Annotated in this window: 60 protein-coding genes (2 of these 60 cut by a window edge); 13 read left to right on the top strand and 47 right to left on the bottom strand. The window is 43.3% G+C overall.

All coding sequences use genetic code 11. The features are described from left to right. Both ACQKL6_RS00560 and ACQKL6_RS00555 read right to left on the bottom strand, forming a co-directional pair. A protein-coding gene (locus tag ACQKL6_RS00560; RefSeq protein WP_427650239.1) for a class II fructose-bisphosphate aldolase crosses the window boundary here: on the bottom strand, positions 1-176 show its beginning. 682 nt of this gene lie to the left of the window's left edge; the window shows 176 of its 858 coding nt (coding positions 1-176); its start codon is at positions 174-176; its stop codon lies beyond the left edge, outside the window. A gap of 238 nt (positions 177-414) precedes the next feature. Beyond that, positions 415-786 carry a response regulator gene (locus tag ACQKL6_RS00555; RefSeq protein WP_402870275.1) on the bottom strand — a complete coding sequence of 124 codons (372 nt, stop codon included), beginning with the start codon at positions 784-786 and terminating at the stop codon, positions 415-417. A gap of 278 nt (positions 787-1,064) precedes the next feature. On the opposite strand from ACQKL6_RS00555, the gene ACQKL6_RS00550 reads away from it, so the two are divergent. After that, positions 1,065-1,601, top strand: coding sequence for a DUF2529 domain-containing protein (locus ACQKL6_RS00550; protein WP_427591707.1), 537 nt, complete (start codon positions 1,065-1,067; stop codon positions 1,599-1,601). Positions 1,602-1,657: 56 nt separating this feature from the next. On the opposite strand, the gene ACQKL6_RS00545 is transcribed toward ACQKL6_RS00550, so the two are convergent. The 9 genes from ACQKL6_RS00545 to ACQKL6_RS00505 form a co-directional block, all read right to left on the bottom strand. After that, complete coding sequence (locus ACQKL6_RS00545; protein WP_402954908.1) at positions 1,658-3,262, bottom strand: CTP synthase; 1,605 nt, start codon at positions 3,260-3,262, stop codon at positions 1,658-1,660. A gap of 411 nt (positions 3,263-3,673) precedes the next feature. Next, positions 3,674-4,237 (bottom strand): DNA-directed RNA polymerase subunit delta, encoded by a 564-nt coding sequence (gene rpoE / locus ACQKL6_RS00540; RefSeq protein ID WP_427650237.1) that lies wholly within the window; start codon positions 4,235-4,237, stop codon positions 3,674-3,676. Positions 4,238-4,683: 446 nt separating this feature from the next. After that, positions 4,684-7,950, bottom strand: coding sequence for a fused isobutyryl-CoA mutase/GTPase IcmF (gene icmF / locus ACQKL6_RS00535; RefSeq protein ID WP_427650235.1), 3,267 nt, complete (start codon positions 7,948-7,950; stop codon positions 4,684-4,686). A gap of 11 nt (positions 7,951-7,961) precedes the next feature. Continuing rightward, positions 7,962-8,612, bottom strand: coding sequence for a TetR/AcrR family transcriptional regulator (locus tag ACQKL6_RS00530; RefSeq protein WP_402990503.1), 651 nt, complete (start codon positions 8,610-8,612; stop codon positions 7,962-7,964). 112 nt (positions 8,613-8,724) lie between these two features. Then, a complete protein-coding gene (locus ACQKL6_RS00525) occupies positions 8,725-9,864 on the bottom strand; it encodes an acyl-CoA dehydrogenase (RefSeq protein ID WP_402954918.1) in 1,140 nt (379 codons plus the stop codon). 25 nt (positions 9,865-9,889) lie between these two features. Then, on the bottom strand, positions 9,890-11,020 hold the full coding sequence (locus ACQKL6_RS00520; protein WP_427650492.1) for an acyl-CoA dehydrogenase: 1,131 nt from the start codon (positions 11,018-11,020) through the stop codon (positions 9,890-9,892). Between the two features lie 40 nt (positions 11,021-11,060). After that, positions 11,061-11,912: a 3-hydroxybutyryl-CoA dehydrogenase gene (locus ACQKL6_RS00515; RefSeq protein WP_402870256.1), complete on the bottom strand. Its 852-nt coding sequence runs from the start codon at positions 11,910-11,912 to the stop codon at positions 11,061-11,063. Between the two features lie 29 nt (positions 11,913-11,941). Continuing rightward, entirely contained in the window at positions 11,942-13,135 is a 1,194-nt protein-coding gene (locus tag ACQKL6_RS00510) for an acetyl-CoA C-acetyltransferase (RefSeq protein ID WP_402870253.1), read from the bottom strand. Positions 13,136-13,322: 187 nt separating this feature from the next. After that, positions 13,323-15,452: a heterodisulfide reductase-related iron-sulfur binding cluster gene (locus ACQKL6_RS00505; protein WP_427650490.1), complete on the bottom strand. Its 2,130-nt coding sequence runs from the start codon at positions 15,450-15,452 to the stop codon at positions 13,323-13,325. 316 nt (positions 15,453-15,768) lie between these two features. Here ACQKL6_RS00505 and cls point away from each other — a divergent pair, with 316 nt between their 5' ends. Both cls and uvsE read left to right on the top strand, forming a co-directional pair. Beyond that, positions 15,769-16,965 (top strand): cardiolipin synthase, encoded by a 1,197-nt coding sequence (gene cls / locus ACQKL6_RS00500; RefSeq protein ID WP_427650488.1) that lies wholly within the window; start codon positions 15,769-15,771, stop codon positions 16,963-16,965. Positions 16,966-16,990: 25 nt separating this feature from the next. Continuing rightward, the gene (gene uvsE / locus ACQKL6_RS00495) at positions 16,991-17,947 is read left to right on the top strand and encodes a UV DNA damage repair endonuclease UvsE (RefSeq protein ID WP_402870251.1); all 957 of its coding nucleotides are present in this window, start codon (positions 16,991-16,993) and stop codon (positions 17,945-17,947) included. Positions 17,948-17,986: 39 nt separating this feature from the next. Here the strand turns inward: uvsE and argS are convergent, their stop codons facing one another. From argS to speE, 4 genes are all read right to left on the bottom strand, one after another. Then, positions 17,987-19,657, bottom strand: a complete 1,671-nt coding sequence (gene argS / locus ACQKL6_RS00490; RefSeq protein WP_427650233.1) for an arginine--tRNA ligase — start codon at positions 19,655-19,657, stop codon at positions 17,987-17,989. A gap of 3 nt (positions 19,658-19,660) precedes the next feature. After that, entirely contained in the window at positions 19,661-20,101 is a 441-nt protein-coding gene (locus ACQKL6_RS00485; RefSeq protein ID WP_427650231.1) for a DUF1934 domain-containing protein, read from the bottom strand. Between the two features lie 231 nt (positions 20,102-20,332). Beyond that, positions 20,333-21,211, bottom strand: coding sequence for an agmatinase (gene speB / locus ACQKL6_RS00480; RefSeq protein ID WP_402870244.1), 879 nt, complete (start codon positions 21,209-21,211; stop codon positions 20,333-20,335). Between the two features lie 12 nt (positions 21,212-21,223). Beyond that, positions 21,224-22,051 carry a spermidine synthase gene (speE, locus tag ACQKL6_RS00475; protein WP_402870241.1) on the bottom strand — a complete coding sequence of 276 codons (828 nt, stop codon included), beginning with the start codon at positions 22,049-22,051 and terminating at the stop codon, positions 21,224-21,226. A gap of 202 nt (positions 22,052-22,253) precedes the next feature. On the opposite strand from speE, the gene ACQKL6_RS00470 reads away from it, so the two are divergent. Then, on the top strand, positions 22,254-24,320 hold the full coding sequence (locus ACQKL6_RS00470; RefSeq protein WP_402870238.1) for a transglycosylase domain-containing protein: 2,067 nt from the start codon (positions 22,254-22,256) through the stop codon (positions 24,318-24,320). Between the two features lie 148 nt (positions 24,321-24,468). Here the strand turns inward: ACQKL6_RS00470 and ACQKL6_RS00465 are convergent, their stop codons facing one another. Continuing rightward, positions 24,469-24,978: a YwhD family protein gene (locus ACQKL6_RS00465; protein WP_402870237.1), complete on the bottom strand. Its 510-nt coding sequence runs from the start codon at positions 24,976-24,978 to the stop codon at positions 24,469-24,471. 35 nt (positions 24,979-25,013) lie between these two features. Further along, positions 25,014-25,682, bottom strand: a complete 669-nt coding sequence (locus tag ACQKL6_RS00460) for a site-2 protease family protein (protein WP_402870235.1) — start codon at positions 25,680-25,682, stop codon at positions 25,014-25,016. Between the two features lie 138 nt (positions 25,683-25,820). Here ACQKL6_RS00460 and ACQKL6_RS00455 point away from each other — a divergent pair, with 138 nt between their 5' ends. Then, positions 25,821-26,006, top strand: a complete 186-nt coding sequence (locus ACQKL6_RS00455; RefSeq protein ID WP_402870233.1) for a 2-hydroxymuconate tautomerase — start codon at positions 25,821-25,823, stop codon at positions 26,004-26,006. Between the two features lie 29 nt (positions 26,007-26,035). On the opposite strand, the gene ACQKL6_RS00450 is transcribed toward ACQKL6_RS00455, so the two are convergent. From ACQKL6_RS00450 to ACQKL6_RS00440, 3 genes are all read right to left on the bottom strand, one after another. Beyond that, complete coding sequence (locus tag ACQKL6_RS00450; RefSeq protein WP_402870231.1) at positions 26,036-26,545, bottom strand: YwgA family protein; 510 nt, start codon at positions 26,543-26,545, stop codon at positions 26,036-26,038. Between the two features lie 32 nt (positions 26,546-26,577). After that, positions 26,578-27,885: an HD domain-containing protein gene (locus ACQKL6_RS00445; protein ID WP_403079728.1), complete on the bottom strand. Its 1,308-nt coding sequence runs from the start codon at positions 27,883-27,885 to the stop codon at positions 26,578-26,580. 228 nt (positions 27,886-28,113) lie between these two features. Continuing rightward, on the bottom strand, positions 28,114-28,335 hold the full coding sequence (locus ACQKL6_RS00440) for a DUF1450 domain-containing protein (protein ID WP_402870227.1): 222 nt from the start codon (positions 28,333-28,335) through the stop codon (positions 28,114-28,116). A gap of 328 nt (positions 28,336-28,663) precedes the next feature. On the opposite strand from ACQKL6_RS00440, the gene ACQKL6_RS00435 reads away from it, so the two are divergent. Beyond that, on the top strand, positions 28,664-29,422 hold the full coding sequence (locus tag ACQKL6_RS00435) for an RsfA family transcriptional regulator (protein WP_402990524.1): 759 nt from the start codon (positions 28,664-28,666) through the stop codon (positions 29,420-29,422). A 211-nt stretch (positions 29,423-29,633) separates the two neighbouring features. On the opposite strand, the gene ACQKL6_RS00430 is transcribed toward ACQKL6_RS00435, so the two are convergent. Beyond that, positions 29,634-30,485: a lipoate--protein ligase family protein gene (locus tag ACQKL6_RS00430; RefSeq protein ID WP_402990527.1), complete on the bottom strand. Its 852-nt coding sequence runs from the start codon at positions 30,483-30,485 to the stop codon at positions 29,634-29,636. A gap of 33 nt (positions 30,486-30,518) precedes the next feature. After that, positions 30,519-31,505, bottom strand: coding sequence for a phosphate acetyltransferase (gene pta / locus ACQKL6_RS00425; RefSeq protein ID WP_402870221.1), 987 nt, complete (start codon positions 31,503-31,505; stop codon positions 30,519-30,521). A gap of 255 nt (positions 31,506-31,760) precedes the next feature. Here pta and hemQ point away from each other — a divergent pair, with 255 nt between their 5' ends. Together hemQ and gerQ are read left to right on the top strand one after the other, a co-directional pair. Then, positions 31,761-32,510, top strand: a complete 750-nt coding sequence (hemQ, locus tag ACQKL6_RS00420) for a hydrogen peroxide-dependent heme synthase (protein ID WP_402990530.1) — start codon at positions 31,761-31,763, stop codon at positions 32,508-32,510. A gap of 337 nt (positions 32,511-32,847) precedes the next feature. Further along, positions 32,848-33,354 (top strand): spore coat protein GerQ, encoded by a 507-nt coding sequence (gene gerQ / locus ACQKL6_RS00415; RefSeq protein ID WP_402870216.1) that lies wholly within the window; start codon positions 32,848-32,850, stop codon positions 33,352-33,354. 104 nt (positions 33,355-33,458) lie between these two features. Here gerQ and ACQKL6_RS00410 read toward each other — a convergent pair whose 3' ends face one another. The 3 genes from ACQKL6_RS00410 to ACQKL6_RS00400 form a co-directional block, all read right to left on the bottom strand. After that, the gene (locus ACQKL6_RS00410) at positions 33,459-33,827 is read right to left on the bottom strand and encodes a DUF423 domain-containing protein (RefSeq protein WP_402870213.1); all 369 of its coding nucleotides are present in this window, start codon (positions 33,825-33,827) and stop codon (positions 33,459-33,461) included. Between the two features lie 27 nt (positions 33,828-33,854). Then, the gene (locus ACQKL6_RS00405; RefSeq protein ID WP_402870211.1) at positions 33,855-34,136 is read right to left on the bottom strand and encodes a YwdI family protein; all 282 of its coding nucleotides are present in this window, start codon (positions 34,134-34,136) and stop codon (positions 33,855-33,857) included. 219 nt (positions 34,137-34,355) lie between these two features. Continuing rightward, positions 34,356-35,054, bottom strand: coding sequence for a uracil-DNA glycosylase (locus ACQKL6_RS00400; RefSeq protein ID WP_402870208.1), 699 nt, complete (start codon positions 35,052-35,054; stop codon positions 34,356-34,358). Between the two features lie 129 nt (positions 35,055-35,183). Between ACQKL6_RS00400 and ACQKL6_RS00395 the strand changes: the two genes are divergently transcribed. Continuing rightward, the gene (locus ACQKL6_RS00395) at positions 35,184-36,617 is read left to right on the top strand and encodes a phospholipase D family protein (protein ID WP_427650228.1); all 1,434 of its coding nucleotides are present in this window, start codon (positions 35,184-35,186) and stop codon (positions 36,615-36,617) included. A 135-nt stretch (positions 36,618-36,752) separates the two neighbouring features. After that, positions 36,753-37,100 (top strand): general stress protein, encoded by a 348-nt coding sequence (locus ACQKL6_RS00390; RefSeq protein ID WP_402870203.1) that lies wholly within the window; start codon positions 36,753-36,755, stop codon positions 37,098-37,100. Between the two features lie 81 nt (positions 37,101-37,181). Here ACQKL6_RS00390 and ACQKL6_RS00385 read toward each other — a convergent pair whose 3' ends face one another. Genes ACQKL6_RS00385 through mobA form a run of 4 tightly spaced genes read right to left on the bottom strand, consistent with a single transcriptional unit; the run spans position 37,182 to position 39,538 of the window. Continuing rightward, positions 37,182-38,201 carry a MoeB/ThiF family adenylyltransferase gene (locus ACQKL6_RS00385; protein ID WP_402870201.1) on the bottom strand — a complete coding sequence of 340 codons (1,020 nt, stop codon included), beginning with the start codon at positions 38,199-38,201 and terminating at the stop codon, positions 37,182-37,184. A 20-nt stretch (positions 38,202-38,221) separates the two neighbouring features. Next, a complete protein-coding gene (gene moaD, locus ACQKL6_RS00380; RefSeq protein WP_402870199.1) occupies positions 38,222-38,455 on the bottom strand; it encodes a molybdopterin converting factor subunit 1 in 234 nt (77 codons plus the stop codon). Beyond that, positions 38,448-38,912 (bottom strand): molybdenum cofactor biosynthesis protein MoaE, encoded by a 465-nt coding sequence (locus ACQKL6_RS00375; RefSeq protein ID WP_402870194.1) that lies wholly within the window; start codon positions 38,910-38,912, stop codon positions 38,448-38,450. Before ACQKL6_RS00375 ends, moaD begins: the two co-directional genes overlap by 8 nt. Continuing rightward, positions 38,909-39,538, bottom strand: coding sequence for a molybdenum cofactor guanylyltransferase (gene mobA / locus ACQKL6_RS00370; RefSeq protein ID WP_427650225.1), 630 nt, complete (start codon positions 39,536-39,538; stop codon positions 38,909-38,911). The genes ACQKL6_RS00375 and mobA overlap by 4 nt, the downstream gene beginning before the upstream one ends. 436 nt (positions 39,539-39,974) lie before the next feature. On the opposite strand from mobA, the gene pdxK reads away from it, so the two are divergent. The 3 genes from pdxK to bshB2 all read left to right on the top strand — a co-directional run bounded on the left by pdxK (position 39,975) and on the right by bshB2 (position 42,035). Then, a complete protein-coding gene (gene pdxK / locus ACQKL6_RS00365; protein ID WP_402870188.1) occupies positions 39,975-40,793 on the top strand; it encodes a pyridoxine/pyridoxal/pyridoxamine kinase in 819 nt (272 codons plus the stop codon). A 126-nt stretch (positions 40,794-40,919) separates the two neighbouring features. Then, complete coding sequence (locus ACQKL6_RS00360; RefSeq protein WP_402870186.1) at positions 40,920-41,267, top strand: YojF family protein; 348 nt, start codon at positions 40,920-40,922, stop codon at positions 41,265-41,267. 102 nt (positions 41,268-41,369) lie between these two features. Further along, positions 41,370-42,035, top strand: a complete 666-nt coding sequence (bshB2, locus tag ACQKL6_RS00355) for a bacillithiol biosynthesis deacetylase BshB2 (RefSeq protein WP_427650224.1) — start codon at positions 41,370-41,372, stop codon at positions 42,033-42,035. Positions 42,036-42,179: 144 nt separating this feature from the next. On the opposite strand, the gene ACQKL6_RS00350 is transcribed toward bshB2, so the two are convergent. From ACQKL6_RS00350 to ACQKL6_RS00265, 18 genes are all read right to left on the bottom strand, one after another. Next, complete coding sequence (locus ACQKL6_RS00350) at positions 42,180-43,388, bottom strand: MFS transporter (RefSeq protein WP_402870180.1); 1,209 nt, start codon at positions 43,386-43,388, stop codon at positions 42,180-42,182. A gap of 15 nt (positions 43,389-43,403) precedes the next feature. Then, positions 43,404-43,829, bottom strand: a complete 426-nt coding sequence (locus ACQKL6_RS00345; RefSeq protein WP_402870177.1) for a MarR family winged helix-turn-helix transcriptional regulator — start codon at positions 43,827-43,829, stop codon at positions 43,404-43,406. A 160-nt stretch (positions 43,830-43,989) separates the two neighbouring features. Continuing rightward, positions 43,990-45,066, bottom strand: coding sequence for a PQQ-dependent sugar dehydrogenase (locus ACQKL6_RS00340; protein WP_427650222.1), 1,077 nt, complete (start codon positions 45,064-45,066; stop codon positions 43,990-43,992). A gap of 27 nt (positions 45,067-45,093) precedes the next feature. Then, a complete protein-coding gene (locus ACQKL6_RS00335) occupies positions 45,094-45,963 on the bottom strand; it encodes a Cof-type HAD-IIB family hydrolase (protein ID WP_427650220.1) in 870 nt (289 codons plus the stop codon). Positions 45,964-46,102: 139 nt separating this feature from the next. Next, on the bottom strand, positions 46,103-47,221 hold the full coding sequence (locus ACQKL6_RS00330) for a PRK06851 family protein (RefSeq protein WP_427650486.1): 1,119 nt from the start codon (positions 47,219-47,221) through the stop codon (positions 46,103-46,105). Between the two features lie 119 nt (positions 47,222-47,340). Continuing rightward, positions 47,341-47,817: a Cys-tRNA(Pro) deacylase gene (gene ybaK / locus ACQKL6_RS00325; RefSeq protein WP_427650218.1), complete on the bottom strand. Its 477-nt coding sequence runs from the start codon at positions 47,815-47,817 to the stop codon at positions 47,341-47,343. Between the two features lie 95 nt (positions 47,818-47,912). Then, on the bottom strand, positions 47,913-49,457 hold the full coding sequence (gntK, locus tag ACQKL6_RS00320) for a gluconokinase (RefSeq protein ID WP_427650217.1): 1,545 nt from the start codon (positions 49,455-49,457) through the stop codon (positions 47,913-47,915). Between the two features lie 480 nt (positions 49,458-49,937). Beyond that, on the bottom strand, positions 49,938-50,630 hold the full coding sequence (locus tag ACQKL6_RS00315) for an AIR synthase related protein (protein ID WP_402954962.1): 693 nt from the start codon (positions 50,628-50,630) through the stop codon (positions 49,938-49,940). Then, on the bottom strand, positions 50,627-51,121 hold the full coding sequence (locus ACQKL6_RS00310) for an ECF transporter S component (RefSeq protein ID WP_402954969.1): 495 nt from the start codon (positions 51,119-51,121) through the stop codon (positions 50,627-50,629). The genes ACQKL6_RS00315 and ACQKL6_RS00310 overlap by 4 nt, the downstream gene beginning before the upstream one ends. A 2-nt stretch (positions 51,122-51,123) precedes the next feature. Then, positions 51,124-51,708, bottom strand: coding sequence for a cob(I)yrinic acid a,c-diamide adenosyltransferase (locus tag ACQKL6_RS00305; RefSeq protein ID WP_402954972.1), 585 nt, complete (start codon positions 51,706-51,708; stop codon positions 51,124-51,126). Positions 51,709-51,721: 13 nt separating this feature from the next. Beyond that, a complete protein-coding gene (locus ACQKL6_RS00300; protein WP_402954975.1) occupies positions 51,722-52,150 on the bottom strand; it encodes a bifunctional adenosylcobinamide kinase/adenosylcobinamide-phosphate guanylyltransferase in 429 nt (142 codons plus the stop codon). Next, complete coding sequence (locus ACQKL6_RS00295; RefSeq protein WP_407407561.1) at positions 52,084-52,722, bottom strand: histidine phosphatase family protein; 639 nt, start codon at positions 52,720-52,722, stop codon at positions 52,084-52,086. The genes ACQKL6_RS00300 and ACQKL6_RS00295 overlap by 67 nt, the downstream gene beginning before the upstream one ends. Then, on the bottom strand, positions 52,680-53,471 hold the full coding sequence (cobS, locus tag ACQKL6_RS00290; protein WP_402870151.1) for an adenosylcobinamide-GDP ribazoletransferase: 792 nt from the start codon (positions 53,469-53,471) through the stop codon (positions 52,680-52,682). Before cobS ends, ACQKL6_RS00295 begins: the two co-directional genes overlap by 43 nt. Then, complete coding sequence (locus ACQKL6_RS00285; protein ID WP_402954981.1) at positions 53,468-54,043, bottom strand: bifunctional adenosylcobinamide kinase/adenosylcobinamide-phosphate guanylyltransferase; 576 nt, start codon at positions 54,041-54,043, stop codon at positions 53,468-53,470. Before ACQKL6_RS00285 ends, cobS begins: the two co-directional genes overlap by 4 nt. Beyond that, a complete protein-coding gene (gene cobD / locus ACQKL6_RS00280) occupies positions 54,016-55,089 on the bottom strand; it encodes a threonine-phosphate decarboxylase CobD (protein ID WP_427650213.1) in 1,074 nt (357 codons plus the stop codon). Before cobD ends, ACQKL6_RS00285 begins: the two co-directional genes overlap by 28 nt. Next, the gene (gene cbiB, locus ACQKL6_RS00275) at positions 55,064-56,029 is read right to left on the bottom strand and encodes an adenosylcobinamide-phosphate synthase CbiB (protein ID WP_402870140.1); all 966 of its coding nucleotides are present in this window, start codon (positions 56,027-56,029) and stop codon (positions 55,064-55,066) included. Before cbiB ends, cobD begins: the two co-directional genes overlap by 26 nt. Next, positions 56,026-57,498: a heme ABC transporter ATP-binding protein gene (locus ACQKL6_RS00270; protein ID WP_427650211.1), complete on the bottom strand. Its 1,473-nt coding sequence runs from the start codon at positions 57,496-57,498 to the stop codon at positions 56,026-56,028. Before ACQKL6_RS00270 ends, cbiB begins: the two co-directional genes overlap by 4 nt. Before the next feature lie 6 nt (positions 57,499-57,504). Further along, positions 57,505-57,671: the 3' portion of a FecCD family ABC transporter permease gene (locus ACQKL6_RS00265; RefSeq protein ID WP_427591684.1), read on the bottom strand. It continues 889 nt past the right edge of the window; 167 of the gene's 1,056 nt are visible here — the last part of the coding sequence; its start codon lies beyond the right edge, outside the window; the stop codon is at positions 57,505-57,507.

Below are 57,671 nucleotides of genomic sequence, written 5' to 3'. Positions count from 1 at the left end.
CCACCCATGTGACGGGCAGCCCCTTCAGAAACACCAAGAATGACCGGCGATTTTTCTTCTTCTGAAGCAGCCAGAATAGCTTGCGTCCACTCCAGGTTATTAATGTTAAATTGACCTACTGCATACTTTTCATCAAGAGCTTTATTCAGCATATCTTTCATGGAAACTAAAGGCATTTGATTTCCTCCTAATAATGAATGTATTGTTGAAAGTTGTTTCTATCTAGATATTCCCGAAAACTAAAGCATCATACACATAATAACCAGAATATCTCTACTCGTTTAGCATATCAATACATGAAAAAAACAGCAACAAATTGACCATATCACTTAAGCTTCACACTAAAAAAAACACGGCTATCTTAAAGAAGATGCCGTGACGCTTCTTTATTGAGATAAAGATCCATAAACCTAGTTAACTAGATTGGATGGGTAAATATTCACGGACAGCATTTCTAATATCATCGATGTCAAAAGGCTTTGCAAAATGAGTCATCGCCCCTAAGTCCTTTGCTTCTTGTATCATGTCAAGTTCTCCATACGCCGTCATGATGATGACCCGAATATCGGGATCGACCGCTTTCATCCGCTTCAAGATTTCTATTCCATCCATACCGGGTATCTTCATATCCAACAATACAAGATCAGGTGAATCATTGTTAAGAACTTCTAAAGCCTGAATGCCATTCGCAGCTTGAAACGTTTCATACCCTGCTTTATGTAAGACCTCGTTCAATAAAATTCGAATCCCAAACTGGTCATCGACAATTAATATTTTCCCTGACATTTAGCCACCTCTGTTCTCTATTTGTAATGTGAAAATGAATCAGATAATAGATCCCCCTTATGGGTAATTAATTTGGCTTGCTGCAAAACTTCTTTGGAGTTCTATGTCTCTATGTTCATATTCAATAATTGTAACAAAATTCCTGCTATAAGAGTAAATTGATTTTAATTTTTCGGATGACCTTTCTGACAGATAATGACTCGAATGACTGGAAATCTGTTAAAGGAACAAAAAGTCCTTTATAATAGGGGTACTATTTTTTAAAGGAGTTCCTAAATATGTTGAAGATATTTTCTACACAGTTAAGTGGTGTATTTAAGAAGATCATGGAAAAGGATTCTTTCGAAATGGAGGATGCCGGACGCCTATTAGCTCAGGCCGTGGTCGGAGATGGGTCCGTTTTCATTCATGGATTCGGGGAAATGCAAGGAGTTGTTGCGGAAAGTCTCGAGGGGGAGGAACCTTTTCCAAAAGCTAAAAGATACACAGATGATAGTAGGATTTCCCACGAGGATCGGCTTCTGTTATTCAGTCGTCACTCAGATGATCCAGAAGCCATCAAATTTGCTGAACGACTTCATCAGGAAGGCATACCTTTCGTTGCCGTTTCAACCGTGGTTCCATCCGAACGAACCACACTGGTGGAGCTAGCGGATGTCCACATTGATTTACGCATCCAACGTGGATTAATCCCGGATGAAACGGGAAATCGTTACGGTTACCCGACTCTCATCGCTGCCCTTTTTGCTTATCATGGGATTAAGTTCACGGTCGAGGAAATCATACAGGAATATGTTGATGAATCCGAAGGTTGACCCGACTTCTAGACCAAAACAAAAAAAACAGCCAAACGGCTGTTTTTTTGTTTTTATTATTTTTCGTTATGTTTCAAAGACATACCCACAAAGTCACGGAAAAGTGGTTGTGGACGGTTTGGACGTGATATGAATTCCGGATGGAATTGTGATGCCACGAACCAAGGGTGATCTTGCAATTCTACGATTTCCACTAAACGGCCATCTGGGCTTGTACCAGAGAAGATGAATCCTGCCTCTTCCATGGCTTGACGATAATGGTTGTTGAATTCATAGCGATGGCGGTGACGTTCATATACGACTTCATCGTTATATGCCTCATATGCTTTTGTACCTTCGATAAGCTTACATGGATATAGACCAAGACGTAAAGTACCACCCAAGTCTTCCACATCTTTCTGTTCTGGTAGAAGGTCAATGATTGGGTCTGGTGTATCTGCATTGATTTCTGCTGAATGCGCTTCAGACAAACCTAGAACATTGCGTGCAAATTCGATGGATGCCAATTGCATACCCAAGCAAATACCGAAGAACGGCGTTTTCGTTGTACGTGCATATTCGATTGCTGCGATTTTTCCTTCGATTCCACGATCTCCAAATCCACCAGGGACAAGGATTCCATCTGCATCTTTAAGCAATTCAGCAACATTTTCTTTCGATACATCTTCGGAATTGATCCAATCCACTTCAACGTCCGCATCAAATGCGTATCCTGCATGTTTAAGTGCTTCGACAACAGAAAGGTATGCATCTTGCAATTCAACATATTTACCAACAAGGGCAATTTTCGTTTTCTTCGTCAAAGAAGTAACTTTTTTAACAAGTTCTTTCCAATCTTCCATTTCTGCCACTCCACAATCTAGTTGTAGGTGGTCGCACACAATCTGATCCATATTTTGCGCTTGAAGGGCAAGCGGGATTGAATAAAGTGTATCCGCATCAAGACACTCGATTACTGAATCTTTATCGATATCGCAGAATAAAGCAATCTTATCCTTCATATCTTGTGATATCGGTCTTTCAGTACGTGCTACGATGATATTCGGTTGAATACCAAGACTGCGTAATTCCTTAACACTATGCTGTGTTGGTTTTGTTTTCATTTCACCGGCAGCTTTAATGTAAGGAACAAGAGTACAGTGAATATACATGACGTTATTGATTCCAATGTCACTTTTGATTTGACGAATGGCTTCAAGGAATGGAAGAGATTCGATATCACCGACTGTTCCACCGATTTCAGTGATTACGATATCCGCATTCGTTTCGTTTCCTGAACGGAAAACCCGTTCTTTGATTTCATTGGTAATATGAGGGATAACTTGAACAGTTCCGCCTAAGTAGTCTCCGCGACGTTCTTTTCGTAAAACGGTTGAATAAATTTTACCTGTTGTCACATTGCTGTGTTTACCAAGATTGATATCGATAAAACGCTCATAGTGACCTAAGTCCAAATCCGTTTCGGCGCCATCATCCGTTACGAACACTTCACCATGTTGGTATGGGCTCATTGTTCCTGGGTCCAAGTTGATATATGGGTCGAATTTTTGAATCGTTACATTTAACCCTCTATTTTTTAAAAGCCTTCCTAGAGAAGCTGCTGTTATCCCTTTTCCCAAAGAGGAAACTACTCCACCCGTTACAAAAATATATTTAGTCATCTCATATCCTCCTATGAATGTTTTCATCAACTGCCGTTCTCTTGATTCCATTGAACCTTCTGCCTTTGTTTATTCCGGCAGATATAGACGAACAAACCAGGTCTTACAATCTTATCTCTTAGAAGTAACCAAGAATTCGGACGGTAAGATGGGGTATGCCTGGCATGCCAATTAGATAAGTTCCCTGTGTTTAACATGAACTTTTTACTGATATCTATAGTTTTTACCACTTTACGCGTATTCATTGTAAAAATAAAAAAATGATGTCATTTTAACATTCCATCATCAAAAACAAAAACGCTCCTCTTACAAAAAAGTAAGGGAGCGATATAATTTTAAGATTGTGTCCTTTTTTAAGGAGCCCAAAAATGATTCTACAAATTTCGCCTTAAAAAGTCAAGGGGCGATTATTTATTTCTCTTTTTCGTCGTCTTCTTCATCTTCGTCTTCATCGATTTCGAAAACTTCATCTTCAATAATTTCCTCTTCTAAATCGTCGTCATCATCCACGTCGTCTTCTAAAAGTACTTCGTCGATAACTGCGCCGCCTAAGATTTCATCATCGTCATCGTCATCATCTTCATCCAAGTCATCAATATCTTCCTCGAAATCAAGATCTTCGTCTTCAATATCATCGAAGTCTTCAACGACCACTGCAGCTTTCTTCGCTTTCTTTTTCTTCTTCACTTTAACAACGTGCACGACTTCTTCTTCAATTTGGTCAACCGGGTACCAAGTTTTCAATCCCCAGCGGTTTTCCCCAAGTGAAGTAAATCGGCCATCTACATTCAAATCCGTATAGAACTGGGCAATTCTCTTTGCCACTTCCGCTTTTGATAAATGCTGAAGTGAAGCTATTTCACTCATTAAGTCTTTAAATAGAATGGGTTCGTTTTTTTCAACCAACACTTCATATGCGATTTCTATCAAGGACATTTCCATAATTTGCTCTTTCGAGTATTTTTTCAAACTCAAGTTCCGCACTTCCCTTCTCTATTCGAACACGACTAGTCATGTTTTTTCACATAAAAAAATAATCTAAAACAGTATTTCGGTAAAATAACGACAATTCCTGCTAGACATATTATCCATTATAAACAATCTAAATGGGTTTATGCTAGTTCTATCTGATACTTTCACAGATTTTCCCTACTGGCTTATAAAAACTAAATCTATTTCAAGGAAGGTATAAGGGAAAAAGCACCCACAAATAACGTTAAAAAAGATTTGAGATTGATGTGCGAAATAATCCTTATTTTTTAACATCAGTATCCTCGTTTTGATTCTACCAATCACAGATAGGGGTGAATCATCATCTTTGCCCCTTTTCAAGGAATTTATAAGGTAAATGTTTCATTTTCCGAAAAATGATGAAAATTGGTTCTGAAAAAGGAGCATCCCTTAAGGATACCCCTTCCCTTTTACATATTTCTTCTGTATTGTCCGCCAACCTCATATAATGCACTTGTTATCTGACCCAAGCTCGCGACTTGCACGCAAGTCATCAGTTCGGCAAAAATATTTCCTCCGTTCATTGCCGTGTCCTTTAATCGGTTCAAGGCTTCCTCAACACTTTCCTTGTTTTCTTCCTGGAATGCACGAAGATTCGCGATTTGCCCTTCTTTTTCCTCTTTTGTAGCTCGGGCAACCTCCATGCTGTTCACAGCTTCTTCTGTTGGGGGATTCGGATTCAAATACGTATTCACCCCAATGATTGGGAGTTCCCCTGTATGTTTTTTCATTTCATAATGCATGGATTCATCCTGAATCTTCCCTCGTTGATACTGGGTTTCCATGGCGCCCAACACACCGCCTCTATCATTAATGCTATCGAACTCCCTCAAGACGGCTTCCTCGACTAGTTCAGTCAACTCTTCAATTATGAAGGCACCTTGCATCGGATTTTCATTCTTGGATAGTCCATGTTCTTTCGTGATGATCATCTGAATGGCCATGGCACGGCGTACAGACTCTTCTGTAGGTGTAGTGATGGCTTCGTCGTATGCATTGGTATGAAGCGAGTTGCAATTATCTTGCAGGGCCATTAAGGCCTGTAGCGTTGTCCGTATATCATTGAAGTCGATTTCCTGTGCATGTAGGGAACGTCCCGATGTCTGGATGTGGTATTTTAGCTTCTGGCTTCGTTCATTGGCACCATATTTATCACGCATGACTGTCGCCCATATTCGTCTCGCGACCCTTCCGATAACGGTATATTCCGGGTCAAGGCCGTTGGAAAAGAAAAATGACAGATTTGGAGCAAAGTCATTGATATCCATGCCGCGGCTTAAGTAATATTCAACATACGTAAAACCATTCGCCAACGTGAAAGCCAATTGGGAAATAGGATTGGCTCCCGCTTCTGCGATATGATAGCCGGAAATCGAAACCGAGTAATAATTCCGGACCTTTTTATCTATGAAATATGCTTGGATGTCCCCCATCAGCCTTAAGGCAAATTCGGTAGAGAAGATGCAGGTATTTTGCCCTTGATCTTCTTTGAGAATATCAGCCTGAACTGTCCCACGGACCGTTTGAAGCGTATAATCCTGAACTTGTTCATATTCTTCCTTTGTGAGCGAACGGCCTAATTCCCCTTCTTTCAGGCGGACCTGCTGTTCGATTGCCGTATTCATATACATGGCCAAGATAATGGGCGCAGGGCCATTGATCGTCATGGACACCGACGTGGATGGGGCGCATAAATCAAAGCCGGCATACAATTTCCTCATATCATCCAACGTGCAGATGTTGACGCCACTCTCTCCTACCTTCCCGTAAATATCCGGCCGGTAATCAGGGTCTTCCCCATATAACGTAACCGAATCAAAGGCGGTACTCAGGCGTTTCGCATCATCATCTTTAGATAGGTAATGAAAACGACGGTTCGTTCTATCCGGTGACCCTTCGCCGGCAAATTGGCGCTTGGGGTCCTCCCCCTCGCGTTTGAATGGGAAAACTCCGGCCGTATACGGGAAATGCCCAGGTACATTTTCTCGATAGACCCACCCTAGTATCTCCCCATAGTCTTCGTATTTAGGAAGGGAAACCCTTGGGATCATTAACCCGGACAAACTTTTCGTCTTTAGGTCGGTGACGATTTCCTTATCCCTGATTTTCGTGACAAGCTGGGTGGCCGAATATTTCTCTTTTAACTCGTTCCAGCCAGCCAGGATGGCTTTCGATTCGGCCGATAACTTGGAAACGGTTTCTTTTTTCGATGCCTCAAGTGACTCCACGACAGCTTCCTCACACCCATTTTCCTTGACCGCCACTATCGCCCCTTCCAGCTGGAACAATCTTCTTGCCAGTTTGACTTGTTCTCGTGCCTGCTTATGATAATTCCGGACCGTCTCACTGATTTCACGTAAGTAGTACCGCCGGTCAGTTGGAATGATGACATTCTGCTTGTAGACATCCGCTTCTTTTGAAAAAGTCGTGCTCCAATTCGTCCCGGCCTTTTCGTTTAACTTTTCGATAAGAACGGCGAATAAAGCATTCGTGCCTGGGTCATTGAATTGCGAGGCGATGGTACCATATACAGGCATTTCGGAAGTGTCTCGATCAAATAAAGTATGGCTTCTTTGATACTGTTTCTGAACCTGATTTTTAGCATCTTCAGACCCTTTACGCTCATATTTATTGATGACGATCAAATCGGCATAATCGATCATGTCAATTTTCTCAAGCTGTGAAGGGGCTCCGAATTCACTTGTCATGACATACATGGACACATCGCAAATCTCGGTAATGCCCGCATCTCCCTGGCCGATTCCACTCGTTTCTACGACGATTAAATCAAAGCCTGCCGCCTTGACCACTGAAATGGCATCTTGAATGGCGAGTGAGAGCTCACTTTTTGAATGGCGAGTCGCCAAGCTTCGCATATAGACTCGATTGGAAAAAATGGCGTTCATTCGGATCCGGTCACCAAGCAACGCCCCGCCAGTTTTTTGTTTTGTCGGATCGACCGAAAGGATCGCCACATTCTTCTCCGGAATTTCATTGAGGAAACGTCGGATCAACTCATCAGTCAGTGAGCTTTTCCCAGCTCCTCCCGTTCCTGTAATGCCGAGCACCGGCACCTGTTTTTCTGATGTCTTGACCTGTTCAAGGAGACTTTCTACTGTTGCGGCTGATTCCTGGGCGGCGTCGAGCCTATTTTCTGCACAGGTGATATATTGGGCAACCGCACTCGTTTCTCCTGCAATCAGTTCATCAAAACGGTCCTGCAAGGATGGCTTTACTGTCGAGAAGTCACACTCTGCCATCAAAACGTTGATCATTCCCTGTAGCCCGTACTCGCGGCCCTCATCAGGAGAGAAGATACGGGCAATCCCATATTCATGTAGTTCCTGAATCTCCCTTGGTAAGATGACACCGCCGCCACCAGCGAATATTCGAATGTGTTCGGCTCCCTTTTCTTTCAATAAGTCATACATATATTTAAAGTATTCCACGTGCCCACCTTGGTAGGATGACATCGCGATACCCTGGACATCCTCTTGAATCGCTGCATTCACGATTTCCTCGACCGAGCGGTTATGGCCTAGATGAATGACTTCCGCCCCGCTTGCCTGAAGAATCCTTCTCATAATGTTAATGGATGCATCATGGCCATCGAATAAACTCGAAGCCGTCACGAACCGAATATGGTTTTTAGGTTGATACACTTCAATTGTACTCATTTGACTCCTCCTTATTGAAATGAATTGATATCAGCATGTTTCTGAATCGATACACTATGGGTCAATAATTCTGTTTGGATTTCAACATACTCTTGAAGCGTAAATCTTTTGTGTAAAGCCCATCTTCTAAAACTCCACATCTGTCCCTGAACGAAAATGTTATGGGAGACGAGGCTGATCTGTTGCTTCGTCAAGTGAAGCTCCCCGTTCTTGACACAATTGGTGATGACCTTTTCGAACATGCCCACCATTTCGATTTCCTTGTTTAAAACGTATGGTAAGGCATCCTTGGTCAAGGCTTTCACCTCTTGATACATGACCAATACTTCATCCTGCATCTCATCCATTACCTGATAAAAATAGGCGATTGTCAGTTTCAGGCTGTCTAGCGTCCCATCACTCTGTTCGATTTCCCTCTGAAGTTTCTCCCGGACCTCATCATAAATAAAGTCACAGACGAGATATAGAATGTCTTCCTTCGTCCGGATATACTCGTATAACGTACCGATACTAAAACCGGATGCTTTAGCAATCTCCCTTGTTGTCGTCCGGTGAAACCCCTTCTCTTTAAATAGGTTAACGGCACCTTTAATCATCTGCTTACGCCTTTTCTCGATCAGCCTCTCATCCTTGACAGACGCTTGAACTTCTCTTTTTTCCATTTCTTAAACCCCTTTTAGAAAGCTCACCCTTCACCTTCAGGGAGCCTTTCAGAAAAATGAAAAGGGTATTCCGGGAGGCGGAAGGGCCTCTCCGGAAAACCTGGTTTCAACTCTATTTAGTTATCATCCTTGAGATGACCAGTTTTTGAATTTCCTGTGTTCCCTCATAAATTTGGGTGATCTTTGCATCTCGCATAAAGCGTTCAACCGGGTAATCTTTTGTATATCCATACCCGCCAAACACTTGAACAGCCTCCGTTGTTACTTTCATGGCTGTGTCCCCGGCAAAAAGTTTCGACATGGCGGATTCCTTTCCATAAGGGAGGCCCACTGACTCCAGCCAAGCCGCTTGATACGTTAAGAGTCGCGAAGCCTCGACACCTGTCGCCATATCCGCCAATTTAAAACCGATTCCCTGCTGTGCGGAAATAGGTTTTCCAAACTGGACGCGTTCTTTTGCATAACCAACCGCCGCATCCAAGGCTCCTTGGGCAATACCGACTGCCTGAGCGGCAATTCCGTTACGTCCGCCATCAAGAGTCATCATCGCGATTTTGAACCCTTCGCCTTCTTTTCCCAAAAGATTTTCTTTTGGTACACGGCATTCATCAAAAATGATTTCAGTTGTCGGTGAAGAACGAATTCCGAGTTTTTTCTCTTTTTTACCTACACTGAAGCCTGGAAAATCCTTCTCGACAATAAAGGCACTTGTTCCTTTTTGTTTAGACTCCGGATCTGTCAATGCAAATACTACATACGTATCGGCGATACCACCGTTCGTGATGAAAATCTTCGAACCATTGATGATGTATTCATCTCCTACAAGCTTTGCAGTCGTTCTCATGCCACCGGCATCAGACCCTGAGCTTGGTTCCGTCAAACCATATGCACCGATTTTTTCACCTTGAGCCATCGGGCGAAGGTATTTTTGTTTCTGTTCTTCCGAACCAAATTTATAGATTGGCCAACCGGCAAGGGATGTATGGGCCGAAAGCGTAACACCCGTAGAGGCACATACACGGGATAGTTCTTCGATTGCGATACAATACGCGAGATAATCGCTTCCGATGCCCCCGTATTCTTCTGGCCATGGAATTCCGGTCAGTCCAAGTTCAGCCATTTTATCAAAAATCTCACGGTCAAACCGTTCTTCTTCATCTCTTTCGGCTGCTGTTGGAGCCACTTCATTTTCAGCGAAATCACGCACCATTTTCCTGATCATTTCATGTTCTTCCGTTAATTTAAATTGCATATCCATGTCCCCCATCTTCTTGGTTTTAGAGATGTTTATTAATGACGATCCTTTGTATCTCACTGGTTCCTTCATAAATTTCCGTCACCTTGGCATCCCGGAAGTAACGTTCTACCGGGTATTCCGTTGTATACCCGTACCCTCCGTATACCTGAATGGCCTCAGTTGTCACTTCTACAGCCGTCTTCGATGAAAACAACTTTGCCATCGATGCCTCCTTGCCACAAGGTAACCCAAGCGACTGAAGATAGGTCGCTTGATAGACTAATAGCCTGGAAGCCTCGATGTTCGTGGCCATTTCGGCCAATTTGAACCCGATGCCTTGCTGCATGGCAATCGGTCTGCCGAATTGCACCCTGCTCTTTGCATACTCGACAGCATGTTTCATGGCGCCTTCGGCAATACCGAGGGCTTGAGAAGCAATGCCTATTCTTCCAACGTTCAGGTTGGCCATCGCAATTTTGAACCCTTCGCCCTCGCTACCAAGGAGATTCCCAGCTGGTATTTTCATATCTTCAAAGGTTACCTGTACCGTACTGGAACCATGAAGTCCCATTTTCCGCTCATTTTTCCCGAAAATAAGGCCAGGTGTTCCTCTTTCTACGATAAAGGCAGAAATGCCCTTGCTTTTCTTACTCGGATCAGTGGAAGCGAATACAATGTAAACATCTGCCTCCGCTCCATTTGTGATGAATACCTTTGAACCGTTCAGCCGGTAGGTCTCGCCTTCCTTTACGGCTTTTGTTTTCAAACTCGCAGCATCGGATCCTGAACTTTGTTCCGTCAAACAGAAGGCACCTAAGTATTCACCTGCAGCAAGCTTCGGGACAAACCTCTCTTTCTGTTCTTCCGTTCCGAAGTAAACGATTGGATTCGTGCCAACGGAAGTATGGACCGAAAGTATGACACCCAGAGTCGGGCTCACTTTAGAAATTTCATTGATGGCAATGATATAAGACATGAAATCCATCCCTGCTCCACCATATTGCTCTGGGATCGGGATACCCATCAGTCCAAGTTCACCCATTTTACGGAGGATCTTTTTGGGAAACTCCCCTCTTTCCATCGATTCTATATGGGGCTCTATCTCCTTTTCGGCAAAATCACGGACCATCTTGCGCATCATTTCCTGCTCTTCTGTGAATTGGAAATCCATCCCTACATTCCTCCCCTGATGCCCTTGCTCTACCTGAAGACTAACTGTATTCATAAAAACCACGTCCTGACTTCTTACCAAGCCAACCTGCTTTTACATATTTCCTCAATAACGGACATGGACGGTATTTGTCGTCCCCTAACCCATCATGGAGGGTTTCCATTATGTATAAACATGTATCCAGGCCAATGAAGTCCGCGAGTGTAAGTGGTCCCATGGGATGATTCATGCCTAACTTCATGACGTCATCGATCGCCTCTTTGGTTGCTACACCCTCGTATAGGGTATAAACCGCCTCATTGATCATTGGCATCAGTATCCGGTTCGCAACGAATCCAGGAAAATCATTCACTTCGACCGGGACCTTACTTAAGGACTTTGCCATTTCCTCAATTTCTTCATATACGTCGTCTGCTGTAGCAAGACCACGGATGATCTCGACCAGCTTCATGACCGGAACCGGATTCATGAAATGCATGCCGATCACCTTCTCCGGCCTTTTTGTCGCAGCAGCTATTTCCGTAATGGGAAGCGATGACGTATTGGTCGCCAGTATGACATGCTTCGGGGCGATTTCATCCAATTGGGCAAAAAGCTTCGTTTTGATTTCCATATTTTCAATGGCTGCTTCAATGACCAAATCCACATCTTTCGCTTGATTCAAATCCGTTGATGCTGTCAACCGGGATAACGTTGCCTCTTTATCTTCAGCAGGCAGTTTTCCTTTTTCTACTTGTCGGGAAAGGTTCTTGGTAATCGTACCTAATCCCTTTTCTACATATTCTTCTTTCAAGTCATGCAATAGAACATCATAGCCGCTCATTGCGCATACCTGGGCAATACCAGAACCCATTTGCCCTGCACCAATGACCATAACCTTTTGAATGCCCATCCAAAATCCCTCCTTAGTTATCTAGCAATCTATTTTCCCTGCGTTGGCACTTCTATTAAAATGGCATCTCCCTGACCGCCGCCACTGCAAATGGCTGCAATGCCCAATCCGCCGCCGCGACGTTTCAATTCATGCATAAGCGTGATGATGATGCGGGCTCCACTAGCCCCAATCGGATGTCCCAATGCTACGGCACCACCGTTTACATTTACTTTTTCAGGATTGACATTCGCAATCTTCCCACTGGCTAGGGCGACAGCGGCAAAGGCTTCATTGATTTCAAATAAATCTATGTCCTCGATGGATTTACCGGACTTTTTCAAGAGTTCATTGATGACCAAACCAGGTGTTTTGGGAAAGTCTTTGGCTTCCACAGCCACTTCTGCATGGCTCAAAATATAGGCAAAAGGCGTTACCCCTTCTTTTTCTGCACGTTCTTCACTCATTAAGACAAGGGCTCCCGCTCCGTCATTGACCCCTGGGGCATTTCCAGCCGTGATGGTCCCTTCGTTATTAAAGGCCGGACCTAATTTGGCCAGCTTCTCGGCTGATGTATCTTTTCTTGGGCCTTCATCATGCTCAATCGTCATAGGCGTTCCTTTTCTTACCGGAACCTCTACGGCAATGATCTCTTCAGCCAAAATTCCGGCATCGATTGCCTTAATGGCCTTTTGGTGACTTTCATAAGCCCAGCTATCCTGCTGCTCACGCGTAAGCTCCAGTTCTGCAGCTGTACTGTTTCCATACGTCCCCATATGTACGCCTGTAAAGCTACAGCTAAGGCCATCCGAGATCATCGTATCCTTCAGCTGACCATCGCCCATCCGTAGTCCCCATCTCGCTTTCGGGAGAATGTATGGTGCGTTGCTCATCGATTCCATTCCACCGGCAACGATGATTTCTTCCTCCCCTAAGCGAATAATCTGATCTGCCAATGTCACGCTTCGAAGACCTGAGGCGCAAACTTTGTTTATCGTTTCCGTTTTCACTTCCCAAGGTAACCCTGCATTACGTGCTGCTTGCCGAGAAGGGATCTGCCCTTGCCCCGCTTGGAGCACATTCCCCATAATGACCTCGCCTACCTTGCTTCCATCAATCCCTGCCCGTTCAACCGCTTCTTTGATTGCTATTCCACCAAGCTGTGAGGCTGTCAAACTGCTGAGGCCCCCGCCGAACTTACCAAAAGGTGTTCTCACACCGCTAATGATCACTGTTTTCGTCATTATTCATTTCCTCCTCAGGTAAATTGATTGAACGCTCGCTCGATGTCCGTATAAAAAAAATTTGAAAGCGCTTAATTCCATTTTACATATTTTTTACAAAAATTAAAATATTTAGTTTATATAAAAGAGAAATTGCCTGCTTCTAGTGAATGTATTCATTTAAAAGAAGCAGGCAATTCTATTTAACTTAAGACGCTACTGGCTTACTATCTCCCAGGATTGCCTTTTCGAGTAATTCGGCAACATCATACGTTTTCACATTCTCTTCAACTTCTTTTGCCTTCGTCCCGTCCGACAACATCGTCAAACAGTATGGGCAACCTGAGCTAATAACAGTTGGGTTTACTGCAAGAGCTTGTTCGGTACGGGAAACGTTAATTCGGTTACCCGTTTCCTCTTCCATCCACATCAAGCCGCCCCCAGCTCCACAGCACATTCCTTTCTCACGGTTACGTTCCATCTCGACAAGTTTGACGCCTTCAATGGATTGCAAGATTTCACGTGGTGGGCTGTATACATCGTTATATCTTCCCAAGTAACAGGAGTCATGGAAGGTAATCGTTTCATTGACCGGGAATTGCGGTACCAGTCTTCCTTCCTTAACAAGCTGAGCAAGTAATTCCGTGTGATGGTACACTTCCGCTTCCAGTCCAAAGTCCGGATATTCATTCTTGAAGATATTATATGCATGCGGATCGATGGTCACGATTTTTTGGATATCGTTTTTCTGGAATTCTTCGATATTTTTCATGGCCAGTTCTTGGAAAACAAACTCATTTCCTAGACGGCGAGGAGTATCGCCCGAATTTTTCTCCTTATTTCCTAAGATGGCAAATTTGACGCCAGCTTCATTCATTAATTTAGCAAAAGAAAGGGCGATTTTTTGGCTTCGGTTATCATACGACCCCATCGAGCCTACCCAGAATAAATATTCAAATTCCTCATCCGCTTTTTTCATTTCCTTGACGGTTGGGATGACAACGTCGTCACGTAAACCTATCCAGTCTTCTCTTTCTTTACGGTTCAATCCCCAAGGATTACCTTGGCGTTCGATGTTTGTCATCGCACGTTGGGCATCGGGATCCAAACGACCTTCCGTCAGCACCAAGTAACGGCGCATATCAATGATTTTATCAACATGTTCATTCATGACCGGACATTGATCTTCACAGTTCCGGCACGTTGTACATGCCCATAGTTCCTCTTCCGTGATGACTTCCCCAATAAGGCTAGCGCTATAGGCCTCGGTTGCTGCTGCAGACTCCTGCGCCCCCTGCCCCGCACTCGCTAAAGCGATTTGGTTGCCCTTTGTATTTCCAAATACGAAAGACGGAACCCAAGGTTGCTTAGTCGTAACGGCTGCCCCTGTATTCGTTAAGTGATCACGCATTTTGATAATGATATCCATCGGCGATAGCATTTTTCCCGTACCTGTGGCCGGACACATATTCGTACAGCGACCACACTCTACGCAGGCATATAGGTCAATCATTTGATATTGCGTTAAGTCTTCGATATATTTGGCACCATAATATTGATTTCCTTCTTTATCCAAAATCTCTTCCTCTAAATCGACCGGCTTCAGCTTACCCGGATTATCCAAACGATTCAGGAATACATTAACGGGTCCAGCAATTAAATGAGCGTGCTTGGACTGCGGGATATAGACAAGGAACGATAATATGATGATCAAATGCAACCACCAAGCTACGTAAAACACGACAGTCGCTGCGGTCGGTCCGATCCAGTTGAATAAAAACGCAATGCTGGATGCTACGGGTTCTGACCATGTTGCATCATGACCGTGCCAAATCATTCCCATTCCATTACCTGTTAATACGGTAACCATGATTCCGGTAATGAAAATGACGACCAACCCTGCTTTAAAATCTCTTTTCAATCGAACAAGTTTCTCTACATAACGGCGGTATGCTGCCCATAAGATTGCAACAAGAACCGTGAGTGTCACGACTTCCTGAAAGAAAGTGAACGCCGGGTATACCGGACCAAACGGTAAATGCCATCCTGGCTTTAACCCTTTGATAAAAAAGTCAATGGCTCCAAATTGTACTAAGATGAAACCATAAAATAACATAGAGTGTATGATCCCGCTCTTCTTGTCTTTAAAGAGCTTCTTTTGTCCGAATACATAAACCCCAATTTTAACCAGCCGTTCTTTGACGCGATTATCGAATTCCACCTTTTTGCCAAGCTTTATATAGGCCATTCGAGTCCTGATTAAATAGACAAATAATCCAGCAGCGTAAGCGGTTACAAGTAAAAATGCAATTAAGTTAATCCACAGCAGGCCATTCATTTCCATTGCATGCGTTCCCCCTTTTATATATTCGTGAATCGTGTAAAAATGCCAGATCACCACTTTAAAATTATAGAAAAAATGGCATTTTCCTGAAATTTGATTATCTCCATTATATAATGAATGAGCATTCAGTCAACTTTTTTCTTTGTAAATATTGTTATTTTTCTACACCCACTAGTAAAGTTCGACAATTCCGTCAATTACCCTTCTTATTTTTTAAAAAAATCCACTTTCTCTTGTACTTAATTAATGGTTACAAATAGGTTGTTTGAGTCAAACTAACTTAAACCATTAAGGGGGGATCGTGTTGAAGGTGTTCGTTACGTTTTTTTCTATATTAATGTTAATCCTCACTTGGTGCTGGGTTGATTTCAAATTAGGCTATAAGCAGCAGGTAAAGCGGGCAACGAACATCACTTTCCCGCCCCGTAAAAGTGAAATGACCGTCTTTACATCAGGGAAAATCCTATTCGAAGATTTCCTGAAAGAAATTGAACGGGCCCAGGAGTCCATACATATTCTTTTTTATATCGTGAAAGAGGATCAATTTAGCAATGACTTTTTGAAGTTGCTTCAAAAAAAGGCAGAATCGGGTGTGGAGGTAAGGCTGTTGGTAGATAGGGTCGGAGGTAAAAAAATGTCCCGGCAGTCCATTCAAGAATTAAAGAAAAGCAATGTTCACTTTTCATATAGCTTTAAACCGAAGACCCCTTTCCTTTTCTATTCCACGCAAAGAAGAAATCACCGGAAAATCACCGTCATTGACGGAAGGATTGGGTATCTGGGCGGTTTTAATATTGGGAAGGAATATATTAATCAAGGAGAAAAGCTAAACCCTTGGCGTGATTACCACCTGAAAATCACGGGGGAAGGAGTGAAGGATTTACAGGAAGTTTTCCTTTCTGATTGGTTTTATGATACAAAAGAAGATTTCAGGGGGACTCCCGCCTATTTTCCTGAATTAGTTCCTGGCTCACAAGCTCAACAGTTCATCGTGACTAATGGAAGCGACCTTGAACAAACTCTGATAAACCTGATTCAAAAAGCTGATACGGAAATTATTATTGGGACACCCTACTTCATCCCAAGCCATAAATTGTTTGAAGCATTAAGGGAAGCCCTTTCCAGAAAGGTAGCGGTCACCGTCATCGTTCCGGACGTTTCGGACCATGCCCTAGTTAAAGAGGCATCATTCCGCTACTTTAGAATTTTATTAAGAGAAGGCGCCTCCATCATGCAATTTCAGAGAGGGTTCTACCATTCTAAAGTGATATTGATCGATGATATTATGTGTGATATCGGTACGGCAAACTTTGATAAACGGAGTTTATTCCTGAATAGCGAAATCAATTGTTTAATATATGACCGCCGCTGCATAGAAGATGTGAAGGATGAATTGGCGATCGACATTGCTGAATCTAACCCAATAGCGGAAAAGACACTCTCCTCCCCTAATATCTTACGTTCAGCAAAAGAATCACTAGCTGCCATCCTTTCCCCTTTTCTTTAAAAATCGGGTAATGGGAGAGAAGAAAATGAAAATACGATTCGGATTTGTATCCAATGCAACCTGTCTTTGGGAGGCCTCCCCTGCAAAGACCCTGACCTTCAAACGATATAACGAGCTTGGTCAGGAAGAAGGAAGGCAAAAGCTATTGGAGGTGACCAAACAAAATATCGAGAACACATTGCGGGTCCTTCAGTATAATACGGCCCATCAGGTCGAGCTTTACCGACTTTCCAGTTCCATCGTTCCCTTGGCGACTCACCCGGATGTAAAATGGGATTTTGTCACCCCTTTTGCAAAAGAATGGAAACAACTTGGGGATTGGGTATTGGCGAACAACATGCGGGTCAGCTTTCATCCGAACCAATTTACGCTTTTCACTAGCCCGAAACCAAGCATTACAGAAAATGCCGTGAAGGATATGGAATTTCACTATAAAATGCTTCAAGCGATGGGCATTGCAGACCAATCCTTCATCAATATCCATATTGGCGGCGCCTACGGTGATAAAGATTCAGCAATCATTCGCTTTCACGACAACCTCAGGTCGCTCCCTGAACATGTAAAAGCAAGGATGACCCTGGAGAATGATGATAAGACCTATACAGCTTCCGAAACGTTACGTGTATGTAAGCGGGAAGGCATTCCTTTCGTCTTTGATTATCATCACCATCTTGCCAATCTATCCGTGGAGCCGCTTAACGAGCTACTCACCGATGTCTACACTACATGGGAAGACAGCAATTCGGTCCCTACAATCCATATTTCTTCCCCAAAGTCAGCCAGTGCGTTTCGTTCACATGCCGATTATATTGATATAGCCTTCATTATGCCCCTCCTAAAAGCACTCACGGAGTTGGGGAAGGATGTTGATTTCATGATTGAAGCAAAAATGAAGGATCAGGCGATGCTGAAATTGATTGAAGAGATGTCTAGAATCCGTGGAGTGAAAAGAGTAAGCGGGGGATCTGTTTTCATTAAATAAAAAAGCGGCCGTTTCACGGGAAACGACCGCTTTTTCTTATTACATTTTTTCCGGTGCAGAAACGCCGATTAGTGCCAGTGCGTTTCTCAACGTAATTTGAACCGATTTCACTAGAGCAAGACGAGCTTTACTTCTATCCATTTTCTCACTATCCAATACTTTATCCGCATTGTAGAAGCTGTGGAATGTAGAAGCAAGGTCGAAAATATAATTCGTCATGCGGTGCGGCATCCGTTTTTCGGCTGCTTCCGCGATTGCCTGTGGGAATTCCCCTAATTTCTTCAATAGCTCGAATTCCTTCTCCGTAGAAAGAGCAGTAAAATCAGTGATGCCTTCATAGCTAATCCCTTGTTCCACACCTTGACGCAAGATGCTTGAAATACGGGCATGAGCATATTGTGAATAATAGACCGGGTTATCATTGGATTGTGATACAGCTAGATCAAGGTCAAAGTCCATATGTGTGTCCGCACTTCTCATGGCAAAGAAATACCGTGTGGCATCCAGGCCGACCATTTCAATCAAGTCGCGCATCGTTACCGCTTTACCGGTACGCTTGCTCATTTTCATTTTCTCGCCATCTTTGAATAGATGAACAAGCTGAATGATCTCCACTTCAAGCTGCTCACGATTATAGCCTAACGCTTCGATTGCCGCTTTCATACGTGGAATATAACCATGGTGATCCGCTCCCCAAATATTGATGAGGGTGTCGAATCCACGCTCCAATTTATTGCGGTGGTACGCAATATCCGGTGTCAGGTATGTGTAGGAGCCATCCTTTTTGATAAGAACGCGGTCCTTATCATCGCCAAGTTCTGTTGAACGGAACCAAGTTGCCCCGTCTTCTTCATAAACATGGCCTCTCTCCTTCAGAACGCTTAGTGCTTCGTCGATTTTCCCATTTTGATAAAGGGACGTTTCCGAGAACCACACATCAAAACCGACACGGAAATTTTCCAAGTCCGTTTTCAGCTTAGCCATTTCACATTTCAATCCGTACTCACGGAAAAAGTCATAACGTTCTTTTTCATCGACGTTAACATACTTATCTCCATATTCCTTCGCAAGCGTTTTACCAATCCCGATAATATCTTCGCCGCGGTAACCGTCTTCAGGCATTTCTTTATCAAGGCCAAGTGCTTGGAAGTACCGTGCTTCGATTGAAATTGCCAAGTTATTGATTTGGTTACCTGCATCATTGATATAGTATTCGCGCGAAACGTCGTATCCCGCTTTTGATAGAACATTACATAACGTGTCACCAACAGCAGCACCACGCGCATGACCAAGGTGAAGGTCACCAGTCGGGTTTGCGGATACGAACTCCACCTGGATTTTTTCGCCTTTACCATAATCGCTTTCGCCATAGGCTTCATCTGCTTTCAGAATCACTGGAACCAACTCTGTCAGATAAGCATTATCCATGTAAAAGTTTATGAATCCCGGGCCTGCGATTTCAATTTTTTCAATGGATGCCTTGGACTGATCAAAGTTCTCGATGATTGCTTCTGCAATCATTTTCGGTGCTTTTTTTGCGATTTTCGTTAATTGCATCGCCATATTCGTGGAGTAGTCTCCGTGTGCCTTATCTTTTGGAAGTTCCAACACTACTTGGGGAACCTGTTCTTCCGTTGCCAAACCAGCTTTAATAACCGCATCTTTAATTTCCTGTTTCAGTTTTTCCTGTACCTCATTTACTATATTCATGTTCTAAGCTTCCTCCTTGTAGGAAATCGTCATTTCATATTGCCCGGGTTCGCTTCCCTGCATATGTAGTGCATAGTGAAGGATCAGTTTCCCTTCCTTTTTCTTTTCATCCCATTGATGCTGAATTTTCTTTGTGGTCGTCGATAGCCCCAACCTGCCATATATACTTTCATAATGTCCATTTGTCGCTTCCTGCAAGCGGAAAAGCTGTCTCATTTTAACGGCACCGTTCCTAAGCAGAATCGTTTCGTTCGTTTTATGCTTAATGGTTGTCTGCGTTTTGCCGGCTTCATTTTCCTCTGCATATTGCAAATACAAATCGGACCCTTTATACATCCTTGTACCAAAAGTGACGAGCTCATACGTTTCCGTTTCAGAGCCATGCCTGATTTTTGTCTGCAATGTCACTTTAACATTCTGCTTATCTATATCATGAAGAGTCAAAGCTACACTTCCTTCATCATCTCGTTCTTAACTTTATAAGTATAAATATTCTTCAATGAAGTTTCAACTTGGAGCGGAAAATAAAGTTTCATATCTTGTCTTAGTATGCAATTCATTTGAATGTAACGCAAGACAAGCTCTTAATTACGAAGGGAAAGCGATGATATTTCCCGAATACATACTAAAAAGGCCATTCCCGCTAAAATGCAGGAACAGCCTCCCCTATCATATTTAACCCTTTTGAACCCAACCAAGAATCATTTCACGAATCAGCTTGCTTGCCGTATTCGCCGTTTGTTCAGATGGATCATAAATCGGGGCCACTTCTACTAAATCACAGCCAACCACATTCACTTCTGAACGGGCTATCTCGTGGATCGAAGCTAAAAGCTCTTTGGACGTAATGCCACCGCAGTCGACGGTCCCTGTACCCGGCGCATGCGCAGGGTCAAGCACGTCGATGTCTATCGTCACATAAACCGGACGACCCGCTAATTGCGGCAATACTTCCTTCAGGGGCTCAAGCACTTCAAACTTAGAGATGTGCATGCCATTTTCCCTTGCCCATTGAAATTCTTCCTTTAGCCCGGAACGGATTCCAAATGAATAAACATTACTTGGCCCGATAAGCTCTGCTGATTTTCGGATGATGGAAGCATGGGAAAGTGGCTCTCCTTCATAATCCTCCCGCAAATCTGTATGGGCGTCCATATGGATGATGGCCATATCGGGGTACTTTTTAAACATGGCTTTTATGACAGGCCATGTAACAAGGTGTTCTCCCCCCATGCCCAATGGGAATTTACCGGCATCAAGCACACCGTCTACAAATTCTTCAATCATATCGATACTGCGTTGCGGATTACCGAAAGGCAATGGGATATCCCCAGCATCATAGAATTTCACTTCTTCCAATTCACGGTCTAAGTATGGGCTGTATTCTTCCAAGCCGATTGAAACTTCTCGAATCCTTGTTGGGCCAAAACGGGAACCCGGACGGAAGCTGACTGTCCAGTCCATCGGCATACCATAAAGCACCGCTTCGGATTCCTCGAAGTCCGGATGGCTTTTAATGAATACATTGCCTGAGTACGCTTCATCGAATCGCATGTTCATGCCCCCTTATTTCACTAAATCTTGAACGAATTTAGGCAGGACGAAAGCTGCTTTATGAAGTTCTTTTGTATAGTATTTTGTTTCTATATCGTGGAAACGCTCGTCTGGAACGTCAAGCGGATTATATTTTTTAGAACCGATCGTGAATGCCCACAGCCCACTTGGATACGTCGGGATATTGGCTAAATAAAGGCTTGTGATCGGGAATATTTCTTTCACATCGCGCTGTACATCGCGGATTAAGTCTGATTTAAACCAAGGGTTATCCGATTGGGCAACGAAGATTCCGTCTTCTTTCAAAGCCTTGGAGATGCCGGCATAAAAGCCTTTGGTAAATAGATTTACAGCAGGACCCACTGGTTCGGTGGAGTCCACAAGAATCACATCGAATTCATTTTCACTCTTCGCGATGTGCATAAAGCCATCCCCTACTTGCACATCGACACGTGGATCTTCTAGCATGCCTGCAATTTCAGGTAAATACTTCTTGGAGTATTCGATGACCTTTCCATCAATATCAACCAGTGTAGCTTTTTTTACGCTTGGATGCTTAAGAACTTCACGGATAACTCCGCCGTCTCCTCCTCCTACGACCAAAACATTTTCTGGATTAGGATGTGTAAATAAAGGAACATGGGCTACCATCTCGTGGTAAACGAACTCATCGCGTTGGGATGTCATCACCATGTCATCCAACAAAAGCATATTTCCCCATTCTTCAGTTTCAATCATATCCAACTTTTGAAACTCCGTTTGTTCCGTATGTAAAGTACGATTCACTTTCATCGTAATACCAAAATTCTCTGTTTGTTTCTCAGTAAACCAAATGCTCATTTATTAACGCTTCCTTTCCAAAATCTTATAGTCTTTCAACTAATTGGCCGATATTCGGTATACCCATTAGCTAGAAAAAGTATAGACGAATCTACCAGAAATGCAAGATAAATATTACAATTCCACTTCTTATGTTTAAAAATATCTTTTTTTTCCATAATAGTAATAGATTATTTTTTTAAAAATAAGAGAGGTGAAAGCAATGGAGCTCATTCCAAGCGAACGTTTTAAAAGGACAACTAAATATGTGCGGGCTTTCATCATTTTTGCCACAATAGGTCTCATCATTCTCTTTGTCTTGCTTCTCTCTTTACTGATGTATGCAAAAATACTAGGCCCGCCGCCTTTGGCTGTACCTCAATCGACGCTGTATTATAGCCATGACGGAAATGTGATCGGAGAATCCGATAATGGTCAAAAGCGCTACTGGGTCGGGCTGGAATCGATTTCACCCGAACTAGTCAAGGCAACAGTCGCAGTAGAAGATCGCCAATTTTACACCCATAAGGGCTTTGATATAAAACGGATCGGTGGTGCCATCCTTGCTGATGTCCGTGCCATGTCCAAGGTTCAAGGGGCAAGTACGATCACCCAGCAATATGCCCGGAATCTCTTCCTTGACCATGATAAGACGTGGTCGCGTAAGCTAAATGAAGCGTTCTATACAATACGCCTGGAAATGAATTACTCAAAAAAAGACATTCTAGAAGGCTATTTAAATACGATTTACTATGGCCATGGCGCCTATGGGGCACAAGCTGCAAGCCAATATTACTTCGGTAAGGATGCCAAGGATTTGACGCTTCCGGAGGCAAGCATGCTAGCCGGAATCCCAAAGGGGCCATCCAACTATTCGCCTTTGGACAACCTGGATAAGGCCAAATCAAGGCAAAAGGTCGTCCTGCATGCCATGCAAACCAAAGACTATATTTCAAAAGCTGATACGGATGAAGCCCTCCAGGCATCCCTTTCTTTAAATGGCGAACATGGTACTGTAACCAAGAAAATGGCTCCTTACTTCCAGGATGCCGTCAAACAGGCCCTAAAAACGCAACTTCATTTAGATGACCGGACAATCGAGCTCGGGGGCTTAAAGGTTTATACCACATTGGATGAAAATCAACAGCGCATCGCAGAGGAGTCCCTCTCCACTGTCATACCCGAACAGGCTAGCATCCAAGCATCACTGGTGGCCATGGATCCCAGGACCGGGGAAGTCCGCGCACTCGTCGGGGGCACTGACTACACAGCTTCACCATTCAACCGTGTCACACAGGCCCTACGCCAGCCAGGATCGACAATAAAGCCGCTTCTATACTATTCAGCACTAGAAAACGGGTTTACACCGTCAACCACTTTAAAAAGTGAGGCCACAACCTTTACCTTTGATGATGGCCATACTTCATATAAGCCGCATAACTATAACTATCAGTATGCGAATGATGAGATAACGATGGCACAGGCCATTGCTTTATCCGATAACATTTATGCCGTGAAGACCCATCTATTTCTCGGCGAACAGGCATTGGTTGATGCGGCTCGTCGTTTTGGCATCACTTCCAAAATGGATGCGGTCCCTTCCCTTGCACTTGGCACATCCAATGTGAGGCCCATTGAAATGGTCAATGCGTACGGAATCCTGGCTAATGGCGGCAAAAAAGTAGAGCCTACATTCATCACCAAGGTGGAAGACCGAAAAGGTGAAGTCATCTTCGAACGATCCCAGAAAGGTGAACAGATTCTGGATAAGGATAAGGCATTTGTCATGACTGAAATGCTTACCGGGGTTTTTGACGAAACGCTAAACGGCTACACGAAGGTGACAGGGAGCACGATCAGTTCCCAATTGACGCACCGCGTCGCAGGGAAGTCGGGTTCCACTTCCACCGACAGCTGGATGGTCGGTTATACGCCTCAACTGGTTGCAGGTGTATGGACTGGCTACGATCAAGGGAAAAAGATAGAAATCCCCGCCGAAAAAAGTTATGCGAAAAAAATATGGGCATCCTATATGGAGAAGGGTTTGAAAGGGCAACCTTCCAAACCCTTTAAGGAAACGGGTAATGTAATCGGTGTACATGTCAATCCAGCAAGCGGCAAACTTGCAACAGATGCCTGCCCCGTCTCCAGATTAACTTACTATGTAAAAGGAACCGAACCCATGGAATACTGTGAAGAGCACTTCAAGCAAAAGAACACCAAAAGTGCTCCGAAGGACGGGAAACATAAAAACCCCTGGTATAAAAAAATCTTAAAACCTTGGGGATAACGAAAAACCCCGAAGCCGGTAGCGGCTTCGGGGTTTTTCTGTCCTAGTTCCACAGTGTCTAAACTGCTGTCTCTAAGTTTACTGATTTTATTCGCTTCGTACAAGTGATTTTTTTACTAAACTTCACATTTCATACAATAATACACATTTAAACCATCAAAGACTGTTTAAGCTCATCGGATGAACGCTCCCACATTCCTGCATCGTGGTTTTTCAGGAACTCGGCAAGGATGCTTTTTGATTTATCGTCCATATCCTCGACGATGATATGGCGTTTCAAGGATTTATCCATCCGGTTAACATGTTCCGGCAAGGATTTGTACCCACGTCTGATTGAGCGGTCCACCGTCATCTCACAAGCGGTCACCCCGGCATAGTACGGACCAGTTTGCAGGGCTTCAATCGTTACCCAAACAAGCCAGTAGGGTTTCCCATTTGGCACTTCCTCTTTTGTCTTTAGAAACTTGATTCCTTTTTCCACAGCACTTCTTGCATGCATCGCGCCGATGTCGACTTCCGCTTCACCAGCATCCACATCAATGATGACCGGTGAAATATTGTCGAGAGTTAAAACACCAGCGCCATATCCGCCATGGCCTTTCATCGGATCATTTTTAATAATATTGAAGCCTATCTTTTTCTTTGGTTGTTCTTCCATGTTAATAACCCCCTTCAGTTTCGTCATTTACTATATTAAAAAAACAAAAGACTTAAAGTGTGTCCGAGATTGTCACGAACGAATGGTACAAGTTCATTCATAATCGGACTGATTGTATATTTACCCAACGGTGTGATGACTAAAATCAGGAAAATCAAGGATCCGTATTGCTCATACTGAGTCATTTTCGCACGCATTTCCACCGAAACCAGATCTTCTACGATCCGATACCCATCAAGAGGTGGTAGTGGTATCAAATTGAATACGAATAGTACGATATTTAAGTGAATCAACATCGTAAAGAAAGGTTCCACGAAGAATGGCATGTCGTAAGGTCCCAACCCTGAAGCGAGTAACCCGTACCAGATTAAATAGCCTATCGTCGCCACAAGAAGATTGCTGAGCGGACCTGCAAAGGAAACCAGTATGCCAGCCAGTCTTGGATTCTTAAAATGAAACCGATTGACAGGGACAGGCCTTGCCCAACCAAATCCTACAATCAAAATCAGGAGCGTACCGATTGGATCCAAATGCTGTATGGGATTCAAGGTGACCCTTCCTTGATTCTTAGCTGTCGGATCCCCAAATTTATAGGCCACATAGGCATGGGAAAATTCATGAACCGTAAACGCGATCAAAAGAACGACAATCACGTAAGGAAGCCTATCCAAACTATAAGCCAAAAACTGTCCTAATTGATCCAATAGCTTCTCCCCCAATGTTTATTACCGTTAGTATACATGAAAATTTCAAGATGTGAAAAAACTCTGATTTCAGTATCTTGCAAATATTTCCCTAATGTGAAACACTACATCTATTAAAAAGAATGGGGGAATATGAAAATGCCATATGTAACAGTCAAGATGCTTGAAGGCCGTACCGAGGAGCAAAAAAAAGCATTGGTTGAAAAAGTAACAGCAGCTGTTTCAGAAACAACCGGTGCACCAGCCGAAGCTGTAACGATTTTCATCGAAGAAATGGCTAAAAACCACTTAGCCGTTGCCGGCGTTCGTAAAAGCGACCAATAAAAGGGTTCATAATCGTAAAAGCTAAGCCATCAATTCGGCTTAGCTTTTCCTTGTAGCTTCTCTATATATTCATATGCATCATCTATTTCTTCAAGCGTATATTTTTGCTTGCTTTTAAGCGTGAAGATTTTTTCAATGACCTCTTCCTTTTCCAACGTATCAAAGTAAAGGACCGTTGAAACAAGTTCCAAAAACCGGGCATTTTGTTCATTCATATCCAATAAGCATGTATCAAGAGAAGGCATATCAACTTCCTGTATCGACAAGAAGTCTTTTCCCGCCTCCGTAATGGAATAGCAGTATTGATAATAGCCCGCCTTTTTCTCCTTCACTTCATTCAGGTACCCCATTGCGCAAAGTTCCTCTATTCGTAAAGTCAATTCCTCCGAGTACGGTCCGTAAAAGTGAAATTGAAATTTTTCATGAAAAGGAAAGGATAACTTCTTCGCTATATAAACAATTTTTTGCAGCTTTTTTCGACCTGAAATTTCACCTGCAGTTGAAATGGCATTGATAATGTTTGCATGATCCTTAAACAAGGCTCGTCACTCCTCACCCAAAATGTACCGCTTTAAATCGACAGCTCCAATAGCTGACGGATTTGTTTTTTTATATCTTTATTCGTTGATTCATCGCGTAGTAAATCTGCCGGGAAGTACAACTTATGATCCGTTCGTCTTTTTCCTGAAATGGCATCCACTATTTCGGATTCACGCGACAATTCCCGAAGTTCGCCATTCGTTTGCAGCAAATGGATTGGCAACCGCTCTTCCTCTTCGCCTGGACGATAAAAATCATAGGGCAGGTCCGAGGAGGAATCGACGACTAAATAATAATCAGGATTGATTCCCGCCTCAATGAATAGCGCCCTTAATTCCATTAGTTTATTCATTTGACTATTCGAAGGATGAAACTCAACATATTTAAAGAGTTTTCGATTCACGAAACGGATACATAAATCCCTTAAGATTGGATCCTCTTCTTCTTCCCAAGCCTCGAAATAGTAGAGCATCACGGATTCATCCATTTTCAAGTAATCTTCTAACGTGACATTGCCCTTGAACATTGAATAAAAGTGACGGGGTTCTTGGGCAAATTGGTAGTTGGTTTCGAATAAATACTTTGCCCTATGCAAAATTTTCGTTAGGATGACCTCGGCACTCCGTGTAACCGGGTGGAAGTAGACCTGCCAATACATTTGGTATCGACTCATAATATAGTCTTCCACCGCGTGCATCCCACTTTGCTTAATGACAGCATGCTCCTCACGCGGCCGCATCACCCGTAATAGCCGCTCCATATCAAAATGGCCGTAGCTTACTCCAGTGAAATAAGCGTCCCGTTGCAGATAATCCATCCTATCGGCATCAATTTGACTAGAAATCAAGCTGACTACTAATTTGCCTTTATACGTTTTGGCAATGACCTCCGCTACTTTTTTGGGAAAATCGGGTCCTACTTTGAGAAGGATCTCATTCACTTCTGTATGACCGATAATGATCTGTTGAGTGAACTGTTCATGGTCCAAATCAAAAACCTTTTCAAAAGAGTGAGAGAATGGGCCATGTCCTAAATCATGTAGCAAGGCCGCACACAACGAAAGCAACCTTTCCTCCGGTTTCCATTCCGGTCTCCCTTCGAAGACATCATCGACAATTCTTCGGACAATCTCATATACCCCAAGCGAATGGCTAAACCTACTATGTTCTGCACCATGAAAGGTAAGATAGGTCGTTCCTAGTTGCTTGATTCTGCGAAGACGCTGGAATTCTTTCGTGCCGATCAAATCCCAAATAACCCGGTCCCGAACGTGTATATACCGGTGTACTGGGTCTTTAAATACTTTTTCTTCTTGTAATTTTTCGCCAGAATATTCCATGGACTACCCTCATTTTCATAATCTCATTGCTTTTATTATAGCTTGTCTTTATAGAATATCCTAACTCGACCCATGATAGAAAGCCTGTTGATTTTATATGAAATCAGGAGTTTTTATGGATTTTGATAGAGAAAATAACGGAATTAAAAAATCACCACAGTTTATTGAATCTGGGTGACGAGTCGCATGTTTCACGTTTCAAAACTGCTGAATTATTTATACATAAAGCTACTTTAGCTTCTTATCTATTTTCTCTAGTAACTCGTCTTCTGTCGGGGCCGCAACTGGGCGGTTATTGACAAAAGCGAAGGATTTTTTCCTGCCCGGACCACAATAGGATTGGCAGCCAATTTCAATTTTCGCGTCAGGATCAAGCTTTTCCAGCCGTGGAATTAATGTTTTGACGTTTACTGCCAGGCAGTCATCACACACTCTGAATTCATTGGACATCCTCGGTAAGCATCCTTTCTATAACAAATGATTTTCGTTCTATTTACGTGACTAAAAGGTATTTTACCGTTTCTATCTATGAATATCAAGAGACGGAATGGAAGGAGAAAAGATGCTTTGTCATAAGTGGATGCCCCAAATAGGGGAAGTACCAAGTCAATTCAACTTATTCTTCCTTTCCTCACAAAAAACTAGTATCCTTTTAACCTTTTTGTATAAAAAATCCATATCTTGTCCAAAATACTAGTAGAACACCTAATCAATCATTGTTACAAGATATTCATATAATGATCATTTTAAAAAGTTACCAGAAAGGGAGTATGTAGAAATGAAGGTTCGTCAAGATGCCTGGACAGAAGAGGATGATTTACTGTTAGCAGAAACGGTATTACGGCATGTACGTGAAGGCAGCACGCAACTGAACGCATTCGAAGAGGTCGGTGACAAATTGAACCGCACATCCGCAGCTTGTGGATTTCGCTGGAATGCAGTTGTCCGCCATAATTATGATAAGGCGCTGTCTCTAGCAAAAAAACAAAGAAAACAGAGACAACGGATTCTCGGAAAAGATCAGGGAGGAAAAAAACGTCTGCTCTATACACCGCCATCCCCAATGATTTCTGATATCATGGCTCCTCTCCTGCAAGAAGAGGACGTGGAATCAGAGACTGATACGGCAGTAATAGAATCTACTAATTATGAAACCGCAGAGGAATTTTCTGATGAAGCGTTCGTTCCGACACAACAAAGGAACACAAACATGCCTACCAGCACGCCGGCAATGGGCCTGGATATGGTTATCGCTTATTTGGAGTCCATGAATGGGCGATTGCTACAAGCCGAAACATTACAAACTGAAAATGAACGCTTGAAGTTAGAAATAAAAGAGTTAAAAGGACGGAATGAAGAACTTCAAAATAAAGTATCCCACCTTGAACAAAATAGCGGCTTGATGCAGGAAGATTACGAAACATTGATGAATATCATGAATCGTGCCAGGAAGCTAGTCCTATTAGAGGAGGAAGAGCGCCCGGCCACAAAATTCAAGATGGACCGAAATGGAAATCTGGAGAAAATGGCTGAATAAAGATAATGCGGGGGCCTTTTATCAGGTCAACCACATGACAAATAGCCATTCCCTATACATTTTCCGAAAAATGAGTCTGGAAAGGGCTCTTTTTTCATGTATTAGCCTGGTATCTTCTTACTAAAAGTTTCTTTTTCAGTTTCAGTGAATACTATACTCGGAAGCAACACCGAAAAAGCTGTCCCTTCCTTCAGGAACAGCTTTTTACCATTTATTTATCTTCCAATGCATCGAAGACTTTGTTATTACGTTCTACCACTCTTGTTAAGTACCCTTCATATAAAGGCCACTCTTGTGCCGAAAGGGAATCGGAAAATATCTTCCCACTATGCTCCTTCAATACGTTCAGGAATCTGAGCATAACATCTTGGACAGTTAACTTAACCCCCAATAACTCAGTAAGCGAGGCCATTACGGAAGGAGTGATATCCGGATAAGTGAATTTCGTTTCGACCTGCTTTTTGGCGGTCTGATAGAAACCTTTCACAAGTTCGGCCCTTTGTGCACCACTTCCATTGACGCATATGTATATTTGTACAGCCACACCATTGCGGATCCGGCGTTGCGATATACCGGCAAATTTCCTGCCATCGATACTTAAGTCATAGCTCCCTGGACAATAGGAGCCCACGATTTCTTTTGCTTCGATGCTAACCGGGAAATCGCTGAACATACGTCTAATCAGTTCCCACATGGCATCATATCCACGGTTTATTTCGATTTTCCGTTCGCTTTCAGGGAAAACGAGTGATACATTCAGGACTCCTTCATCTAACACGACGGCCAACCCTCCTGAGTTCCGTACAATCGCCTTGAAATCGTGCTTATCCAAATAATTAATTCCCTCTTTAAGAAAAGGAAGTTTCGTATCCTGAATACCAAGTACGATGGTTTGATGATGCACCCAAGCCCTGGCTACGGCCGTCGAGCGGCCGGAACCTACGGAGGCACATAATGTATCATCCATCGCAAAGGATTCTAGGGCTGGAAACTGGGGACCAACCGATGACTGGTCAATTATCCGCCATTCTTGCTGCCTTAATAATGAATCTGTTTCACTCATAGAAATCTCCCTCTATCAATATCATTCACGTCATTACTGGTATTGCGCAACGAATCCTTGTGCGGCTGTGATGAGTGCCAATTTATATACATCCTCTTCGCTGCAGCCACGGGAAAGATCATTCACTGGACGGTTAAGTCCTTGTAGGATTGGACCCACCGCTTCGAAACCACCCAGACGCTGAACCATCTTATAACTAATATTACCGGCTTCAAGACTCGGAAATATAAAGACATTGGCATCTCCTTGAATGAGAGAATCCGGTGCCTTTTGCCTAGCAACCGAAGGAACGAACGCCGCATCGAATTGAAATTCTCCATCCAGGAGAAGGTGTGGATCCATTTCTTTTGCCAAGGCGACGGCTTGAACGACCTTTTCCGTTTCTGGTGAATGGGCCGATCCCTTCGTAGAAAAACTCAGCATCGCGACTCTTGGTTCGATATCGAATGTCAGGGCCGTCTTGGCACTTTCCAATGCGATTTCAGCCAAATCACGGGAATCCGGGTTAATATTGATGGCACAATCCGCGAATACGTACTTTTCCTCTTCACGGACCATGATAAAGACTCCCGAGGTTTTTTGAACACCTGGCTTTGTTTTAATGATTTGTAATGCCGGTCGGACTGTATCAGCCGTTGAATGGGCTGCCCCACTCACCATTCCATGCGCCTGTTTCATATGAACGAGCATCGTTCCAAAGTAATTCTCATCCAAGAGGATTTCACGGGCTTGCTCAACGGAGGCTTTTCCGTTCCTAACCTCAACAAAAGCTTCAACCATCTCATCCATCATGATGTAGTTTTTCGGATCGTAAATTTCAATGGCATCCAGAGAAATTTTGAGGTCTTTGGCTTTCTCTTGAATTTTGCCGATATCGCCAATTAATACAGGTGTTAATAATTTCGCTTTAGCAAGCCTTCCCGCTGCTCCCAAAACGCGTCCATCCAGCCCTTCTGGAAAAACGATTTTTAGATTATTCCCTGTTATCTTCGATTCTAAAATTTCAAATAAATCGCTCACAAGCTCATCCTCCTTGAATGTATGTACCTTCTATTCATTCCTATATTACCCACTTCGTAAACTTCATGCTCTTCTTCTAAGAATACTCTAGCCGCTATTTAAATTCCAGAATCATTGGTCTTCTTCGTAAAATCGTACATATGAACATTCCTTGAACAAAGAAGAATGACTGCAGACATTTGCGGCCTGATATAAATTTCCTTATACTGAAACTATGTTATATTAAAGTTATATTAAGACATAGGAGTGATCGTAATGAGTGAAGCAGCACAAACTCTTGATGGATGGTATTGTCTACATGATTTCCGCCTGATTGATTGGGCCTCTTGGAAAACGTTGTCAAGTGACGAACGTCAATTAGCCATCTCGGAATTCCAAGGTTTATTGGATAAATGGAATACGACCCAAAGTAACAATGAAGGCAGTCATGCCCTTTATTCCATCGTAGGACAAAAAGCCGACTTCATGCTTATGTTTGCCCGTCCGACAATGGAAGAATTGAATGCCATTGAAAATGAATTCAATAAAACGAAACTTGCCGAATATACGATTCCAGCTTATTCTTACGTTTCTGTAGTGGAATTAAGCAATTATCTAGCAGGTGGAGACGGTGAGGACCCATATCAAAATCCTCATGTACGTTCAAGACTTTATCCAATCCTTCCTCAGGCGAAGCATGTATGTTTCTATCCGATGGACAAGCGCCGTGAAGGAGAAGACAACTGGTATATGCTTTCCATGGAAGAACGTAAAAACTTGATGCGTTCGCATGGCTTGATCGGCCGCAGCTATGCCGGTAAAGTGAAACAAATCATTTCCGGTTCTGTCGGTTTTGACGATTACGAATGGGGCGTTACCCTATTTGCGGATGATGTTCTTCAATTCAAAAAGTTGATTTATGAAATGCGTTTCGATGAAGTCAGCGCCCGTTATGCTGCATTTGGTTCATTCTTCGTCGGCAACATACTTCCAGAAGATAACATACCAACTTTCTTATATGTATAAGACAAAGGCTTCCGGCATCCCGGGAGCTTTTCTTTTTCATCCCCTTTTTATTTCCACTACCATGACATAAAATCCAGAATCGTCCCATACATTTTCTTTAGTGATGCTAATTTTTTTCACAGTCTCATTCAGCTTCAGACTGCCATACATGCAGTAGTTCAATGGCATGTGTAACATTCATTGTGGTTTTTTGGGCCGTGTCCGGGTCTGCCCTAGATTATCCATGTAAACCGTCCCACTCCGGCTGCTATAAATCGCACTGTTTCTTCCAGCCAAGACACTCGGATGTTCAGCTGTTCAAGAACCGAAATAACCTAGAATTTCAGGAGGGAATGCAATGTCACAAAATAATCCTTATGGCAATTATCCTTATGGAGGAAACTCTTATAACCCATATGAAAGTGACCCATCCCAAAGACAGCAGCAGGGTCAATACCAGCAGCAACAAGGCTACCAGCAGCAGCCTGCTTATCAACCACAGATGCCCACTACAGGCGGTACCCAGCAGCAAATCCCTACGCCGATGAACGCTCCCACCACCGGTCCACAAGTACCGGGCATGCTTCCAGTCGAACAATCTTATATAGAGAACATATTACGCTTGAATAAAGGGAAACTGGCCACCGTTTATACCACATTTGAAAACAATAAAGAATGGAATGCAAAAATCTTCAAGGGGATCATCGAAGCGGCCGGACGCGATCATCTAATCATCAGTGACCCACAGACCGGAAAACGTTATTTGATACCAATGGTATTCTTAGATTACATTACCTTTGATGAAGAAATTGAGTATGACTATCCATTCGGAGGAGCTGGACTTACCACATACTCTCCTAGATAGAAAGTGACTATGTGAAAACGAACAGCCTCAGAAATCCTGAGGCTGTTCGTTTTCATCATGCAAAAAACAAGAGCTGACCCCTGAATGCGGCCAGCTGGATTTTTTCATAAATACTTATAGGCAGCAATGATCATCAAGATCCAAGCTGCTAAAAATGAAACGCCACCGATTGGTGTGATGGCACCCAACACTTTGATTTGAGTGACACTCAGAACGAAAAGGCTACCGGAAAATATGATAATGCCGATGAACATCATCCAACCCGACCAATTGATGAGTGGGCTCGTAATTTTCCCCGCCAACAAACCGATAACCAACAAGCCTGCCGCATGGAACATTTGATAATCTACAGCCGTATTCCAGGTTGCTAAATATTTATCAGGTATTTTCCCTTCTAGTCCATGTGCGCCAAATGCTCCTAGTGCCACGGCTATGAATGCATTCAACGCTCCTAAGATGATAAATAATTTCACGATTGCTCCGCCTCTCTTACTTTTTATTTAAAAATCAAATAAGGAATCCCCATTGGCTTCATCCATTTTAACCGGTTCTGCATTCGGTATGTTCGACATAACAGGTTGTGTGAATGTAATGGGCTTCATTATTTTGTTATTTTCCGATTTTTCATCCACCATCACTTCACAAAGTGCCTGAATGGCAACTACATACCCTTGCAACTTAGTCTCTGAATTCGCCAGTTTAGCTTTTGTCACAAGCTCTTCCATTTTATCCAGCATCTGTTTGGATGAGATATCCACATTTACCACCTCGTCTGCATACATTTCCTAACTTCCCTACCTAGCATAGCAAACATTAAGGGGGAAGAAAACTTACTTTTCAATTGGCTTTGGATTCAAACTTCAAACAAGGCTCACCCGAGGAGCGATACACATCAAGGGATGGCAGATTGGATGTTTTAAATTGAAAGGCGCGGCAACCTTTGGGGAATTTAGGATCCCACGTCACATAAAAATGCTTGCAGGCCATGCAATTTACTCGTTTCAATTTATCATGCCCCCTTTGCGGTTCGATATTTGCCAGTTGATAGGAGCCAATCCCATTTCCATAAGAAGTTCATTGGTTTTGGAGAATGGCTTACTGCCAAAGAAACCACGGCTAGCAGACAGCGGACTCGGGTGGACGGAAGTAATGATTGGGTGGCGCTTTTCATCTATCCAACGCAGTTTTGTTTGAGCTGGCTTTCCCCAAAGGATGAAAATCACCGGTGTCTCCCTCTCATTCAACAGCTGGATGATCTGATTCGTGAAGGTCTCCCACCCTTTGCCCCTGTGGGAATGTGCCTCCCCTTCACGTACTGTTAGAACGGTATTGAGGAGAAGCACACCTTGTTCCGCCCATTCGCCTAGGTAACCATTGTCAGGAACCTCACAGCCCAGATCACTTTTCAGTTCTTTAAAGATATTTCGTAAAGAAGGCGGGATGCGGACGTCAGGCTTTACCGAGAAGCTAAGACCATGGGCCTGACCCTGTCCATGATAAGGGTCCTGGCCAAGAATGACGACCTTTACCTTTTCATACGGTGTACAGTGAAGCGCATTAAAAATATCTTCCGGACTCGGATGTATGGCATGCTGATTGTATTCTCGTGTGATGAATTCTTTTAAATCCTGATAATATGGCTTTTTAAATTCCTCTTTCAATAGAGGCCACCAGTCATTCGTTAAAATCGGCTTTGTCATCTTTACTAGCCCCTTTCTCGCTTTTCCAATTATTATATCAAACTCATTTTCTGATTCATGTTTCTATATACCCCTAAAAAGGGGAAATAGATAGTTAGCAAGCAATTTAAGTAAGATGGAGGATTTTCTATGAAAAAATGGTATAAACGCAAACGATTTTATTTGCTTGTTAGTATGCTCCTTGTTGTCATCGCGGTCATTGTCTATAACAGCTATAAACCCCTGCCCAAAGGAATATCCTACGAGGGGGAGATACATCATGTCGAGGATATCGATTTCATTTATGATCTCTCTTATCATGATGAACAAGGAAAGGTACAGCATGAACAGCGAATCTTCCAGACCATCTATCATGCAATTGAAGAGGCCGATTCTTTTATCGTAATTGATATGTTCTTGTTTAATAGTTTCTATGATGAGAAAGTAGACTTCCCTAAATTAAGCAAGACTTTAACAGATAAACTGATAGCCCAAAAGAAGAAGAAACCTGAACTTGAGATTATGTTCATTACCGATGAAGTGAACACCTCCTATAATGCATACGAATTAGACGAGTTAGAAAAGCTGAAACAAAATGACATCGAAGTGGTCGTAACCAACTTGGACCGACTCCGGGATCCCAATCCACTCTATTCCGGACTATATCGAACATTTTTCCAATGGTTTGGGGAAAGCGGGAAAGGCTGGATTGTCAATCCCATGGCTAATAATGCCCCAAAGGTCACGGCACGGTCTTATCTTCGATTAATGAATATCAAAGCCAATCACAGAAAAGTGGTAGCTACTGAAAAGACAGCCATCATCTCATCCGCAAATCCTCACGATGCAAGTGGGTTCCATTCCAATATTGCTTTCCAGATGGATGGCAACATCATCAGTGATTTCGTCAAAGCGGAAGAAGCCGCATCGAGGTTCTCTGACGGTCCGAAGGCATTTCCTGAAGTTAAAGGAACAGCGGAAGAAAATGGCCCCATTTCCGTTCAATTATTGACGGAAGGAAAAATCAACAAACATGTCCTAAAAGCCATTAGGGAAACAAAGAAAGGCGATCGAATCCAGCTCGCCATGTTCTATATCGCTGACCGACACGTCGTCGAGGCATTGACCGATGCGGCCAGGAGAGGTGTCCGGATCCACATGATATTGGACCCGAATCAAAATGCATTTGGCAGTCAAAAAATGGGGCTTCCCAATCTGCCGGTTGCAGCCGAATTCGAAAAGCTAGATGAAGGGAATATCAACATACGTTGGTACAAAACCGATAAAGAACAGTTCCATACGAAACTGATGACGATTCAAAAAGAAGAGGAAACCGTCATAATTGGAGGATCAGCCAATTACACAGCCCGAAACCTAGACGATTATAATCTAGAAGCCAATGTTGAAATCCATGCCCCTAAAGACACCGAAGTCGCACAGGAAGTGGATGACTATTTCCAGCGGCTTTGGAAAAATGAAAAGGGCGAATATACTTCAGACTATAGCGAATACCAGGATAAATTACCGTTCTTAAAATATGTTACCTATCGATTGCAAAAGCTGTTCCGTTTCACCACCTATTAATAATTAATAAGGTAAATGTTTAGCAATGGCTAAATAAGGTTATATACTACTATAGCTAATAACAAGCTGAGATATGCAAGATTCCATTTACCCAATTTAAGAAAGTCTTACACTAAAATTGAAGGAGGAGTTTATATGTATCAAGTACATGTTGTAGAAAACGGTTTACAAGCTAAGGAAAAAATCGATGAGTTAGTTACAACCGGCTATACGAAGGATGATGTATATTTATTTGCTCACGATAAGGATCGCTCTAAGCACCTTACCGAAAATACAAATACTGAAGATGTCGGCATGAAGGAACAAGGTTTCCTCGATACAGTTGGAAACCTCTTCAAATCACGTGGGGACGAACTACGTAACCGAATGAGCAATCTTGGACTTACCAAAACAGAAGCGGAACGTTATGAAGAAGTGTTAGATGAAGGAAAAGTCGTCATCATTGCATCCAAACAAGACAACAAAGACGGAGTTACTCATTAATTCCCGTTAACCCATTACCCATTTACCCTATATCACATCCTATATAAAATGAGGCCCCATTCGGGAGCCTCATTTTTTGTGTTATCCAAGAATTCTTTGATACAACGCCTTTGCATGGACCATATCCTTCGTGCCATGAATTAACGCTCGGCCATCCTGAAAAATGACCATACGCTCCCCGTCTTTTTCACAAGAAAGAAGGAAAGGATTAACCTTGACTAAATAGTCACTTCCCTTTAAATCTTTGGCCAGCTTCTCTAGTTGGAGTTTCAATGGCTTTGATGGCCTGACCTGTACCGTATCCCTTCCACAAAGGACAGCGGTTTTGGTCATATTATCCGCATTTAAAAACGGATACGTCCGTTGCTCCCCACATGAAAGACAGTCCGTTCTCTTTGCTTTCGTTAATTTAATCGTTTGATATTGGTTTCGCCATAAATCGAATGTAACAAGCGTTGGTCGAACTGCTTCCCAATCTTCGACTAAAATCTTCAAGGCTTCAGCCGTTTGATGAGCCACTACCATGGTTACGGCTGGAGAGATGATTCCACCGGTATCACAGGTCATCCCTTGTACCGGAATGGTTTTCATCAGGCAGTTCATACACGGTGTTTTATCTGGAAGAATCGTCATGGTCATGCCAACACTGCCTACGCATGCCCCATATATCCAAGGTATTTGAAGCTTTTGTGATAAATCATTGATTATCATCCGAGTCTCGAAGTTATCTGTAGCATCTATTATCAAATCCACATGACCCAATAATGGTTCAAGCGTGCGTGCAGTGGCATCCATGATGACCGCCGCTACATCTACTTCGTGATTAATAGCATGCAAGTGCCGCTTTGCCGCTTCGGCCTTTGGCAGTTTATCCTCGACATCCTGTTCCGTATATAACTGTTGACGTTGTAAATTACTGGACTCGACGTAATCCCGGTCCACAATGGTCAACTTTCCCACACCTGCACGAGTCAAGGCTTCTGCATTAGCGGAACCAAGCGCTCCAGCTCCCAGAAGCAAGACATGCTTTTGACGAATGTGGGCCTGTCCTCCTTCACCGATCGGAGAAAACAAGGTTTGTCTTGAATATCGCTCATTCACTATGATTCCCCCCTATCTAATTAGCCTCCGCTGACAGGTGGTATGAAGGCGATGGTATCTCCATCAGCCACTATCACTTCGTCTCCGGCAAACTCTTCATTGACCGCTGTCATTACCGTATCCAGACCTTCCAAATGGAACTCGGCCCTAATCTTTTCCTTTAGCTGAGCCACGCTCAACCCATTTCCTTCTATAGAAATAGTCTCTTTTCCCATTTCATCTTTTAGTTGAGCAAACAAAAGTACTTTAATCATCGAGATCCCCCTCTTCTGGCTTTCCATTAGGATAAGGTACGGTTTCTAGTTGATTGCCAACCCATGTCTCCCCATCTTCCCAATGTTCCTTTTTCCAAATCGGAACGATTTCCTTTATTCTTTCTATGGCATATCGATTAGCTTCATACGCGTCGTTACGATGTGGTGTACTTACAGCGATGACCACTGCAATATCCGTAATTTCCAATTGACCGACCCGGTGAGTGATCGCCGTTTCTGCGTCAGGCCAGCGCTCCTTAATCTCCATCCCGATTTGTTCTAACTTCTTGACCGCCATCGGTTCATAAGCCTCATATATTAAGAATAGAGTCTTCTTCCCCTTCGTCATTTCCCTAACTGTACCAATGAAGGTCGTGACTGCACCTGCATCCCGCTTAACTACTTTATCTACCACTTCTTGAATGACGATCGGTTCCTTCGAAATTTCAAAATTCATGGGGTACCTTCCTTTCTGACAATTTCAGTTTGGTATATATGTTTTGCTTCTTCATAATCTTCCATTGTATTCATATTAAAAAAGAGAAGACGGAAACGCTCAGGGTCTTCATGATATAACGAAAAGTCGGTTTCCTTGATGACTTTCACCCTGATCTTTTCTAGAAAAAGCTTCATTTTCAATTCCTTCTTCTCCAGACATTCCGTTAACAAGGGTAGGCACCTTTTGTGATAGACCGCAAAGAGCGGCTGAAGTCTTCCATTGATTTCCGGAATGATGGCATCAAAATCCGATTCATAAAATGAAAGCATTTCATTGACCGCCTGATCATTTACAAAAGGCATATCACAGGCACTAAGGACCTGCAGCTCTGTTTCGGAAGAGGATATTCCAGCATGGAGTCCTCCAAGCGGACCTTGACCTATATATATATCAGGAATGAAAGGTAATTCAAGAAAGTGATATTCTTCAGGTGAATTCGTAACAACCAGGATGTTTTCCGTAACCTTTTTAAAGACGTTCGCCACTCTTTGGATGTTCACCGCCTCGCCTATTTTCAGCAAGGCTTTATTCATACCCATTCGGCTTGATTGGCCACCGGCTAAAAGCAAGATCGTACAATTCAACTGAAACACCTCCTATTATTTGATTGAACCCTTTACCATTTGGAAACGTTATAATGAATAAGTCCTTTTTAAACGAATTCGGTCGTACCTCAATAGTTTAAATCAACTTTTAAAATATTAACACTTTCACACCCTTATCAAAAGATTGAATATAGCATATTTCTCCGGTGTTTTACATTTTCAAATGGATTTTACGCATTATATCCCTTTTTCATTGAATAATTCACCATTTCAATACAAAATTTGGCTGTACTCCCATAAAAATTACCAGATGAGATTTGTTCATCCTATGTCATGTCCCGCCCCATTTTAAAGCCTGTATTTCCAGATATCTTCTTAGTTTTACATAATATAAATTTTGGTATATTCTAAAAATAAGATATTACGGTACACTGATAATATCCATATCATTCAATACTCCTGAGGAGGTCACATAATGACCATGAATAGAGCTATGACTGTTGCTGGTTCAGATTCCAGCGGCGGTGCAGGTCTTCAAGCTGATTTAAAGACATTTCAAGAATTCGGGATTTACGGAATGTCCGCTTTAACGACAATTGTCACCATGGATCCTAAAAACGGTTGGTCTCACAATGTTTTCCCTACACCGGTCGAAATTTTAGAAGCCCAATTAGAAACGATTCTTTCTATCGGGATAGATGCCATGAAAACAGGCATGCTTGGTTCTGTTGAAATCATTGAGCTTGTTGCTCGTAAAATAGACGAATTGAAACTGGATAAGGTCGTAATCGACCCGGTTATGGTATGTAAAGGGGAAGATGAAGTTTTACATCCGGAAACTGCTGTCGCACTTCGTGAGTTGCTTGTTCCACGTGCAACAGTCGTTACTCCAAACCTTTTCGAGGCTGCACAATTGGCTGGGACTGCCCCGATCAAAACGATTGATGATATGAAAAAGGCTGCCGAGAAAATCCATGCCCTTGGTGCCAAATATGTTCTGATCAAAGGTGGTAATAAGCTGGATCATGACAAAGCCATCGACCTTTTATACGATGGAAAAGAGTTTGAAATCCTGGAATCCGAAAAAATCGAAACGACCAATACACACGGGGCCGGCTGCTCATCTTCAGCTGCAATTACGGCACAGTTAGCTGAAGGAAAGAGCCCTCGTGAAGCCATTTATGTCGCAAAAGACTTCATTACCGAAGCCGTCCGTCATTCTTGGAAAATGAATGATTATGTAGGTCCGGTCAATCATGGTGCATACCATAAATATGGGACGCCTAAAAAATAAAAAATACTATTAATTAAGAGGGTTGCTCAAATACTCGAGCGGCCCTCTTCGCTTTTTCCGCTTAACTTTAGTAAAATAGAAAGATGGAAAATGCTTATAGTTACCCAGTAAAGGAGGAATTGTCGAATGAAACCTATAGACCGTTCAGAGGTGCAGAAAGCCATCGATTCATTTGCAGGAAAAGATGTATACCTTCACCTTGAAACGACTAACGGTGCCTATGCCACCCATGTGGATGAAGCTTTTTTTTCTGCAGGCGCTTATATTCGTAATGCACAAATTCAATATGAACACGGTAAGATTATTGGGGACGGACCTTTTCGCGTCGGCTTAAAACTCATGATTGGCTGGGTATATGCTGAAGGCGTAAACCACTTCGAGATCGATGATCAAGGAAGATTATTGTTGGCAGGACTTGATTTCACGGGAAAACTTGCCGTTTCCCTTCAGATCAGTTCTACTCCCTTTGAATAACCAAAAGATATTTACACCATTTCTATTCATCCCGCACGTACGTTTCTCTTCGGCGGAACTCTTTTATAATTATTGTAAGTAGAACGAAAGGAGACGAGTATTATGGAAAAAGAACAGCATATTTTAGTGATTTTCCCGCACCCCGATGATGAAGCCTTTTCTGTTTCAGGGATGCTTGCCTTACATAGTGAAGCCGGCACACCGATTACCTACCTCTGCTTGACTCTAGGGGAAATGGGTAGAAATTTAGGAAATCCTCCTTTCGCAACTAGAGAGTCCCTTCCTAAAATTCGCAAAAGAGAATTAATCGATGCAGCGAATGCCATTGGTATCCAAGACTTGCGCATGCTTGGTTTACGAGATAAAACGATTGAGTTTGAAGATGATGAAAAATTGACCTCCCTGTTCACAGAGGCCATCAATGAACTTAATCCTTCATTGGTCATAACGTTTTATCCAGGATACAGTGTCCACCCCGACCATGAAGCGACAGCACGTGCCGTCGTTCGCGCTGTAGAAAGAATCGAAGAAAAAGACCGTCCAAAGCTCCATTGTGTCGCCTTTTCCAATAATTGCATCGATGAATTGGGACAACCCGATATCATCCATGACATCACCGCAGCTGAAGATAAAAAGGTAGCGGCCATAACCGCGCACCGATCGCAAACACAAGCAATGGTGGTTGATTGGAAGGAAAAATTCGAAAACCAAGATGTTGATTTCCTCGACTGGATTCGAAAAGAGCGATTATGGACCTACAAATTTTAAAAACCGCCATTTGGCGGTTTTTTTATTTATTTCCATAAAAAAACGCCTGTTTGTAACAGACGTAGAAAAAGGGGGATTACTTAGAAAAGTAAATCATACAATAAGTATCCCCTTTTTCCATATTTTTAAACAAATAAGGGATAATCAAGAAATCATTTGATCGCCCGTATTCTGCCTGGATGCCCTTGCTGATGCCTTTTTACCATGAACAAAATAGTAAATGACTATCAACAAGACTGACAGAACAGCCATGCAGATAAACAACCCTTTAAAACCAGTATAAGGAACGAGGAACCCTAGCATAAACGGTCCTAAACCAATTCCAAAGTCATAAAAGGTAAAGAATGTGGAGGTTGCCAATCCCATACGATTTGATGGAGATTCCTTGATGGATATAGCCTGTGCGCTTGACTGAAACGTACCATATCCTACACCGATGAAAGCACCTGCAATCAAGAGCGTCAAGGCATGTTGCGATTGACTTAGTACGACCATCCCAATTACAAATAAGACAAGGGAAGGGTAAATTACAGCATTTTCACCTTTCACATCGAACATACGCCCTGTAAATGGACGGGTAACTAAAAGGAATATAGCGAACACGACAAAGAAAAAGCTCGCGGCATCCAGTAGGTTTATTTCCTTTGCAAAAGAAGTTAAATAGGACAAGATGCTCGAATAGGCTAAACCTGCAAACATCACAAGTATGGATATCGGTAAAGCACGTTTTTCAAAGTAGTCTTTGATGTTGAACCCCCGTGGTCGAGGCGCTTGATCTTTTGTTGCCTCAGGTACAAATAAAAATAAAGAAGCCGCTAAAGAGAATGCAGCGAATAGTGATGCGGCATAGAAAATAAAGGAGTAGCTAAAATGCTGGGTAATGAACAATCCGATAAATGGACCAAATGCCATGGCCAGGTTTGTACTCATGGCAAAGTATCCCGTACCTTCACCACGTCTTTCATTCGGTATGATATCAGCAACAATTGTTCCAGTGGCCGTTGTAGCGAGACCAAATGAGATACCATGAACCAACCGATCAATAAATAAAAGCGGCAAACTATCCACTTGCAGATAGAAAACGGAGGCTATAAAAAATAATACCAACGAACCAATAAGCATTTTCTTCCGACCTAATTGATCAATCTTTTTTCCGGCGATTGGTCGTACAAGTACTGCTCCCAAGACAAAAATACTCGACGCCAGTCCGGCTTGAGCTTGAGAAGAATGGAAATTATCCATCGTATAAAGGGTCAAAGTGACCATCAAGACATAAAACGTTAAAAAGAGAAAAAAGTTTGCGGACGAAACAATAATAAAGTCTTTCGTCCACAATTTTGTTTTTTGATTCATTTCAATCCTTCTTCCTTACGATTGTTGTAACTTTTCCTTTAAGAATTTTAAGGTCCGCAATGTTGCTTCCCAGTCCTCTTCAGACAAACCATCTATTAATTGAAGTTCGAATTCATCTACTGCCTTTCTAGCTTTTAGGTATGTTTTTTCACCTAAATCAGTTAACTGAATTCTCCGTTCCCGTTTATCTTTTCCCGGTATTTGTTCGATTAATTTTCGTTCTTCCAATCGATTCACCGTCCGGGTTACTGTCGGTTTCTCGACATCTAAGTAATTGCTGATTTCAACCAACGTGGTACTACCATATTCCTTCAGATAATAGATAATCATCCATTGAGAATGAAAAAGATCGACCTTTGCCAGCTGCTCATTTAACTTCTTGGTGAACGTTCTTGAGAATTGCAGGTTATGGTGAAAAAATAAACCATCACGTAAAAACAAAGGTATTCCCCCTGAAAATTAGTTACCTAGGTAACTATACTACGATTCATCTGAATTGTCCAGCCAATCCCTATTGATTTATCCAGATACTACTCACACATTATCAGTATTCCCACTCCTCCTTGGAAGCATAAAAAAAATGCCCTTTACAGGACATCTCTTAATGGGACTTAGCTAAGGGCAAACGATAAAGTTTATCATCATTACGATCGGCCTTTCCACGCCCATCTGTATTATTGCTAATAAAATATAGGAATCCCCCGTCTACTAACACATCTCGTATCCGGCCAGAATCGGTAACTAAATCCGTCATTTTCCCACTTTTTATTTCATACCTCTTAAGTGCTTCTCCCCTTAAGGCAGCAACAAAAAGCTTGCCATCTGAATACGCAATCCCAGAAGGTGCCCATGTATCATTTCCGGAATGAATCATAGGAGCTTCCATATTTGATTGTGCCTCACTTCCCTCTATTTCCGGCCAGCCATAATTCTTTCCAGGGAGAATCGCGTTTAATTCATCATGTGCAGATTCACCATGTTCACTTTCGAACAGTTGTCCCGTTTCATCCCAAGCGAGGCCTTGCGGATTGCGATGTCCGTAAGAAAAAATATAGGAATTCTCGAAAGGATTATCGTCGGGGATGGTTCCGTCAAGATTCAAACGCAAAAGCTTGCCACCTAAAGAATCAAGATCCTGGGCAATCATTGGTTCCCTTGCATCTCCTGTTGTGGCAAATAGTTTTCCATCGGGGCCAATCTTTAAGCGTCCTCCATGATGATAGTCACCACTTGGAATCTTGTCGATTAGAATTTCCTTCTCTCTCCATGTATCATCCACCTGTTGGAGCGTGATGATCCGATTGGATGGTTTTCCGTTTTCCTCGTAGGTGTAATAGGCAAAAGCTTGATGGTTCTTCGAAAAGTCAGGGTCGAGCACAAATCCAAGCAATCCAGCTTCTGCCTTTGAGGACAACTTCTTTTCCAGCTGAACCTTCTGCCTCTCCATATGCTCATTCTTCCATTGCACGATGGTGCCTGACCGTTCTGAAACATACAAAGTCTCTCCATCTTTCTGAATCGACCATGGAGAAGCCAGGTTCGTTACCAGTACCTCAGGGCCATCTATCGCCGTTTCTGTTGAGTCTTCCTCAGGCTGTGCACCGTTATTTCCCTCTCCCCCTGAACATCCCGTCAAGGCCAACGTAATCATGAGGATCAATGAACACCATCTTTTCAAATAAATTCCCTCCCTCGGTTTGCCGAGTTATTCGATTGTCTTCTTAAGAACCTTTAAAATGGCCTTCGCTACTCCATGTTCTTCATTTGTCCCTGTCACTTCATCACAAAGGTTTTGAATGTCGGTCGGGGCATTTCCCATTGCGACGGATAAACCCACTCTTTCAAACATGGATATATCATTATAATTATCTCCAATGGCCATCGTCTCCTGCATAGAGCCTTCTTTTTCGTTCACATACTTTTCGAGTACGATTCCTTTTTGGGCATGTTTGCTCGTGATTTCCACATTCTCACGACCCGAAGAGGTGACAGCAGTCCCTTCATCCATTTTGAACCGCGAGGCAGCTTGGTCCAATACCTGCAAATCCGTGGAGAAACCAAGGATTTTATATAGTTCCAACTCAGCTTGGTCGAAAAGCTCAGTATAATCCGCAATGGATGTAACATGTCCCAATTGTAGACGAGCCTCTGCATACTTTCTAATTTGGGACGGGTCAATATCCTGATTTGCCGTGACCATTACATCCACAAGGGCATCGATTGCGGTCTCGTAGTTTTTAGAGAAAATTCCTTTGCTCGTATAAATTTCGAAATAGATTCCCCGTTCTTCAAGCCACTCCGCTGCATTCTTTACGGAAGCTATCGGCATTGGATGGGAAGCCGCTACCTTCCCTTCTTGCGTGAAGAGGGCAGCGCCATTCACGCAGATGATCGGACATTCAAGGCCCACTTTATCTAAAGCATATCTGGCTTCCTCAAATGATCTTCCAGTAGCAATGATGACTTCGATCCCTTCTTCTTGAGCCTTATGAATCGATGATTTATTTTCTTCACTCACCATTTGCATTTTATTCAGTAATGTTCCGTCCATATCAATCGCAATCGTTTTAATCATTTAACCACTCCCTTTTCTTTTTACACTTATTTTACCTGAATAAGAAATGATTAACATCCTTGTATGTGTAAGATGATCTAAATGATTGTCCCTTCTATGTAAAACTGCACCTCATTTTTAAAAAAGGTGCAGTCTCTTTTCAATGTAATATGGTTGGGTTATCCATTGCCTTTACCCGCTCACCAATCTGTTCCTGAATATCTTTCATCATGTCATCGACAGCCGTAAAATCCATGGCCTTCACATAGATTGTTTCAAGTTCGTCATGTTGCTCTTTCGCCTTCGCCAGACACGCTGTCGCTTCATTCATTTTCTCCCGGTACCTCAAAGAGACAGCCTTGATTTGATCGGCATATATCTCATCGGTTCCCGGAAGGATGGCCGTCTTATAGATATCGATGATTTCATCCCCTTCAAGGCTTGGGAAGTATTCATGAGGGGCGGTGCTATCAAAAATGGCGATGCCCACTTCACGCACGATCACCATATCCAAGCTGTCAGGATCGAATCCACAATGATACATTTCCACATCAAAGCCCCGTTGCTCTGCAGATTTGGCAATTTTCTTCAGCATCGTCGATTTACCTGAACCCGGACGCCCTTTCAAAAAGTACCGTTTATGCACACCTTTTGTAATATTCGGAACATAGTCAACAGCACCTTTTGGAGTGGCTGCACCTAAAAACCTGTGGCGAACATCCGCTTTTTTGTTCAAGAATATATCTCTATAAAAACCCTGAATCAGTTTATTCGTCAATCCATTTAATTTGGCGAAATCTATGTTTGCTTTATAGATTTCTTCCCATTCGTCATGTATCTCCAACGCTTTGGCAAAGTGGCCATAAGCCGCCTCATAGCTCTTGCTTCTGGCATTCGTCAATCGAATGATGTTTGCCCTTTCAGCCGCCAGCTGCTGGGAATACCAGGCGGCCCCAAGATTAACGTATTCCTCTATAGCCCCTGGCGCTTTCGGTTCAATTACATGCGGTGCCGTCCCATCCACAAGACCTACTTTCAATGCAGGGATGATCACCCCATCAATGGAATCATTATCGGAGGAACAGTGCAAAAACTCTATGTCGTAGCCTTTATCCAGCCATTCCTGGCCAATCTTTTTCATGATCGTTGATTTCCCTGACCCAGGTCCTCCCTTTAGGATGAATAATTTCTCCAATCCCGTAAGGTTTGAATCATATAAGCTATAAAAACCTTTGGCCGTATTACCTCCGGCAAAATAATGCATCGCATTTCCTGACACTTCCACACTCTCCTTTACCATACAGATGTATCTTCAAGACAGCGTATGCCATGAAGCACAGGTAGGTGAATGCCTAAAAGTTCAAAGTGACTAAAACCTTATATGGGAGCTTTTTAGATTCACTTTAAAAGGGCCGCAGTTTCAGCCTCTGCCCCCATCAAGAATCCCGATGGTTTCAGGACAATTTGTGTACCGATCTTCCCACCGCTCACGATGATTTCGGACAGGTCTAATGCGCTTTCATCAATAAAGGTCGGATACTGCTTTTTCATTCCTATAGGTGAACAGCCTCCACGGATATACCCGGTGTACTTTTGCAGATCTTTAACGGCCAGCATTTCGATTTTTTTCACACCTGCTGCTTTGGCCGCTTTTTTCAAATCCAGCTCAGCAGCCACAGGGATGACAAACACATAAAGCTGTTGAGGACCATTATGGGTAACAAGCGTTTTAAAGACCGTTTCCGGTGATTTGCCGATTTTATAAGCGACCGTAATACCATCAATTTTCCCATCATTCGCATCGTAACTCATCATCTCATACTTTATTTTCTTTTTATCGAGAATACGCATCGCATTTGTTTTACTGGCTCCCATCTCTTAAATCCCCTTACCTTTTTCCTCTATCTTATCATTTTTGAAAATAAGCCAAAAGAAAAGCACAAGCTTTTAACAGCTGTGCTTTTGTCGCATCACTCTAAATGTCGACGTTGGAAGTCGGCAATTCGCTTGTAATCTCCTTCTAATTTTCGGCAAACGGACAGGTAAATCGACATGAGTTCTTGGTATATTTCCACATTTGCCTCAATGGGCTCGAGCTCATGGGTGTTACCGACCATATCCTCCACCGCATCCAAACTTTCGATTTCCCCTAAAGCGTAGAGACCAAGAATAGCAGCCCCTAGACTCGAACTTTCAAAGCTTTCAGGAATCTTCACATGCTGGTTAAATATATCAGCCATAATTTGACGCCAAAGCTTGGAACGGACAAAGCCGCCACTCGCATGGATTTTTTTCGGGGCCCCGGTCAATTCCCCTACAGTGAGCAGCACACTATATAAGTTATACATCACGCCTTCAAGTACAGATCGGACCATATGATCACGGGTATGGTGAAGAGCCAATCCAAAGAAGGAGCCTCTCGCATCAGCGCTCCATAACGGTGCCCTTTCCCCAGCCATATATGGATGGAAAATCAACCCGTCAGAACCAGGGGCGATATGCGTTGCCATTTCGGTCAGGATTTCGTAAGGGTCCTGGCCCAATACTTTCGCTCTCGCAATTTCCTCCCGACCAAGTTGGTCCTTGGCCCATCGGAAGGTAATCCCGCCATTATTGACCGGTCCGCCAATGACCCAATGCTTTTCAGTAAGGGCATAACAAAACGTTCTCCCTTTTGGATCCGTAAGCGGATGGTCACTGACCGTACGGACCGCTCCACTTGTTCCAATCGTTACCGCAAATATACCCGGTTTGATGGCATTTTGCCCCAAGTTAGCTAGTACCCCGTCACTGGCACCAATGACCATTGGTGTATCAGGGGAAATATTCATGTTCGCAGCCAATCCCTCACTCAAGTTGGAAAGGATATGGGTCGTCGGCACAAGCCTTGGTAGTTTGTCCGAACCGATTCCGGCAATCACCAATGCTTCCTCATCCCACTCCATCGTTTTCAAGTTGAACAGGCCTGTTGCTGAAGCCATAGAATAGTCCATCACATATTCATTGAAAAATTTATAAATGATATATTCTTTAATTCCTAGAAATTTATCCGTTTTGTTAAAAATTACTGGGTGTTCATTTCTAAGCCACATGATTTTCGTGATGGGTGACATCGGATGAATCGGTGTCCCCGTCCTATGGTATAATGCCTCTCCCTGACTTGATGCCTTCAGTTCCTCGGCATAGGCAGCACTTCGATTATCAGCCCATGTAATGCTGTTGGTTAGTGGGTTTCCGCCTGTATCCATGGCAATCAAACTATGCATGGCCGAGCTAAACGAAATAAACCCCAATTCTTCTTTTTCAATCCCACTTGCAATCATGACCTCACCGACTGTCAGCAAGACCGCCTTATAGATTTCTTCAGGGTCCTGTTCTGCAACGGACGGTGTGGGACTGTTCAATGGATATCCCTTAGAACATGTTTGCACTACCTTACCGTCTTTCGTAAAAAGAACCACTTTTGTACTTGTTGTCCCAATATCGATTCCCATCATATAATTAGAATGTTTCATGCTATTACATCGTGCTCCTTTCTCTTAAACAATTGTATCCAATAGTAAGATTAGGATAAGCGAAACGACTGAAATGCCGTCCCCATTTTCGATTCATACATGTATCATCAATTACTAGATACAGGTCGGGCCAAATAGAATACTGTTCTTCTTTATTAAAACCCTTTGCTTAGACCCATGTAAAGGAAGAAACAAAGCCTAATCCGGTAAAAAGCGGGTTTCGTAAAATCAGGTCCCCCAATAGAGTCATAGGGTGCAGGGATGTAAAATGGCCTTAGAATTAGAATCACTCAACCATTCCAGTAGCTTAGCCATATGAACGGATCTTTAACAAACAGCTCCGTAATATTATGAGTGTTTCCCTAATTACTCCAACTCATAAGATGAATTATAGGATCATCAAGGGCGCTTACTAGACGAAAAAGGGAGGGACCCTACTCGGCGCAAATCAGGTCTCTCCCTTTATATACATATGTACCATCACACGAGAATAAGCGGACCGCAACGTTGGAAAATGTCCGCTTCTAGGCTTTCAGGATAGGTGATCAAAAAACTGGTAGATGGACCCGATGATTTCTCGATATCTACACGACTCTTTATCCGTTCGGGTATTCCCCCACCTTGAGGATCCAGCTGCTCCCATTCATAGGCAATGCCTTTCGAACCTACAGGAAGGAGGCGGACCCCTTCAAGTTCGGAGCACCATTTAAAGAGGGATAAAGGTGCAACCCACTGCTGTTGTTCCATAACCTCGTCGCCAACCAACGGCCTGCCGACAATGGCCATTTTCCGATTGGAAGTTTCCTTCGAACCCAACCCTTTTTCCCGTTTTCCAATGACCATCAACCCTAATGCGGATTGTTGGAGGGGCATGTTACTCTCTGTACTGCCAGTAATGGACAGGTCTAACCCTATTTCATCCATTCCCTTCCTCACACCCTTCGTCAAACTTCCCCAGGCCTCATCGCCACAGAAGTTTTGAAGGACGACAGCGATTGGGCTCCCACCGGAGGCCAAACATTCCATGACCGCTACCCGAAAAGAGTAATAGCCGACCACCTCATATGGGACATGAACAAGATCTTTTTCCTTCAGCCCGATTCCACCACTATTATCTGTTGAGATAACCAAGGACTGGGAATCATTGAACGGCAAGATCAGTGAATCCATCATCCAATCATTCCTTCTCGTATGAACACCTTTTTCAAGACTGGCACGAGACGAGGAATCAAAAGAATGCTCAAGAATACATTCAATGCTGTAGCCGCCGTTAAGGAAGGTACCAACATCATGTAAAACTCAGTGCTAACCAAGAATGCGAAAGGTAATCCTACGATGAAGGCATTACCTAAAAAGAAAAAGGAAAAAGCGCTTATTTTCTTATCGTGGTCATATAGGACACCAAACATCCAAGCAAGGACTGCCATTTCCAACATGATTAAGAAATGAAACGGACCAAGTGGCGTGCCGCCAATCAAGGCAGATAAGATATGGCCTAAACCAGCCACGATTCCTCCCGTAATCGGGCCTAATGCAACAGCCGCCAATAGTGCCGGAAAGCTATCGAAAGCTATACTTCCAATTGGGGAAGGAATCTTGATCATCGCCCCGACCAACGATAAGGCGATGAACATGGAACTCATGGTGATTTTTCTTGCGTTCATGTTTATTCCTTTTCCTTTCTTTTTCCTCCGCGGAATACGTTAGCACTACGGGCATATTCGACATCCTTCACACCAAGGCGGAAGTTGATCACTCGTGCGACCGCAAAGAAATAATCCGATAACCGATTTAAATATTGCAGGGAAAGAGGAGACACCGCTGCACCCGATTTGATCAAGGAAACCACCAATCGTTCAGCCCTTCTTGTAACGGTACGTGCTATATGGATTGTTGCAGCCGCTTTTGTACCACCTGGCAATATGAACTTTTCCAATTCAGGGGCTTCGACGATGAAGGCATCGATTCGTTCTTCTAAGTATGTAATCGCCTCATCCGTCAACTTTTGAGGGGCTTTATCAGAAACGGTCGCCAAATCACCACCGCAGTCAAATAGCTCATGTTGGATCTTTTCCAAATCTACTAGTATATCTTCAAAAACCGCCGAATCCAATTCAGTTACGGCAAGCCCAATATAGCTATTCACTTCATCCACAGTCCCGTAAGATTCAACACGGATATCATCCTTATCCAAACGGCCCCCGATTACGCTTGTTTGCCCTTTATCACCTGTACGTGTATATATTTTCATCTCTATTCCTCCTCTATTTAATTCGTTGATTGATTCCATACCAAATGATATCCACGCGTGTAGAAATGGAGGCCACATCTTGAAAGATCCATCCGCATGCATCACGCCATTGACGGTTCTTTTTTTCGATTGGAACGATGCCTTTTGATAGATCCGAACCGATGACAACACATGTGCGACCACTTTCTTCTTTCTCCCATATTCGCCAGCCGTCCAGGATTTCCTTCCACTTCTTCCGGATTGACTCCACATCCATGATATTCACATCCTGCCCAATCCACGCATCGATTCCCTGTAGCACGACGATATCCTTTTGAAAATCTCTGAAATCCGGTTGGTCGTTTTGATAGCCTGATAGCCATAGACCCTCAGTATTCAACCCGTAAAATTGCTTGACCCATTTAGTTTTCCCATTATAGGCACCGCCTGTAACAAAGTGCAACGTTCACCCCTCCTCAACCTTTCCTTGTTTTCCCAAATCAGCTCATACCCCTTCGCATGGGGTATCGACCAATCCCAAAAGGGCTTTTCCACCGGTGCATAACGGGCAAGAAGCTCACGTATCACACCTCCATGAGTCATCACCGCATACGTGGAGCTATCCTCATCCGCGATCAACCGGGCCCAGCCATTATGAACCCGCCTGGAAAACTCAGGATAACTCTCCCCTTTAGGAACAGCTGCCACCATGGGATCCTCCAGCCATTTTTGATAATCAGCATTCGTCTTCAGTTCTTCATAAGTTCGGCCTTCCCACCTGCCGAAATTCATTTCACGGAAAGCAGGCCATCCCACTGGATCAACCTCCGGGAACAGATGCCTTGATGTTTCCATGCACCTAAGTAAGTCGCTTGAATGAATCCTTTCATATCTTGGATAGTATTGCTTCCATTCCTCGATATCCCTTTTTCCTTTTATGCTTAAGGGAGAATCCGTCCACCCTAAATAGGCTTTTCGCTCATTGGCTTCCGTCAACCCATGGCGAAGTAGTGTAATAGCCACAGAATCAGCCATAACCACACCTCCACTCCTTCAACTGACGCGCCCAGCACATCACCCGTTATTCCACCGAACCAACGGATGATTTTCCGTTTTATATAAAGGAGAAAGAGTAGTGCGGCGATCCCCATGATCGCGAATAAAGCCATGAGGTTGATATCGATTAAATAAGCTATCGCAAAACTTAAAAGCAGGTAAATCCAATATATGTGCAAGCTGTTTTTCCTGACTGCACTTTGGAAAAAGGCGCCCAGTCCCTCTTTTTTAGCCAACTGCATACGGCTAAGTAAATAGCCCATCACGCATTTACTTAGAAAGGGAACCATGATAATCAAAAAATAAGTCCATTCATTGATCCGTTCGATGATTTCATACATCCATATAAAGCGGGCAGCTAACAGCACAATGACAGAAATGACACCAAATGCACCGGTCCTGGAGTCCTTCATGATCTCCAGTCGTCGTTCTTTATCTTGGTACGAAAAGAAGGCGTCACTTGCATCAATCCAACCATCAAGGTGCAACCCACCTGTTAGGGCAATCGTTAATACCCATAGCACAAACGCAATGGCTAGGGGGGAAAATGGTGTCCATTCCACAAGCCCGTATAGCACTCCCCCTAATATCAGACCTAGAAACAATCCGACCAAAGGAAACGTTTGGATCGCCCGGTGAATATACTTCTTATCCATTGGAAGTTGTTTCTTTATGGGAAACACCGTAAAAAATTGCAAGTTAATTAAGAATCCAATCCAGCTATTCATTCAGGGATACCCGCTTTCATCCTTAGAGGGACACCTGATTCGACAAGATAGGCCTCATCTGCCCTTTCAACGATCGCTTGATGAAGCAATCCGAGCACTTTTCCGTATGTATGTAGAAATTCATCTTGAAAAATGGGCTCCTGTAACACTTCATTGCTTACGATAATCAGGCTTTGAGCTTCCTTCCTGATTTCACCGATGCCCTTGATTATTTTGGTGAATACTTTATGTAGAAAATCCTCTGTAAGGGGCACATTAGGCAGAAATAATTCATTATCGAGCAACGTCGTCAGGCAATCAAGCAAGACGATTGATTTTGCATCCAGGTCCTTCCCTATTCGGCTAACATCCGTCGGATATTCCGATGTCCTCCATGCAAGCGGACTTCTATGCCTGTCCTGACGGTGCCTATTAATCCGCTCTTCCATTTCGGCATCAGAACTCCGGCCACAAGCAAGATAATGTAGGTTGCCGCCCGATTGAATGGCAAGCTCCACCGCCTTTTTTTCTGCAAAGCTGCTTTTACCACTTCGAACGCCCCCCGTTATAAAATAGAGCCTAGAGTTTTCCACTGTTTTACCGCCTCCATCAATGCCTTATTATCCTGCTCACTTTTCACTGCAAACCGGAGCCACCTGCCATCCAAACCAGGAAAATTATAAGTATGGCGCGGCACGATGCCCCTTTTCAGTAAAAAGGGAAACAGGGAAAGAGACTCGTCCCTCACTAAGTAAAAATTCACCGTACTTTCAGAGACCTCGATATCCAGTTCCTTATAAAAGCGGAATAAATCCCTTTTTTGCCTTTGAATATATGCTCTTGTTTTACTCATATATGCTTCTTCTGCCAAACAGAGTTTGCCTACCTCCAGGGCGATATGGTTGACGCTCCAATGTGGTTTGAAGGTCTTGGCCCGTGTAATAATGGTCGGGTCAGCCAATAGGTAACCCAGCCTTAATCCAGGTATCGCGAAAATTTTCGTCATTGATCGTAAAATGAGCAAATGAGGAAACTCTTTAATAAGAGGTGCATAGGAAAAGGCATTATCCGTAAAATCATAAAAGGCCTCATCCAGCACCATCATGCATTGGGCTTTTTGGCATGCTTCGATTAGTTCCCGTACTGTCTCCTCCTTATAAGAAATGCCAGTCGGATTATTGGGCGTACATAAAAAGATGGCAGCATACTTTGGCAAAAGCGGACGTAATCGATCCAAGTCCAGTTCCCACCTGGGCGCTTCCAGTTGAAAAAAGTCGACCTCGCAACCTGCTGCCAAACAAGATTCGGCATATTCGGCAAAGGCTGGTTGTATGATTAACACTCGTTTATTCGCCAGTTCTTTCGCCACAAGTGTTATGATTTCCGCTCCTCCGTTTCCAACAAGTACAGAATCTTCAGGAAGTGCTTCTTTTTTTGCTATCATATGTGTCAGCTCTACGGCATGTGGATCTGGGTAGTCGAGGATACCCTCAAAAAACCCCGACCATCTCTGTTTTATACTAGAGGGTGGACCCAATGGGTTGATATTGGCACTGAAGTCCACATACGATTGTGGCATTTCGATTCCCAGTGCTTTGTAAAGATAATGCGGATTAGAGCCATGAGTTGGTAATTGCAAATAAAAGTCCTCCTAACCAAAGCATCAACAGGAATAAAAAAGAAGTCCGATGCATGATGGTAATCGTTTTTTTTATATGAATCGCTTCTAGCGGAACAATTGGAAGGCCCATTCTAGCTCGATTGGACACCACACCTTTGTACATATTCCTTCCGCCCAGTTGAACGCCCAGGATGGCTGCAACACCCGCTTCGCACCACCCACTGTTCGGACTTGGGTGCTTATGGGCATCCTTGAATAATATAGCCCACCGCCCCTTCCAGCCGTTATGGACTGACTTTGATCCAATCAGCATCAAAAAACCGGTTAAACGGCTCGGAATCCAGTTCACTAGATCGTCAAGCTTGGCAGAAGCCCATCCGAAGTCAGCATATTTATCATTTTGGTATCCGACTATGGAGTCGCATGTATTGATTGCCCTATACATCATGGCAAGTGGCGCGCCTCCGATGGCAGCCCAAAACAGGGGAGCCGTAATACCGTCACTCGTGTTTTCCGCTACCGTTTCAACGGTACCCCGAACAATTTCCGGTTCATCTAGATCTGCCGTATCACGGCCCACAATATAAGAAAGCTTCCGCCTCGCCTTGGCCATATCCCGTGTATTCAATGGTCGATAAACATCCATTCCCGCCCGTCTTAAACTCTTTTGAGCGATCGTGGTGGAAATGAGTAGCGCTTCCCAGATGATACCGGCAGCAGGATGGATTCTATACGCTAAATAGACGGTGATGCCTGTGGCCGCCAACACGAGCAGCAAGATGAGCAGTAGCATGAACAGTCCATTCCGCTTCTTTCTTGTCCCTTTGTTGAGAGCTTCATCAAGTTTATTGATAAGCGAACCTATCCATTTAACCGGGTGTGGCCAATCAGGAGGGTCGCCAATGACCAAATCTAGGATAAATGCCAATGTGATTGCATAAAGATGGTGAAAAATCATAAGCTTTCAATCCGTTTCCTACTATTTTCAATCGCTTCCACTGTACAGTCATAAACGCCACGGCTAATTAACTTCCCGAGAGGCGTGATGGTACCCGCATAACGGAGGGTGGTTCCTCTTTGTGTGGCTGCAATCAAGATGCTATCCGTCGATGTTCCAGTCGCCCATGTGTTTGTCACCTGATCTAAGACATGTAGGTCATGAAGCGCTTTAACCTTCGCCTCGGTAGCTGTCACGATACAGTGAATGAACGCTTCTTCCGCCAAATGGCCATTCACGAAAACCCAGGTATTGATCGTACCCGGCGATGAAGTCCATGAATGCCTGTCTGCCAAAGAGGCATCGATGGCATTCCCTACCCCCGCTGTTACCATGATGAATATCGAAAAACCCTCATCTCTTAGAAGTCGATATGACACTGTATCCAAAAACACGGCCGTCATCATTCCGACGGTTTCCTGCGGTTCAAATCCGTATGTCTTCAAATACTCAGCCATTTCAGCAATATGGTCATCACAATTGTAATCGTAGTGGACATGTCGATTAACAAAGTGCTGATGCCACCCCGTTCCCGAACCAGTTACGCCGGATGACATGGTTCTAAGCGGAATGGGTGAACTTAAATGAAGGAACTCCGGAGCCTGGTTCAGATAACTTTCATTGATCTCCAAAGGGTCCAGCTCTCCTGTATGCTTCTCGGGTACAATGAACATTTGCGGCTTAGGTAAGGCAGGATGAGGATGTTTTTCGATTTTTGTCCTATATACCTCCTGAATCCGCTCCTGCTGAAGCACTTCATTCGGCACGTCAATCACTTGGACTCGCCCTTTTTCAAGCAACATCAGGCGATCGCAATATAAGCCAGCCAAGTTCAAGTCGTGAAAAATTGAAATGACCGTCAATTGTTGTTCCTTAGCCATTTTCCTCATCAAATCAAGAAGTTCTTTTTGATAAGACAGATCCAGGTGGTTCGTCGGTTCGTCGAGAAAAAGGATTTCCGGTTCTTGTGCAAGAGCTTGTGCCAACAAAACACGTTGTCTTTCCCCGCCTGACAAACGTTCAAAATGCATTTCCTGAAAGACTGCCACTCCCGTTTGCATCATCACGCGTTGAACGATTTCTTCGTCTTCAGACGTCCAACTATGAAACCACCCTGTTTGATGGGCATATCGCCCAAGGGCAACGGTCTCTTTTACTGTATAGGAAAAAGCCAATGAGGAATGCTGCGGCAAAACGGCGATGACCTGTGCCAGTTGTTTGGACGAATATCCCTGTAGGTCTTTCCCCTTAATATCGATGGTTCCCGCCTGATACGGCAGGATACCGCTAAGCATCCCCAATAGCGTCGTTTTCCCACTTCCATTCGGACCAAGAATACCGAATAATTCTCCTTTTTTCACATCAAACGAGACGGAGTCCAAAACCGTTTTATTATCATATCCTCCTGTTAACCCTTTAACTTCAAGCATACACTTCTACCCTTCTCTCCGTCTCTTTAATAAAATAAATGCGAATGCCGGCGCACCGATAAGCGAAGTAATAACACCTATCGGCAATTCTGTCGGTGCGATGATCGTTCGTGCCACCAGATCAGCCAATATTAAAAATCCGCTTCCCACAATCAATGATAATGGCAACAGAT

The organism is Peribacillus sp. NPDC097197 (genome assembly GCF_050278025.1).
In the GTDB taxonomy this organism is placed as follows: domain Bacteria; phylum Bacillota; class Bacilli; order Bacillales; family DSM-1321; genus Peribacillus.
The sequence above is the reverse complement of the archived record's forward strand: the minus strand, read 5'-3'. Positions and strand labels throughout refer to the sequence as shown.

Coding starts and splice junctions, on each gene's coding strand:
- ybaK (WP_427650218.1), bottom strand. CDS start 47,817: ATGGGAGCCAGTAAAACAAATGCGATGCGTATTCTCGATAAAAAGAAA.
- bshB2 (WP_427650224.1), top strand. CDS start 41,370: ATGGAAAAAGAACAGCATATTTTAGTGATTTTCCCGCACCCCGATGAT.
- ACQKL6_RS00515 (WP_402870256.1), bottom strand. CDS start 11,912: ATGGGCATTCAAAAGGTTATGGTCATTGGTGCAGGGCAAATGGGTTCT.
- ACQKL6_RS00550 (WP_427591707.1), top strand. CDS start 1,065: ATGTTGAAGATATTTTCTACACAGTTAAGTGGTGTATTTAAGAAGATC.
- speB (WP_402870244.1), bottom strand. CDS start 21,211: ATGCGATTCGATGAAGCGTACTCAGGCAATGTATTCATTAAAAGCCAT.
- ACQKL6_RS00465 (WP_402870237.1), bottom strand. CDS start 24,978: ATGGAAGAACAACCAAAGAAAAAGATAGGCTTCAATATTATTAAAAAT.
- ACQKL6_RS00395 (WP_427650228.1), top strand. CDS start 35,184: ATGAAAAAATGGTATAAACGCAAACGATTTTATTTGCTTGTTAGTATG.
- ACQKL6_RS00315 (WP_402954962.1), bottom strand. CDS start 50,630: ATGATGGATTCACTGATCTTGCCGTTCAATGATTCCCAGTCCTTGGTT.
- ACQKL6_RS00445 (WP_403079728.1), bottom strand. CDS start 27,885: ATGGAATATTCTGGCGAAAAATTACAAGAAGAAAAAGTATTTAAAGAC.
- ACQKL6_RS00390 (WP_402870203.1), top strand. CDS start 36,753: ATGTATCAAGTACATGTTGTAGAAAACGGTTTACAAGCTAAGGAAAAA.
- argS (WP_427650233.1), bottom strand. CDS start 19,657: ATGAATATAGTAAATGAGGTACAGGAAAAACTGAAACAGGAAATTAAA.
- pdxK (WP_402870188.1), top strand. CDS start 39,975: ATGACCATGAATAGAGCTATGACTGTTGCTGGTTCAGATTCCAGCGGC.
- moaD (WP_402870199.1), bottom strand. CDS start 38,455: ATGATTAAAGTACTTTTGTTTGCTCAACTAAAAGATGAAATGGGAAAA.
- ACQKL6_RS00520 (WP_427650492.1), bottom strand. CDS start 11,020: ATGGATTTCCAATTCACAGAAGAGCAGGAAATGATGCGCAAGATGGTC.
- ACQKL6_RS00310 (WP_402954969.1), bottom strand. CDS start 51,121: ATGAACGCAAGAAAAATCACCATGAGTTCCATGTTCATCGCCTTATCG.
- icmF (WP_427650235.1), bottom strand. CDS start 7,950: ATGAGTACAATTGAAGTGTATCAACCTAAAAACCATATTCGGTTCGTG.
- ACQKL6_RS00430 (WP_402990527.1), bottom strand. CDS start 30,485: ATGAGTGAAACAGATTCATTATTAAGGCAGCAAGAATGGCGGATAATT.
- ACQKL6_RS00455 (WP_402870233.1), top strand. CDS start 25,821: ATGCCATATGTAACAGTCAAGATGCTTGAAGGCCGTACCGAGGAGCAA.
- hemQ (WP_402990530.1), top strand. CDS start 31,761: ATGAGTGAAGCAGCACAAACTCTTGATGGATGGTATTGTCTACATGAT.
- uvsE (WP_402870251.1), top strand. CDS start 16,991: ATGAAAATACGATTCGGATTTGTATCCAATGCAACCTGTCTTTGGGAG.
- ACQKL6_RS00360 (WP_402870186.1), top strand. CDS start 40,920: ATGAAACCTATAGACCGTTCAGAGGTGCAGAAAGCCATCGATTCATTT.
- ACQKL6_RS00305 (WP_402954972.1), bottom strand. CDS start 51,708: ATGAAAATATATACACGTACAGGTGATAAAGGGCAAACAAGCGTAATC.
- ACQKL6_RS00525 (WP_402954918.1), bottom strand. CDS start 9,864: ATGCAATTTAAATTAACGGAAGAACATGAAATGATCAGGAAAATGGTG.
- ACQKL6_RS00400 (WP_402870208.1), bottom strand. CDS start 35,054: ATGACAAAGCCGATTTTAACGAATGACTGGTGGCCTCTATTGAAAGAG.
- ACQKL6_RS00530 (WP_402990503.1), bottom strand. CDS start 8,612: ATGGAAAAAAGAGAAGTTCAAGCGTCTGTCAAGGATGAGAGGCTGATC.
- cbiB (WP_402870140.1), bottom strand. CDS start 56,029: ATGATTTTTCACCATCTTTATGCAATCACATTGGCATTTATCCTAGAT.
- gntK (WP_427650217.1), bottom strand. CDS start 49,457: ATGAAACATTCTAATTATATGATGGGAATCGATATTGGGACAACAAGT.
- speE (WP_402870241.1), bottom strand. CDS start 22,051: ATGAGCATTTGGTTTACTGAGAAACAAACAGAGAATTTTGGTATTACG.
- ACQKL6_RS00350 (WP_402870180.1), bottom strand. CDS start 43,388: ATGAATCAAAAAACAAAATTGTGGACGAAAGACTTTATTATTGTTTCG.
- ACQKL6_RS00555 (WP_402870275.1), bottom strand. CDS start 786: ATGTCAGGGAAAATATTAATTGTCGATGACCAGTTTGGGATTCGAATT.
- ACQKL6_RS00270 (WP_427650211.1), bottom strand. CDS start 57,498: ATGCTTGAAGTTAAAGGGTTAACAGGAGGATATGATAATAAAACGGTT.
- cobS (WP_402870151.1), bottom strand. CDS start 53,471: ATGAATAGCTGGATTGGATTCTTAATTAACTTGCAATTTTTTACGGTG.
- ACQKL6_RS00440 (WP_402870227.1), bottom strand. CDS start 28,335: ATGTCCAATGAATTCAGAGTGTGTGATGACTGCCTGGCAGTAAACGTC.
- ACQKL6_RS00295 (WP_407407561.1), bottom strand. CDS start 52,722: ATGGCTGATTCTGTGGCTATTACACTACTTCGCCATGGGTTGACGGAA.
- ACQKL6_RS00405 (WP_402870211.1), bottom strand. CDS start 34,136: ATGTATGCAGACGAGGTGGTAAATGTGGATATCTCATCCAAACAGATG.
- ACQKL6_RS00375 (WP_402870194.1), bottom strand. CDS start 38,912: ATGAATTTTGAAATTTCGAAGGAACCGATCGTCATTCAAGAAGTGGTA.
- ACQKL6_RS00335 (WP_427650220.1), bottom strand. CDS start 45,963: ATGATTAAAACGATTGCGATTGATATGGACGGAACATTACTGAATAAA.
- ACQKL6_RS00545 (WP_402954908.1), bottom strand. CDS start 3,262: ATGACTAAATATATTTTTGTAACGGGTGGAGTAGTTTCCTCTTTGGGA.
- ACQKL6_RS00510 (WP_402870253.1), bottom strand. CDS start 13,135: ATGACGAAAACAGTGATCATTAGCGGTGTGAGAACACCTTTTGGTAAG.
- gerQ (WP_402870216.1), top strand. CDS start 32,848: ATGTCACAAAATAATCCTTATGGCAATTATCCTTATGGAGGAAACTCT.
- ACQKL6_RS00435 (WP_402990524.1), top strand. CDS start 28,664: ATGAAGGTTCGTCAAGATGCCTGGACAGAAGAGGATGATTTACTGTTA.
- ACQKL6_RS00470 (WP_402870238.1), top strand. CDS start 22,254: ATGGAGCTCATTCCAAGCGAACGTTTTAAAAGGACAACTAAATATGTG.
- ACQKL6_RS00505 (WP_427650490.1), bottom strand. CDS start 15,452: ATGAATGGCCTGCTGTGGATTAACTTAATTGCATTTTTACTTGTAACC.